The sequence below is a fragment of the Plantibacter sp. LMC-P-059a genome (genome assembly GCF_030209505.1).
In the GTDB taxonomy this organism is placed as follows: Bacteria; Actinomycetota; Actinomycetes; order Actinomycetales; family Microbacteriaceae; genus Plantibacter.
This window is the reverse complement of record NZ_JARVRZ010000002.1, coordinates 55,873-112,480: the sequence shown is the minus strand read 5'-3', so window position 1 is coordinate 112,480 and position 56,608 is coordinate 55,873. Positions and strand designations below refer to the sequence as shown.

The following is a 56,608-nucleotide window of genomic DNA, read 5'->3' as shown; positions in this document are numbered from 1 at the left end:
AGCACCCCTCTAACGGCAGTTCCACATCCCGCAACGCGCGAGCGCGGCGGGGGACACCTCGGGTCGGAGGCCCGAGCACCGGAACTGCTCCACACCTCCACAACTCCTAGGAGAAGCCACCATGGCACGTCTCGCCGGCGTAGACATCCCACGCGACAAGCGCGTGGAAGTTGCACTGACGTACATCTACGGTGTTGGCCGCACGCGGTCACTCAAGACCCTCGCCGACACCGGCATCAGCGGAGACATCCGCGTGAAGGATCTCACCGATGACCAGCTGATCGCCCTGCGCGATTACATCGAGGGCACCTTCAAGGTCGAGGGTGACCTCCGCCGTGAGGTCGCCGCCGACATCCGCCGCAAGGTGGAGATCGGGTCCTACCAGGGCATCCGTCACCGTCGTGGCCTTCCGGTCCACGGCCAGCGCACCAAGACCAATGCGCGCACCCGCAAGGGCCCGAAGCGCACCGTCGCCGGCAAGAAGAAGGCCCGCTAGGCCCCGCCTAGTCGCCTCGTCATAGGACTCAGGAGATATTCATGGCAGCACCAAAGTCGGCCGTTCGGAAGCCGCGTAAGAAGGAAAAGAAGAACATCGCCGTGGGCCAGGCCCACATCAAGTCGACGTTCAACAACACGATCGTCTCGATCACCGACCCCTCGGGCGCGGTCATCAGCTGGGCGTCGTCCGGTGGCGTCGGCTTCAAGGGTTCGCGCAAGTCGACCCCGTTCGCCGCACAGCTCGCCGCCGAGTCGGCTGCGCGTCAGGCGCAGGAGCACGGCATGAAGAAGGTCGACGTCTTCGTCAAGGGACCGGGCTCCGGCCGCGAGACCGCGATCCGTTCGCTCCAGGCCGCAGGCCTCGAGGTCGGTTCGATCAACGACGTCACGCCTCAGGCACACAACGGTTGCCGCCCCCCGAAGCGTCGCCGCGTCTAATTCCTTCGGTTCACCGGCCGTGATCCGTCCGTGGCGATCGTCTGATCGCCGCGGACGGATCACGGCATGGTCCTGGTGACCAGGGCCAGCGAACACAATTCAATACCTCGCCAACGCAAGTGTCATATAGCGGACACTTAGCCGAAAGGAATCCATAGTGCTCATCGCACAGCGCCCTACGCTCACCGAAGAATCCATCTCGGAGTTCCGCAGCCGGTTCATCATCGAGCCGCTCGAGCCAGGCTTCGGGTACACCCTCGGGAACTCGCTTCGTCGCACCCTGCTGTCGTCCATCCCGGGCGCCGCAGTCACGAGCATCCGCATCGACGGTGTGCTGCACGAGTTCAGCACCATCCCCGGTGTCAAGGAAGACGTCACCGAGATCATCCTGAACATCAAGGGCCTCGTCGTCTCCAGCGAGCACGACGAGCCGATCACGGCGTACCTCCGCAAGACCGGCGCAGGCCAGGTCACCGCGGCCGACATCTCGGCTCCGGCCGGTGTCGAGGTCCACAACCCGGACCTGGTCATCGCGACGCTCAACGACAAGGCGAAGTTCGAGCTCGAGCTCACGATCGAGCGTGGCCGTGGCTACGTCTCGGCGACGCAGAACCGCAATGAGTTCAGCGAAGCCGGTCAGATCCCCGTCGACTCGATCTACTCGCCCGTGCTCAAGGTGACCTACCGCGTCGAGGCGACTCGTGCCGGTGAGCGCACCGACTTCGACCGCCTGGTCGTCGACGTCGAGTCGAAGCCGGCGATCACGCCGCGCGACGCCATCGCGTCGGCCGGTCGCACGCTGACCGAGCTGTTCGGTCTGGCCCGCGAGCTCAACACCGCTGCAGAGGGCATCGAGATCGGCCCCGCGCCGGTCGACGCCGTGCTGCCCGGCGAGCTCTCGATCCCGATCGAGGACCTCGACCTCTCCGTGCGCTCGTACAACTGCCTCAAGCGTGAGGGCATCAACAACGTCAGCGAGCTCGTCGCGCTGTCGGAGACGCAGCTCATGAACATCCGCAACTTCGGTCAGAAGTCGGTGGATGAGGTTCGCGACAAGCTCACCGAAATGGGCCTCTCGCTGAAGGACTCGGTCCCCGGGTTCGACGGCGCCCACTTCTACAGCGGCTACGACGACGAGACCGTCTCCTAGCTCGCGATCCACCTGACGACTTTCCAACCTGAAGAGAGACAAGAATGCCTACTCCCACCAAGGGACCCCGCCTCGGAGGCGGCCCCGCTCACGAGCGTCTGCTGCTCGCCAACCTCGCTGCTGCGCTGTTCACCCACAAGCGCATCCAGACCACCGAGACCAAGGCGAAGCGTCTTCGTCCGCTCGCTGAGCGCCTGATCACCTTCGCGAAGCGTGGCGACCTGCACGCCCGCCGTCGGGTGCTCGCGACCATCACCGACAAGAGCGTCGTCCACGAGCTCTTCACGGAGATCGCTCCGCTCGTCGCCGACCGTCAGGGCGGCTACACGCGCATCATCAAGACCGGCTACCGCAAGGGCGACAACGCTCCGATGGCCGTGATCGAGCTCGTCCTCGAGCCCGTCACGCCGAAGGCGAAGCCGGCCAAGCAGTCGGCGAAGCACGCCGCAGCGCCGGTCGACGAGGCTCCTGCCGAGGAGACGCCCGCTGCCGCCGAGGCCGAGGTCGAGGCTGCTGAGGCAGTCGAGGCAACGGAGACCGACGGCGAGTCGGTCGACGCCGGCGAGACCACCGACGAGGCTCCCGCGAAGGACGCCAAGTAGGTTCGGCACCACACGAACGGAACCCCGCTCTCCGCACGGAGGGCGGGGTTCCGTCGTTCCCGGGCGCTTTTCGACGGTGTCCTAGGCTGGAGGCATGAGTACCACTCCTGCCGTTCCGGACGGCCGCCCGGCACGTCCGCAGCACCCCGAGATCACGCAGTGGCGTCCGGCGGAGCGCGCGCACATCGACGACATCGTCGCGCTGTGCCGCGCCATGGACCCCTTCGACAACCCCCACCGGGTGACGAGCCGTGACGAGATCGCCGACGAGTTCGATCACGAGTGGATCGACATGGCGACCGACAGTCTGCTCGCGTTCTCCGAGGACGGGACGCTCGTCGCCTACGCGATGGTGATCCTGTCGCCGTCGAGGGACGTCTCCGTGTACTCCTACGTGTTCGGCGGCGTGCACCCCGCGTGGCGCGAGCGCGGGATCGGTCGTGTCCTGCTCGCCTGGTCCCTCGAGCGGTCCGAGCAGCAGCTGGCCTCGGTGGAGACGGGGGCTCCGGCCTCCTCTCGGGCCTACGTCGACGAACGGAACACCGCGGCAGCGCGGTTGTTGGAGCGGTTCGGGTTCGGTGTGGCACGCTACTTCACCATCATGGAGCGCGACCTCTCCCGGCCGGTCGAGGAGATCGACGTCCCCGCCGGCGTGACGCTCGAGGAGTACCGGCCCGAGTTCGCCGATCGCACGCGCGACGCACGGAACGACTCCTTCCGCGACCACTGGGGGAGCCTCGAGACGGTTCCGGCGATGTGGGCGCAGTTCGTGGGCGGCGCACACTTCCGAGACGACCTCTCGGTGGTGGCGGTCGCCGACGACGGACGGGCCGTCGGGTTCACCCTGGCGGAGGTCGACGAGGACAGCTGGTCTGCTCAGGGCTTCACGAGCGCCTACATCGCCCTGGTGGGTACCGTCCGCGACTGGCGCGGGCGGCGCTTGGCTCCGGCCCTCCTCGCCGCGGCACTCCGACGGATCCAGGCCGCCGGTCTGGAGCGGGCGACGCTCGAGGTCGACACGGCCAGCCCGACGGGAGCGCTCGGGCTCTACGAACGGCAGGGGTTCGTCGCGACGACGCGTGATCTGGCGTACGTCCGTGAGCGGTGACGCCTCCGAAGCGGTGAGCGTGCTGCCGGCGCAGCGGTTCAAGCTCGCGATCGCCTACGACGGGACGGACTTCGCGGGGTGGGCGAAACAACCCGGCCTGCGGACGGTCGAGGGGGTCCTCGAGGAGGCCCTCTACCGGGTGCTCGGGAAGACCGTTCCACCCGTGCCACGGTTCGTGGTGGCCGGACGCACCGACGCCGGTGTCCACGCGTCGGGCCAGGTGGCGCACCTCGACCTGACCGAGCCCCAGTTGGCCAAGATCACCCGCCTGCAGGGCCGCCACGCGGAGTTCCCCGACGGTTCTCCGCGCTTCGAGAGTGCGAGCACCCTGCTGGCCCGGCGACTGAACGGCGTCCTCGGGATGGATCGCGACGTGGTCATCCACGCGGCCGAGCCGGCTCCGGAGGGCTTCGACGCGCGGTTCTCCGCCGTCTGGCGTCACTACCGGTACCGGCTCGCCGACGCCGGCGTGCGCAAGGATCCGATCGTCCGCCGCACCACGAGCTGGACGACCTCCTCACTCGACCTCGGGCTGCTCCAGCAGGCGGCGGCGTCCCTCGTCGGACTCCACGACTTCCAGGCGTACTGCAAGCCGCGACCTCGGGCCACGACCATCCGCACCCTGCAGGCCTTCAGCTGGGAACGTGACGACGCGGGTGTGCTCGTCGCCCGACTCACCGCCGACGCGTTCTGCCACAGCATGGTCCGTTCGCTCGTCGGTGCCTGTGTCGCCGTGGGGGAGGGGCGTCTGTCGCTCGAGGAGGTCGTCCGGCTCCGGGACGGCGGCCACCGCGAGATCGACTTCCGGGTCATGCCGGCGCGGGGACTCACCCTCGTCGAGGTCGGGTATCCGGAGCCCGGTCTCCTGCAGTCCCGCGCAGCGACGACGCGGCAGCGGCGGAGTCACGAGCACGTGGCGGCGGGCGCCGATTGATCGCGGGTGTGAATTGACCGACGAGGGGTGATCACGTAGACTCTCCCGTTGGTGCCTGCGCCTTCTGCGGTGCGGTACCCGAAGTTGAGCCCTCCACCTCGGGCGTTCCGATCGGAACTCCCAACAGGAGCGGGATTCACGAACGACCAACTCCGACCAGAAAGCAGCACTATTGTGACGCGCACGTATTCCCCGAAGGCCAGTGAGATCACGCACGACTGGGTCGTCATCGACGCCACCGACGTGGTCCTCGGCCGCCTGGCCAGCCACGCCGCAGCGCTCCTGCGCGGCAAGCACAAGGCGACCTTCTCCCCGCACATGGACGGTGGCGACTTCGTCATCATCGTCAACGCAGACAAGGTCGCCCTCACCGGCGCCAAGCTCCTGCAGAAGAAGGCCTACCGCCACTCCGGTTACCCGGGCGGGCTCTCGGCCGTCACCTACGCCGAGCTCCTCGAGAAGAACCCGATCCGCGCCGTCGAGAAGGCGATCCGCGGCATGCTGCCGAAGAACTCCCTCGGCCGCGACCAGCTGAAGAAGCTCAAGGTCTACACCGGCAGCGAGCACCCTCACGCCGCTCAGCAGCCCAAGCCGTTCACGCTCGACCAGGTCGCCCAGTAAGCACCGGACAAGAAAAAAGGATTTCACAGTGGCGAACATCGCAGATTCCATCGAAGAGACCCCGCAGAGCTACTCCACCGAGTCGGCTCCTGAAGCAGCTGTCACCGCGCCTCGCGCCGTGCTGAGCGTCCCCGGCGCAGCCGTCGGTCGCCGCAAGCAGGCCATCGCCCGCGTGCGCCTCGTCCCCGGTAGCGGCACCATCACGGTCAACGGCCGCACGCTCGAGGACTACTTCCCGAACAAGCTGCACCAGCAGCTCATCAACGACCCGTTCACCGTCCTCGACCTGGTCGGCGGCTACGACGTCATCGCACGCATCTCCGGTGGTGGCCCCTCGGGCCAGGCCGGTGCGCTGCGTCTCGGCATCGCGCGCTCGCTCAACCAGATCGACGAGGAGAACAACCGCGCCACGCTGAAGAAGGCCGGCTTCCTCTCCCGCGACGCTCGCGTCAAGGAGCGCAAGAAGGCCGGACTCAAGAAGGCCCGTAAGGCTCCGCAGTTCTCGAAGCGCTAATCGCGCTCAGGACAAGCGAAGCTCAATGCCTCAGCTGTTTGGTACCGACGGTGTTCGCGGTCTCGCGAACGCCGACCTGACGGCAGACCTCGCTCTCGGCCTTGCCCAAGCCACCGCAGTGGTGCTTGGGCAAGGCCGTAGTGCTGAGGCCCGCCGTGCCGCCGGGAAGCGTCCGGTCGCCGTGCTCGCACGCGACCCCCGCATCTCCGGCGAGTTCCTGTCCGCCGCCGTCGCGGCGGGCCTGGCGTCCTCGGGCGTCGACGTGCTCGAGGCAGGCGTCCTGCCGACGCCCGCGACGGCGTTCCTCATCGCCGACATCGACGCCGACTTCGGCGTGATGATCTCCGCCTCGCACAACCCCGCGCCCGACAACGGCATCAAGATCTTCGCCCGTGGTGGCACCAAGCTCCCCGACGCCGTGGAGCGCCGGATCGAGGAATACCTCGACCGCCCCAAGCTCAGCCCGACCGGTGCCGACGTCGGTCGCATCGTCCGGTTCGCCGACGCCGAGGACCGCTACGTCGTCCACCTGCTCGGCAGCCTGCCCAACCGCCTGGACGGCATCCACGTCGTCCTGGACTGCGCGCACGGCGCTGCCGCCGGCGTGTCACCGGAGACCTTCCGTGACGCCGGCGCGCGGGTCACGATCATCGGCAACGACCCTGACGGCATGAACATCAACGACGGGGTCGGCTCGACGCACCTCGACCTCCTGTCGCAGGCGGTCCTCGAACACGGGGCCGATCTGGGCATCGCGCACGACGGCGACGCCGACCGGTGCCTGGCGGTCGACGCCGACGGCAAGATCGTCGACGGCGACCAGATCATGGCGATTCTCGCGGTCTCGATGCAGGAGCGCGGCAAGCTCAAGGGCGACACGCTCGTCGCGACCGTCATGAGCAACCTCGGATTGCACGTGGCCATGCGGGAGCACGGCATCACGGTCGTGCAGACCGGTGTCGGCGACCGCTACGTCCTCGAGGCGATGAACGAGCACGCCTACTCGCTGGGTGGTGAGCAGTCGGGCCACGTCATCATGGCCGACTACGCGACCACCGGCGACGGCATCCTCACGGGCCTGCACATCGTGGCCGAGATGGCGCGCACCGGCAAGACCCTTGCCCAGCTCGCCGAGGTCATGCAGGTGTACCCGCAGATCCTCGTCAACGTCACGGGCGTCGACCGCAACCGACTCGTCGGCGACGAGGTCGTCGACGCCGCGGTCCGCGACGCGGAGGCCGAGCTCGGCGACGAGGGCCGTGTGCTCCTGCGTCCGTCGGGCACGGAACCGCTCGTCCGGGTCATGGTCGAGGCGGCCGACCAGCCGACGGCGGACCGCTTGGCCCATCGTCTCGCCGACGTCGTCCGCGAACGACTCGCCATCTGAGCCGTCCGGCGGCGGGCCGGTGGGTCCAGCTGTGGAAGAGTGATCGCATGACTTCGACGACGAGTGGGGCCTCCGGGCAACCGACGCCCTACGTGGAGATCGACCGCGCCGAGTGGGCGCGACTCGCTCCCGAGACGTCCACGCCGCTCAGCGAGACCGAGGTCGTGCAGATCCGTGGCCTCGGCGACCGTCTCGACATGCGGGAGGTCGAGGAGGTCTACGTGCCGCTCAGCCGGCTGCTCAGCCTGTACGCAAAGGGGACGCAGGACCTCGGGCGGGCGACGAGTCGGTTCCTCGGTGATCAGGCGCTCCGCACCCCGTTCGTCATCGGGGTCGCCGGCTCGGTGGCCGTCGGCAAGTCGACGATCGCCAGACTGCTGCGCGAGCTGCTGTCGCGCTGGCCGGACACCCCGCACGTCGAACTCGTCACGACCGACGGGTTCCTGTACCCGAACGAGGAGCTGCAGCGGCGCGGCATCATGGATCGCAAGGGCTTCCCGGAGTCCTACGACCGCCGGGCCCTCCTGCGGTTCATCACGGCTGTGAAGAGTGGGGCCGCCGAGGTGCGCGCGCCGTTCTACTCGCACCTCCGCTACGACATCATCCCGACGGCGCAAGTCGTCGTGCGGCGCCCGGACGTCCTGATCGTCGAGGGGCTGAACGTCCTGCAACCGGCCGCGACCGCGAGCGGCCTCGCGATCAGCGACCTCTTCGACTTCAGCATCTACGTCGACGCCAGGACGCGCGACATCGAGTCCTGGTACGTCGACCGGTTCATGGCGTTGAAGCGCGGCGCGTTCTCCAACCCGAACTCCTTCTTCAACGTGTTCGCCGAGCTCTCCGACGAGGAGGCCGCCGATCAGGCGCGCGGATTCTGGCGGTCGATCAACGAGCCGAACCTCGTCGACAACATCCGCCCGACCCGCTCCCGGGCGAAGCTCGTCCTGCGGAAGGACTCGGACCACACCGTGTCCTCGGTGCTGCTCCGCAAGCTCTGAGCGCCCCGTCCGGCACCTGACCGTCGAGCTGCGCGAGTTGGTGCAGCATCCTCGCAAAATCGCGCGATTATGCTGCTCTACATGTGTGGAATCGTGGGGTACGTCGGGAACGACAAGACGGTCGACGTCCTGATGGGCGGATTGAAGCGGCTCGAGTACCGGGGGTACGACTCCGCCGGCATCGCCGTGCTCGACGCGACGGGTTCGTTGAACACCCGCAAGCGTGCCGGGAAGCTCGCCGTCCTCACCGAGGACCTCGCCGCGAACCCGATCGCCCCCGGGGCGACCGGCATCGGCCACACCCGCTGGGCCACGCACGGCGGGCCGACCGACCGCAACGCGCACCCGCACCTCGGCGACGAGGGGCGCCTCGCGCTCATCCACAACGGCATCATCGAGAACTTCGCCGAATTGCGTGCCGAACTCCTGGCCGACGGGTTCACCTTCGAGAGCGACACCGACACGGAGATCGCCGCGGTCCTCATCGGCCGTGAGTACCGGTCGACGGGCGACCTCACCGAGGCCTTCCGCCGCGTCGTCGCCCGGCTCGACGGGGCCTTCACCCTGCTCGCGATGCACCAGGAGCTGCCCGGCGTCGTGATCGGAGCGCGCCGGAACTCGCCGCTCGTCATCGGCCTCGGCGACGGCGAGAACTTCCTCGGATCCGACGTGGCCGCCTTCGTGCAGTACACGCAGCGAGCGGTCGCGATCGGCCAGGACCAGATGGTCGTCATCACTCCGGACGACGTCACGGTCACCGACTTCTCCGGCAACCACGTCGTGACCGAGCCGTTCGAGATCCAGTGGGACGCTTCCGCAGCCGACAAGGGTGGCTGGTCGAGCTTCATGGCGAAGGAGATCAGCGAGGAGCCCGACGCCGTCGCCAACACGATCCGCGGACGGGTCGAGGGCGGACAGGTCGTCATCCCGGAGCTCGCCGGCCTCGACGAACTCTTCCTCGACATCAACCGCATCGTGATCATCGCCTGTGGCACGGCCGCGTACGCGGGCACCGTCGGCAGCTACGCGATCGAGCGGTGGGCGGGCATCCCGGTCACGGTGGAGCTCAGTCACGAGTTCCGCTACCGCGACCCGGTGATCGACGCCCGCACCCTCGTCATCTCGGTGAGCCAGTCGGGCGAGACGATGGACACGCTCATGGCGGTCCGTTTCGCGAGCGAGTCCGGCGCGAAGACCCTGTCGATCTGCAACACCCAGGGTGCGACGATCGCCCGCGAGTCCGACGCCGTCGTGTACACGCACGCCGGGCCGGAGGTCGCGGTCGCGTCGACGAAGGCGTTCACCGCGCAGATCACGGCGCTCTACCTGTTCGGGCTGCACCTGTCCCGCGTCCGCGGCACGCAGACGCCCGAGTACCTGGCCGCGCAGGTCGAGGAACTCCAGGCCGTCCCGGACAAGATCGCCAGCATCCTCGGCGCATCCGAGAAGATCGCGCAGCTCGCGCACTGGATGGCCGATTCCCGTGCGGTGCTCTTCCTCGGCCGGCACGTCGGATACCCGATCGCCCTCGAGGGTGCGTTGAAGCTCAAGGAACTCGCCTACATCCACGCCGAAGGGTTCGCCGGTGGTGAGCTCAAGCACGGACCGATCGCCCTCATCGAGCCGGGCCAGCCCGTCTTCGTGGTCGTGCCGAGCCCGCGGGGTTCCGCGATCCTGCACCCCAAGGTCGTCTCGACCATCGAGGAGATCCGCGCTCGCGGTGCCCGGGTGATCGCGATCGCCGAACAGGGTGACGCAGCGGTCCTGCCCTCGGCGGACGAGGTCATCCCGATCCCGCTCGCCGGTCCGCTCTTCGAGCCGCTGCTCGCGGTCATCCCGCTCCACATCTTCGCGATGGAGCTCGCGACGGCGAAGGGCCTGGACGTCGACCAGCCCCGCAACCTCGCGAAGTCCGTCACGGTCGAGTAGGTGTCGGTCCGCAGGGTCCGAGGTGGCCCGTCGGCCGGTCCGCCCCGCACGATGCGTCGGCCGTAGAGTAGAAGGATGATCATCGGTATCGGGGTGGACCTCGTGGACCTCGCGAGGTTCGAGCGGGCCGTGACCCGGACCCCGAACCTCCTCGCCCGGCTCTTCGTGCCTGCTGAACGGGAGTTGCCGTTGCGTTCGCTCGCCGGCCGCTTCGCCGCGAAGGAGGCGCTCATCAAGGCGCTGGGCTCCTCCGACGGCATCCGCTGGCAGGAGATGGCGATCGTGAACGGTCCGGAGGGGAAGCCCGACTTCGAGCTGTCCGGGGTCACGGCCGGGGTCGTCGCCGAGCGCGGCATCACGAGCATGCACCTCAGCATGACCCACGATGCCGGGGTCGCCGTCGCCTTCGTCGTCGCCGAGCGGGAGGGCTGATGTCGAGCGGTTCCGACACGCGTCCGACGCGCGAGGCGATCATCGACCTCGAGGCGCTGCGGCACAACGTCCGTCGTCTGCGCGAGATCACCGGTGTCTCCGAACTCATCGTCGTCGTCAAGGCGGACGCCTACGGGCACGGTGCCGCGGTGATCGCCCGGGCGGCCGTCGAGGCCGGTGCCGACCGGCTCGGCGTCGCCGACATCCGCGAGGGGGTGGCGCTCCGCGCGGCCGGGATCACCGCGCCCGTCCTCGCATGGTTGCACGGACCGGACGCCGATTTCGGTGTAGCGCTCGACGCCGGGATCGAGCTCGGTCTGTCATCGGCGGCGCAGCTCGACCGCGTGATCGAGGCGGCCAGGAATCGCGGATCCGAGGTGCCCGTCGTCCAGTTCAAGCTCGAGACCGGCCTCAGCCGGAACGGCGCTGCCGAGGCCGATTGGCCGGAGCTGTTCCAGGCCGCCGCAGCAGCCGAGAGCGCCGGTCTCGTCCGGATCGACGGACTGTTCTCGCATGTGTCCAACACCTCGAGTGCGGACGACGCCGCCGCCGCCGTGCGGTTCGAGCGCGGTGTCGCCCTCGCCACCGCCGCCGGGCTCACGCCACGGAGTCTCCACCTCGCCGCCTCCGCGGCCGCCCTCGGCGAACCGACACTCCGGTACGACGCCGTGCGCCTCGGGATCGCCGCCTACGGGCTGTCGCCGTTCGAACCCACCGAGGACGCCGCGCGCTCGGCTGCCGCCTTCGATCTCCGCCCGGTCATGACACTCCGGGCGTCCGTCGCCGCCGTGCGTCGCGTCGAGCCGGGTACCGGCGTGTCCTACGACTACAGCTACCGAGCGGACTCTTCGACGACGCTCGCCCTCGTCCCGCTCGGCTACGCCGACGGGGTGCCCCGTAGCGCCTCGAACGCCGGCCCCGTCGTGATCAACGGCCGCCGCTACCGGGTCTCCGGTCGGATCGCCATGGACCAGTTCGTCGTCGACGTGGGAGACGATCCGGTCGAGGTGGGTGAGGACGCCGTCCTGTTCGGCGACCCTGCCACCGGCGCGCCCCGCGTCGAGGAGTGGGCCGAGGCCGCTGGGACGATCAACTACGAACTCGTCACCCGGATCGGGCCACGAGTGGTGCGGACGCCGAGGGAGCGGTCATGACGGATCAGGTCCTCACCCCGGGCACGGTCGAGGTGGCGACCCCGGAGGAGATGCACGCGTACGGCGTCCGGCTCGGCGCGGAACTGCGCGCCGGGCAGTTGTTCGTGCTGACCGGGCCGCTCGGGGCGGGCAAGACGACCCTCACGCGCGGGATCGGGGAGGGGCTCGGGGTGCGTGGTCCGGTCACCAGCCCGACCTTCGTGCTGGCGCGCACCCACCCGAGTCTCGTCGGCGGTCCGCCCCTCGTGCACGTGGACGCGTATCGGCTCGGCTCGGCGCTCGAACTCGACGACCTCGACATCGATTTCGCCCGATCCGTCGTCGTGGTCGAGTGGGGCGCCGGACTCCTCGACGGCGTCGTCCCCGAATGGTTCGAGCTCGTGATCGAGCGGCCGACCGGTGCCGGCGACGCGCCCACGACGAGCGACGCCGGTGAGGAACCGATCGAGCAGCGGACGCTCACGCTCTCGCGGCATGCCGCCACCGACCCCGGGTAGGCTGGACGACGTGCTGTTGGCGATCGATACATCCGCGGGTTCGAGCGTCGCCGTCGTCTCCCTGGACGGCGTGATCCTCGCCGAACGGTCATCCGACGACCCGATGCGTCACGCCGAGGTCATCGGCTCGCTCATCGCCGGCTCGCTCGACGAGGCGGGGGTCGCCGTCGCCGACCTCACCGGGGTCGTCGCCGGCATGGGCCCCGGACCGTTCACCGGGCTCCGGATCGGCATCGCGGCCGCACGCAGCTTCGGTGTCGGAGCCGGACTCCCGGTCCACCCCGTCGTGAGCCACGACGGCATCGCGCTCGACGCCTACGCCACCGGCCGGGCAACGCCGGACGACGGGCTCCTGGTCGTCACCGACGCCCGTCGCCGCGAGCGCTACTGGACGGCTTACGCGGGCCTCGACGCGACCGGTCTCCCCGTCCGCACCCAGGGTCCCGCCCTGGCGAAGCCGGAAGACCTGCCGAGCTCGGAGGCCGTGCGGTTCGACGCGGTCGTCGTCCCAGCCGGTGCGCTGGGCCGGATCGCGGCACTGCTCCTCGCTTCCGACGGCGCGTTCGCGGGGGAGGAACCCCTCTACCTGCGCTCACCCGATGTGACGATGTCCACCGGCGCCAAGCGGGTGACGGCATGACCTGGTTCCTGCGCCGGGCCGGCGTCGCAGACCTCGACGCGATCATGGAACTCGAGAGCACCGTGTTCCTCAACGACGCGTGGTCGACCGAGATGATGCGTGCCGAACTCGCCTCACCGCACGGCCACTACCTCGTCGCGACCGAGGTCGACGCCGAGGACGCCCCGCTGGCCGGCTACGCCGGGCTCTTCGCGCCCTCCCGCTCCGACGACGCCGACATCCAGACCATCGCCGTCGCCGGCCACGCCAGAGGCGGCGGGCTGGGGCGTCTGCTCATGCAGGCGCTCATCGAACAGGCGAGACAGCAGGACGTGTCGCAGGTGTTCCTCGAGGTCAGGGCTGACAACCCCGTCGCGATCGCGCTGTACCGGAGCCTCGGCTTCGAGGAGCTCGGGGTGCGACCCGGGTACTACCAACCGGACGACGTCGACGCCATCGTCATGCGTCTCACCGTCCAGGCGAGGCCACCGATGCCCGCGCACGGGCGGCCTCCGCTCGAACAGGCCGACGACCACCCCGGGAGCATGGCATGAACCGCGACGAACCACTCGTCCTCGGCATCGAGACGAGTTGTGACGAGACCGGCATCGGCATCGTCCGCGGACACCGACTCCTCGCCAACACCATCGCCTCCAGCATGGACGAGCACGCCAGGTACGGCGGCGTCGTCCCCGAGGTGGCTGCACGAGCCCACCTCGAGGCGCTCCAGCCCACACTCCTGACGGCACTCGCCGAAGCCGGCGTCACGCTGGCCGATCTCGACGCCGTCGCCGTGACGAGCGGTCCTGGCCTGTCCGGCGCACTGATGGTCGGTGTCGGAGCGGCGAAGGCGCTCGCCGTCTCCCTCGGCAAGCCGCTGTACGCGGTCAACCATCTCGTCGGACACGTCGGGGCCGACGTGCTCGATTCCGAGGACGGCCTCATCGAGTACCCGACCATCGCGCTGCTGGTGTCGGGCGGACACACCTCGCTCCTCCTGGTGCGGGATCTCGTCTCGGACGTCGAACTCCTCGGCGAGACCATCGACGACGCGGCGGGCGAGGCGTTCGACAAGGTCGCACGCATCCTCGGTCTGCCCTACCCGGGTGGTCCGCAGATCGACCGGGCGGCGGTCGGTGGCGACCCGAAGGCGATCCGCTTCCCCCGAGGGCTCAGCCTCCCGAAGGACATGGAGCGCCACCGCTACGACTTCTCCTTCTCCGGGCTGAAGACCGCGGTCGCCAGATGGGTCGAGGCCAAGCAGGACGCCGGCGAGCCGGTACCGGTCGCCGACGTGGCGGCGAGCTTCCGTGAGGCCGTCGTCGACGTGCTCGTCTCGAAGGCGGTCAAAGCGTGCACCGAGCTCGGCGTGCCACGCCTCCTGCTCGGCGGTGGCGTGATCGCGAACGCGCGCCTCCGCGAGGTCGCCGCCGAGCGCACGGCGGCAGCGGGCATCGAACTCCGCATCCCGCCACTGCAGCTGTGCACCGACAACGGTGCGATGATCGCGGCGCTCGCGTCCCAGCTCATCTCCGCCGGACGCGAGCCCTCCTCGCTCGACTTCGGCGCCGACTCGACCCTGCCGGTCACGGAGATCCAGGTCCACTAGACGGCTCCCCGGCGCGAGCGGGGCACCCTTCTCGAGGCGGTCGTCGACGAGCCCGTCCACCGCTCGACGCATAGGATGGGGCCGGTACCCGGTGACGGAGCGAAGGAGTGGCGATGGACGAGCAACAGCACCCCGAGGGACGGCCCGCGCAGCAGAACGGCACGCCGGGGCAGCAGCAGCAGCAGTCCGGTCAGCCGGAGCACGGCGGTCGACCCCCGCAGGGGCAGCAGTACCCGACGGCGCAGCAGCAGCCGCCGTACCAGCAGCCCGCGCAGCCGCAGCCGCCCTACCACCAGGCCTCACCGCAGCAGCAGTGGTCTCAGGCCGGCCAACAGGGGTACGGCGTGCCGCCTGCCACTGACTGGCGCGCCGGCGCGCCGGCCGCTCCATCCGATCGACCGGCTCAGCCGACGGCTCCGTCCACCTGGCAGGGCGAGCAGTCGACGTACCTCCAGACCGTGCCGACGGCCGTGTACCAGGCTCCGAGCCAGGGCGGATACGCCGCGTACCAGCAGCAGCCTTCATCTTCGGGCGCGTCGGCCGCCCCCACGTCCACCACCCGCAGCACCTGGTCGCTCGTCAGCGGCATCGTCGGGCTTGTCGTGTCGATCTTCGTCGGTTGGGGCTTCCCGCTGTCGATCGTCGCGATCTTCCTCGGATTCGGTGCACGCCGCCGCGAACCGGGGGCGCGTGGTCGCGCGCTGACGGGTCTCGTGACCGGCTTCGTCGGCCTCGCCTGTTCGATCGGATGGCTGGTCTACAGCGTCGTCGTCATCATCGGCTACGTTTCGACCTAGTCAGCACGACGGACGGGAAGGCGACCGCACCGCGCGGTACACCGCGTCAGTGACCGACGCGCTCCACCAGCAGGGCGCTGTGCTTCCCCGCGATCCTCGTGAGGATGATCGTCGCCGAGCCGTCGCCACGCAACGCGAGCCGCTTGCGGAACGCCGCCGGATCGATGTCGACCCCGCGCTTCTTGATCTCGAGGACCCCGATCCCGCGTTCGCGCATCGTCCGCTTGAGGGTCTTCTCGTCCATCGGAAGCCGCGCGATGACGCGGAACGTCGACGCGAACGGCGAGGTCGTCGCGCTGTCCGACGTGAGGTACGCGATGCCCTGACCGAGCATGCCCGCCTCCAGCCGCACAGCGAGGTCGCCGATGAGGCGAGCGCGGATGACGGAGCCGTCGGGTTCGTGGACGTACGCACCGAGGTCGCGGACCGGTGCGTCGTCCGCGTCGCCGTCCGCCGTGAGTTCGTGGTGGACGCCGTCCGCGAGCAGGAGCGCGGAGCGCCGGACACCCGGTCGGGCGAGCGGGCCGAACCAGAGGGTCATCTCGACGAGTTGGCCGTCGACCGAGACCCATTGCGCCTCGGCATCGTCGGGGATGAGGGATCGATCGAACCCCGGTCCGAGCTTGACGCCGACCGGGAGGCGGCTCGCCGTGTCGAAGACGGTGTCGAGGGAGGGGGTGTAGTCGGCGGCGCTCGCGAGTCGGGACGTGTCGACGTGCCCTGCCGTTCGCCTGGCCGGGTCGAACCAGACGGCGTCGAACTCCTCGAGCGCGACGTCCTCGGCCGCTTCGTTCCGGACCGTCGCCGTCGGGAACGGCGCCAGGTTGTAGCTCGCGATCGCGGCGGTCACCTCGTCGATGTCGACCGCCGTCACCTCCAGGTCGAGGGAGGCCATCGCCATCGAGTCCGCGCCGATGCCGCTGCCGAGATCGGCGATGCGGGTCAGGCCTGCCCGGGCGAAGCGCCCCGCGTGCAGCGCCGCCACGGGCAGCCGGGTGGCCTGTTCGAGACCCGCCTCGGTGAACAGCATGCGGTCGGCGAACGGGCCGAACTTGCCGACCGCCTTCAGCCGCAGACGCGACTGCGTGAGCACGGCCGCGACGAGCGCGGGGGAGTGCCCCTCGTTCCGGAGCCGACCGACGAGTCGGACGGCCTCATCCTTGGACGGGTAGGGCGGGAGCGAGTCGAGGAGTCTGAGCCCGTCGGCCGTCAGGAGCTCCACGAGTTCCGATCGTTCCATGGTCAGCGGACTTCGCGCGGAGCTGGGTGCATCCGGCAACGCTAGCAGCCGGTCATTGGCACTCGCATTGCGTGAGTGCCAGAAGATGCCTAGACTGGAATCAGCACTCTCGCAGTGTGAGTGCTAACAACGTCTTCGTTTCAAGAAAGAGGTCAACCGTGTCGGTCTCCATCAAGCCGCTCGAGGATCGCATCGTCATCAAGCAGGTCGAGGCAGAGCAGACCACCGCTTCCGGTCTGGTCATCCCCGACACCGCCAAGGAGAAGCCCCAGGAGGGCGAGGTCGTGGCGGTCGGACCCGGTCGCATCGACGACAACGGCAACCGCGTCCCGCTCGACGTCGCCGTCGGCGACAAGGTGATCTACTCCAAGTACGGCGGCACCGAGGTCAAGTACGCCGGTGAGGACTACCTGGTCCTGTCCGCGCGCGACGTCCTCGCCGTCGTCGTCCGCTAGACACCGGCGAACGAACCTGGCGGCTCAGGCCGCTCCACAGCCCGAATGGCATCAGCCATTCGGGCTGTGTCCGTTTAACAAGGTCCGTCCGCCCGCCGCGGGTCTAGCCTGGACCAGTGCAGAACGCGAGCGATCCAGCGGAAGTCGAAGTCGATGTCGAGCTCGCCGCCGGAGGGGCGCGCGCGCGTTCAGGAGTCGAGGTCCCGCAGCAGGGGAGCCGTTCGGGTCTGATCTCGGCGGTCGCCGCGTACTGCCTCTGGGGAGCGCTGCCGCTCTACTTCATCGCGCTCGCGCCGGCCGGAGCCTTCGAGGTCGTCGCCTGGCGGATCGTCTTCTCCCTCGTGTTCTGCGCCGTCCTCATCCTCGTGACCCGCTCCTGGCGTCGCCTGCTCGGGATCCTGCGGCAGCGGCGCATCGTCCTGGCGATGGGTCTCGCCGGCGCGCTCATCTACGTCAACTGGCAGACCTACGTCTACGGAGCGCTCAACGGCCAGGTCGTCGAGGCCTCGCTCGGGTACTTCATCAACCCGATCGTCACCGTCTTCCTCGGGGTGTTCTTCCTCCGCGAGCGGTTGCGTCCCGCACAGTGGGCCGCGGTGGTCGTCAGCGTGATCGCGGTGCTCGTCCTCGCGATCGGGCACGGCAGTGTCCCGTGGATCGCCCTCATCCTCGCCTTCTCCTTCGGCCTGTACGGCTACATCAAGAAGCAGGTCGGTGGCGTGGTCGACGCGGTGTCCGGGCTGACGCTCGAGACGGCGTGGCTGACACCGGTCGCGATCGCTCAGCTCATCGCCGTCGGGGTCTCCGGTGGGCTCACGATCGGCACCGCCGGCGTGGGGCACACCCTCCTGCTGATCGGTGCCGGTGTCATCACGGCCGTCCCGCTCCTCCTGTTCGCCGCCGCGGCTCGGCGATTGCCGCTCACCTGGATGGGGTTCATCCAGTACTTCGCGCCGATCATCCAGTTCGTCGTCGGCGTGGCGGTCCTCCACGAGGCGATGCCGCCGGAGCGTTGGCTGGGTTTCGGACTCGTCTGGTTGGCGCTCGCCATCCTCACGGGCGACATGCTCGTGGCGTCCGCGCGCGGCCGACGGTCCGCGGCCGCCGATCGACGCCGTGCCGCGAGGGTCTGAACAGCGGATTCCGTCGCTGATCGCGCGACCACTGCAGGAAAGACGCGAAACCGGTGCCTCTGAGGTAACGATTTGGTCGTGTTACACGCTTGTAACGTCAACGACATTGTCCAGCGCACTCTCAGCGGATAACTTGACACAACGGCAGCCCCTGGAGCTGCCACTCTTCTGACAAGCAAGGAGTACCATGAGCGTCTTTTCGAAGGCCACGGCCGCTCGCTCCCGCCCTCGTGCCATCGTTCTCGGTGGCATCGCACTGATCGGAGCCAGCGCGCTGGTCCTGAGCGGATGCGCCTCAGGTGGCAGTGACGACAGTGGCAGCGGCAGCAGCAAGCCTGCTGGCGACCTCACCCTGAAGCTCGGCACCGCGTTGCCCCAGACGGGCAACCTGGCGTTCCTCGGCCCGCCCGAGGAAGCCGGCGTCGGTCTCGCGGTCAAGGAGGTCAACGACGCCAACCTGGGCATCAAGATCGACCTGACGCTCGGCGACTCGGGTGACTCCGACAACAAGGCGTACGCGACCGAGGTCCCCCGTCTGCTCTCCGAGGGCGTCACCGCCATCATCGGTGCGGCATCGTCGGGTGTGTCGAAGCTCTTCATCGACGAAGTCACCGGCGCAGGCGTCATCCAGTTCTCCCCGGCGAACACCTCCGCCGACTTCACGACGTGGGACGACAACGGTCTCTACTGGCGGACGGCGCCGTCCGACGTGCTGCAGGGCGAGGTCCTCGGGAACCTGATCGCGGAGGACGGCAACGCCACCCTCGGCATCATCTACTTGAACGACTCGTACGGCACCGGCCTGGCGAAGTTCACCAAGGAGGCGTTCGAGAGCGCCGGCGGTGAAGTGGTCGCCGAGCAGTCGTACAACACGGGCGACACCTCCTTCGACGCGCAGATCAGCGCGGTCAAGGCGGAGAACCCCGACGCGATCGCGATCATCGCGTTCGAGGAGACCAAGACGATCGTCCCCGGACTCGCCGGGTTCCCGTCGGACAAGCTCTACTTCGTGGACGGCAACCTCGCCGACTACAGCGCCGACTTCGCTCCCGGTACCCTCACGGGCGCCAAGGGGACGCTGCCCGGTCTCGACACCGCCAAGCTCGGTGACTTCACCGACCGCCTCCAGGCGTTCGTGAAGGACGAGGGTGGCGAGCCGCTGAAGGACTACAGCTATGCGGCCGAATCCTACGACGCGGTCATCCTGCTCGCCCTCGCGGCGCTGCAGGCCGGCTCGACCGAGGGTGCCGACATGGCCGGCGAGCTCCAGTCCGTGTCCGGTGGCAAGGACAAGGGCGAGAAGGTGTCCACCTTCGAAGAGGGTGCGAAAGCCATCGCCGACGGCAAGAAGATCGACTACGACGGCAACTCCGGTCCGATCACCTTCGATGAGAACGGTGACCCGACCGAGGCGACCATCGGTATCTACCAGTACGGTGACGACAACAAGTACACCCGCACCAACTAGTCGCTCGCGCGACTGACGAGGCCCCGGAGCGATCCGGGGCCTTCGTCGTGTCCGGCGCCATGCGCTCCCGCCGGACCTGGCGCTGGTGTGGTGGTGGTGCCAGCGCGGTGCGCTGACGTGAGCGCGGGTCCAGCGCGTGAGCGCGGGCCTCCGGAGACCCGCGCTCACGCGCCGGGGGCGCGCTCGCGCCCGTTCACCGGCGGTGCTGCACAGCGGGGCGCGCTCATGCCAGTGCACCGCGCTGACGGTCGGTACGGTGCATTCACGTCAGCGCACCGCGCTGGCCACGAAAGAAGAGCCACGGGTCAGCGGAACGCGCGCTGCGACCCTGCGCGCTCGAGCTTCGCAGCGAGCCGGCTCGGATGGACGAGGTCCTCCCAAGTGGCGCGGACGACGGTGTAGCCGAGCGCACGAAGTCGGTCTTCCCGGAGCTTCTCCGCTAGGACGATGTCGGCCACATCGCGTCCCTGCATGAACTCCTCTCGCACATACTTCTGGCGGCCGTCGAGTTCGAGGATCACCTGTTCGTCCGGCCAGACGGCATCGACGATGCCGATCGGTCCGTCGGCGTCGGCGAACGACTGTTGCAGGGACGGGACGGCGAATCCGAGCTGGGCGATCACGACGCGCATCTTGGACTCGCCACCGTTCGCCGCCCGGGGGTCCGCGAAGCTGATCGCGAACCGCACTTGCCGTCCTCCACGACGCGCCGGCAGATCTCGTGCGAGCGAGCGAAGTGCGCTCTCGTCCGTGAGCCTCAGCCGGAGCGCGGCGTCGGCGACGGCGACCGCGTCGTCGAGGCGCGCGATCCGGGCGAGATCGACCACCGTTCGAGCCGGGTCGGTCACCGGGAGCCCGTGCCGCATCCGATGCGCAACGGCGCCTTGCGTCGTATGACGGATGATTCCCGGTGCTGAGCGTCCTCCGCGGTCGCCGCTCGTCAACGTGTGCACCTCGGCAGGCCATGGGCCGACGATCGGTAGTCCCCAGAGCCGCGCAGCCGAGTAGTGGCTGAACAGGGCGTCCTTCCGCAGGGCGACGGCCGCCGCGTCGATCCGGAGGCGGTAGCGGTCATCGGGGGACAGGGATCGCCAGGTCGGTTCAGGGACGTAGATGCCTTTTCGCAGACGCACCAGGTCTCCGTCGCGATGAGCGGCACTCACCAGACGCTCAGCACCGACCCGACGTGCGTCTCGGACGAGCAGGAGGCCGTTCGGGCGGATGAGCAGGTTCAGATCGAAGGATTCCATCGACTCACCGTGCCCGTTCCGAGGTGCTCCAACACGGATGAGAGAGGAGGTGTGGAAACGGCCACTCGCCCAGCTCGCGGTGGAGCGAGCCTCGGCGTGGTGCTCAGCGCGGTGCGCTGACGTCACCGCGGGTCACGGGCGTCAGCGCGGGTCGCTGTGCCGCGGGGGAGGTGACTCGGCGTGAGCGCGGGTGGAGGGCGTGAGCGCGGGTGGAGGGCGTGAGCGCGGGGCTCCGGAGACCCGCGCTCACGCGCCAGGACCGCGCTCACGTCAGCGCACCGCGCTGGCACAAGGGGGAGGGGCGGGAAGGAGAGGCCGGAATGCACAACTCCTCCGTCCCCGTCTCAGGAGGCCGTCTTGGTGCGACGGTGCCCCTCGGGGGAGGGAGGAGTTGTGGTTCGATCACCGGTCGGGTTCCGGTGGCTTCAGGTCGTCACACAGCCGATGGCCGGGACGAGCACGTTCGAGGGTACCGAAGTACCCGCCGAGCCGCGAGTGGGGAACCCCTGATCAGTCCTCGTCCTGGCCGAGCGTGCCCAGGTAGAGTCCGATGACCTTGTCGTCCGACAGCAGTTCACGGCCGGTACCGGTGTAGGCGTCACGTCCCTGGTCGAGCACATAGCCGCGGTCGCAGATCTGGAGGCAGCGACGCGCGTTCTGCTCGACCATGATGGTCGTGACACCGGCCTTGTTGATGTCGGACACCCGGATGAACGCGTCGTCCTGCCGGACAGGAGACAGCCCGGCGGACGGCTCGTCGAGGAGCAGCACGTGCGGGTCCATCATCAGCGCGCGCGACATCGCGACCATCTGCCGCTCACCACCGGACAGCGAACCGGCACGCTGCTTCAACCGCTTGCCGAGTTCACTGAAGATGCCGGTGACGAACTCCAGGCGCTCGGTGTACTGCTTCGGCTTCTGGAACAGCCCCATCTTCAGGTTGTCCTCGATGGTGAGGCTCGGGAACACGTTGTTCGTCTGCGGGACGAATCCCACACCACGGGCCACGAGCTTGTTCGCCCGGAGCCCGGTGATGTCCTCACCGTTCAGGAGGACCTGACCGCTCCGCACCTTCACCTGTCCGAAGATCGCCTTGAGCAGCGTCGACTTGCCGGCGCCGTTCGGCCCGATGATGCCGATGAGCTCACCCTTGCGCGCCGTGAGGTTCGCGCTGTTGAGGATGTTCACCCCGGGCAGGTAGCCGGCCGTCAGATCGCTGACCTCGACGACCATCTCGGCGGTGTTGACCGCAGTGCCGCCCACGGGGGCGCCCTTCACGTCGCTCATTTCCGCTCCTCCTCGGGCTCGGCGCCAGCCGCGAGCCGTTCGTCTTCGATCTCGGCCAGCAGCTCTTCGGCTGCGGCGCTGTCCTCGCCGGCGATCCGGCCCGTCACGACACCGAGGTCGACGTCCTGGTGGCTGCCGAGGTAGGCGTCGATGACGGCCGGGTTCTCCATGACGGTGTCCGGCGGCCCTTCGGCGACGACGCGACCCTCGGCCATGACGACCACCCAGTCGGCGATGTGGCGCACCATCTGCATGTCGTGCTCGACGAACAGCACGGTCATGCCCTCGTCCTTCAACGCGAGGATGTGGTCGAGCAGCGACTGCGTGAGCGCCGGGTTGACGCCGGCCATCGGCTCGTCGAGCATGACGAGCTTCGGGTCGCTCATGAGCGCCCGAGCCATCTCGAGGAGCTTGCGCTGGCCGCCGGACAGGCTGGCGGCGTAGTCGTCGCGCTTGGTGTCGAGCTTGAACCGCCGGAGCAGGTCCATCGCCTTGACCTCGAGGTCCGCCTCCTGCTTCCGCCAGAGCGGCTTCACGAGGCTCGAGAAGATGCCCTCGCCGGTCTGGCCGGTCGCTCCGAGCTTCATGTTCTCGAGCACGGTCAGGAGGCCGAGCGCCTTCGTCAGCTGGAAGGTGCGGACCTGCCCCATGCGGGCGACCTTGAACGCCGGGACGCCCCCGAGGCTCTTCCCGTCGAAGTTCCACGTTCCGGTGTTGGGCTTGTCGAAACCGGTCAGCAGGTTGAACAGGGTGGTCTTGCCGGCACCGTTCGGGCCGATGAGCGCGGTGATCGCGTTGCGGGGCACCTCGAGGTGCTCCACGTTCACCGCCTGCAGGCCGCCGAAGGTCCGGGTGACCTGGTCCGCGATGAGGATCGGGTCGACCTTCTTGACGCCCGGGACGATCTCGCCGACGTGGAGACCGGTGGTCTTGACCGGCCGCGAGGTGGGTGAGCTGTTACTTGACAAAGGTCAGCTCCTTCTTGTTTCCGAGGATGCCTTGCGGCCTGAAGATGACGATCAGCATGAGCGCGACACCCACCAGCACGTAGCGGAGCGTCGACGCCTGCGTCGAGCTCATGAACGGCAGGACGTCGGCCTTCACGAGCGCCGGGAGGACGTTCGACAGGAACGCCATGATCACCCAGAAGATCACCGAGCCGAGCAGCGGTCCGAAGACCGTCGCGGCCCCACCGAGCAGGAGGATCGTCCAGATGAAGAACGTGAGGCTGGTGACGTACACGCTGGGCACGACCGCGGAGGGCAGCGCCAGCACCACCCCGCCGAGTGCGCCGAAGACGCCACCGACGACGAGCGCCTGCATCTTGTACGCGAACACGTTCTTGCCGAGCGCGCGCACGGCGTCCTCGTCCTCGCGGATGCCCTTCAGGACGCGGCCCCAGGGGCTGCGCATGAGGAGGAACACGAGGAGGGCTGCGACGGCCAACAGCAGGATGCCGAAGATCCGGACCCACCACTGGTTCGCGTTGAGCTCCCACGGGCCGAAGCCGTAGATGCCCTCCGGGATCGGGTTCGCGGCCCGGAATCCGGCGTGGTAGTTGCCGAGGCCGTCGGCGGAGTTGGTGTACTCGTCGAAGACCTGCGTGGTGAAGAGCAGGCGGACGATCTCCGCCGCGGCGATCGTCACGATGGCCAGATAGTCGGCCCGCAATCGCAGCGTCGGAATGCCGAGGATGAAGGCGAAGACCACCGATGCCAGGCAACCGACGATGATGCCGGCCCACCACGGGAGGTCGAAGCTCAGGATCGAGATGGCGTAGCCGTAGGCGCCGAGCGCCATGAACCCGGCCATACCGAAGTTCAGCAACCCGCCGTAGCCGAAGTGCACGGCCAATCCGAGTGCTGCGAGCGCGTAGGCGATCGTCTCCGGGCTGATGACCCAAGCGAGCGTGTTCGAGAGAATGCTTCCCCAGTCCATGCGCGTGCCCCTAACCGATTCTCTCGCGACGTCCGAGGATGCCCTGCGGTCTCACGAGGAGCACCGCGATGAGCACCACGAGGGCGCCGACGTACTTGATGTCAGACGGGATCCAGAGCGTCGAGACTTCGACGAGGATGCCGATGATGAGGGCGCCGACCATGGCGCCGAAGGCCGTTCCGAGCCCGCCGAGGGTGATGGCCGCGAAGATGAGGAGGAGCAGCTGCGCTCCCATGTCCCACTTGATGCCGGGTCGGAAGTACGCCCACAGGATGCCGGAGAGGCCGGCGAGGGTGGCTGCGAGGATCCAGACGATGCGGACCACGCGGTCGACGTCGATACCGCTCGCCGCTGCGAGGCTCGGGTTGTCCGAGATCGCCCGCGTCGCCTTGCCGGTCTTCGTCTTGATGAGCCACCAAGCCACACCGAGGAGCACCACGACGCTGACCGCCATGCTGATCATGTCGGTGACGCTGAGCGAGACCGTGCCGAACAGCTTGATGTTCTCCTCTCCGGAGCCGGGCAGCTGGAAGGTGCCGCCGCCGACGAAGTAGAGGAAGACGTAGCGGAGCGCCAGCGACAGGCCGATCGAGACGATCATCACCTGCACGATGCCGACGCCCTTGCGTCTCAAGGGTCTCCAGATGCCGGCGTCGAGCGCGAAGCCGAAGGCGGCGCTCAACGCGAGGGCGATGATGATGGCCAGCCAGATGGGCCACTGCAGGAACACCCCGAAGACGAGCGCCATGATCGCGCCGAACGTCACCATCTCCGCGTGGGCGAAGTTGCTGAGGCCGGTGGTGCCGAACACGAGCGACGCTCCGATGGCCGCCAGGGCGAGCATGAGCCCGAAGTTCAGCCCGTTGACGAGCCGTTCGGCGAGCTGGTCCCAGAAGCTGACGGTGACGCGTTCGCCCTCACCGAGGAAGAAGTTCACGGACTTGGATTGGGTGAGGCCGAACTCGGCCTCGATGGTCGCGCCGCCTTCGGCGACGATGACGCCCTTCGGGAGGGTCTCCTCGTCGAGGGTGACCTTGTACGTACCTTTCTCGGGGACGCCGATCTTCCACTTGCCGTCGGCATCGGTGTCGACGTCGGCCTTGTAGCCGTTGCCGTCGACCGTGATGTTCACGCCGTCGAGTGGTTTGTCGTCGTACTTGACGTTCCCAGCGAAGTAGAAGTCGTACTCCTCACCCACTTCGTCGGCATGAGCCGGGACGGCGCTCATGACGGACGTGAGGGTGATCGCCCCGAACAGCAAGGCGATGAGGAGCACGAATCTCCGTGCCAGTCTCGGGTTTCGGGTTGTTCCAGCGAACTTCACTGCACCTCCAGTGCCAGCCCACATTCGTGGACCGTTCTCCTGCGTCGGACAACGCTGTTCGACGATAGAACCTGATTATTGCCTACATGTTTCGCCCATGCGTATTTCTGCGCATGGTTTTGTCGGGATCGTGGAATAGGGGTACGCCCTGCTCGGTTACCATGGTGATACCGGCAGGTCTGCGTTTCTCCGGTGTGTTCGTGGCTATGAGAGGGATAAATGGACCAGCCTGATCCGTTCGGATTCGTAGGACTCACGTATGACGATGTGCTGCTGCTCCCCGGGCACACCGACGTCATCCCGAGCGAGGCGGAGACCTCGTCCCGCTTGACCAAGCGGATCACCGTGAACACGCCGCTGCTGTCGAGTGCGATGGACACCGTGACCGAGGCGCGCATGGCGATCGCGATGGCTCGCGAGGGCGGCATCGGGATCCTGCACCGCAACCTGTCGATCACCGACCAGGCCGAGCAGGTCGACCGCGTCAAGCGGAGCGAGTCGGGCATGATCACGAACCCGATCACCACCACGGCCGACGCCACCGTCGCCGAGGTGGACGAGCTGTGCGGTCAGTTCCGCATCTCCGGGCTCCCCGTCGTCAACGGCGAGGGCGTGCTCGTCGGCATCATCACCAACCGCGACATGCGCTTCGTCTCGCCGTTCGAGAAGGCGACCACGCGGGTCAGCGAGGTCATGACGAGCACCGGTCTCGTCACGGCGCCCGTCGGCACCGATCGCAACGCGGTGATGGCGCTCCTCGCGCAGCACCGGATCGAGAAGCTCCCCCTCATCGACGAGGCGGGCAAGCTCAAGGGCCTCATCACCGTCAAGGACTTCGACAAGAGCGAGAAGTACCCGCTCGCCACGAAGGACGACTCCGGCCGTCTCCGTGTCGGCGCGGCCATCGGCTTCTTCGGTGACGCCTGGTCCCGTGCGGGTCAGCTGCTCGACGCTGGCGTCGACGTCATCGTGGTCGACACCGCCAACGGTGAGAGTGCCGGCGTGCTCGACATCATCCGCAAGCTCAAGGCAGACCCGGCGTTCGCCGGTGTCGACGTCATCGGCGGCAACGTCGCGACGCGGTCGGGCGCCCAGGCCCTCATCGAGGCAGGTGCCGACGCCATCAAGGTGGGCGTCGGTCCCGGCTCCATCTGCACCACCCGTGTCGTCGCCGGTGTGGGCGTGCCCCAGGTGACCGCGGTCTACGAGGCGTCGCTCGCGGCCCGCGAGGTGAACGTCCCGGTCATCGCCGACGGCGGCCTGCAGTACTCCGGCGACATCGCCAAGGCCCTCGTGGCCGGTGCCGACACGGTCATGCTCGGTTCGCTCCTCGCCGGTACCGACGAGAGCCCCGGCGACCTCGTGTTCGTGGGCGGCAAGCAGTTCAAGAACTACCGGGGCATGGGTTCGCTCGGAGCCATGCAGACGCGTGGCGAGAAGACGTCCTACTCCAAGGACCGCTACTTCCAGGCCGACGTGCCGAGCGACGACAAGCTGATCCCCGAGGGCATCGAGGGCCAGGTGCCCTACCGCGGACCGGTCTCGGCCGTCGCGTACCAGCTCATCGGCGGGCTGCGTCAGTCGATGTTCTACGTCGGTGCACGCAACATCGGTGAGCTGAAGGCGAAGGGCAAGTTCGTCCGCATCACCTCCGCCGGTCTCAAGGAGTCGCACCCGCACGACGTGCAGATCGTCGTCGAGGCGCCGAACTACCGCAAGTGACCCCAGCGTGACCTCGACGGTCCGGCAGGCGCCCGCCTGCCGGACCGTCGTCGTCGTAGGCGACCGATAGGCTGGTCTGGTGAGCATGGATATTGAGATCGGCCGGTCAAAGCGCGCCCGGCGCGCGTTCGCCTTCGACGACATCGCCGTCGTCCCGTCGCGGCGGACCCGCGACCCGCAGGACGTCTCTGTGTCGTGGTCCATCGACGCCTACCAGTTCGAGATCCCCGTGCTCGCGGCACCCATGGACTCCGTCGTCTCACCGAAGACCGCGATCATGATGGGCCAGCTGGGCGGAGTCGGCGTGCTCGACCTCGAGGGCCTCTGGACCCGGTACGAGGACCCGGAGCCGCTCCTCGCCGAGATCCGCTCGCTGCCCGTCGGTCGCGCGACCGCTCGCATGCAGGAGATCTACGCCGAGCCCATCAAGCCCGAACTCGTGACCGCTCGCCTGGCCGAGATCCGCGCCGCCGGCGTGACCGTCGCGGCGGCCCTGTCGCCGCAGCGCACGCAGGAGCTCTACGAGACCGTCGTCGCCGCGGGCGTCGACCTCTTCGTGATCCGCGGCACGACCGTGTCCGCCGAGCACGTCTCCAAGAACCAGGAGCCGCTCAACCTCAAGAAGTTCATCTACGAACTCGACGTGCCGGTCATCGTCGGCGGTGCGGCCACCTACACGGCGGCGCTGCACCTCATGCGGACCGGTGCGGCCGGCGTACTCGTCGGCTTCGGCGGCGGCGCGGCCTCCACCACGCGAGCCTCGCTCGGGATCCACGCACCCATGGCGACCGCGGTGGCCGACGTGGCGGGCGCTCGCCGCGACTACCTCGACGAGTCGGGCGGCCGGTACGTCCACGTCATCGCCGACGGCGGCCTCGGTACCTCCGGCGACATCGTCAAGGCCGTCGCGATGGGTGCCGACGCCGTCATGCTCGGCACCGCACTCGCCCGTGCGACCGATGCGCCGGGTGGTGGCTGGCACTGGGGTGCCGAGGCGCACCACCTGCAGCTGCCGCGCGGTCGTCGTGTCGAGGTCGGAACCGTCGCCACGCTCGAGGAGATCCTGTACGGGCCGTCGCCGAAGTCGGACGGCACCGCCAACCTCATCGGTGCGCTCCGTCGCTCGATGGCCACCACCGGATACTCGGACCTCAAGGAGTTCCAGCGCGTCGAGGTCGTCGTCGCGCCGTACCAGGGCAACTGACGCTTGCGGGAGCCCACGGGTTCCCGCAAGCGGTTGTCGGCTCGGAAGCTCGGCGCTAGCCTCGGAAGCAGAGCCTCGCAGACGAGGTCCTGCAGTGCAGGACCGTCGCGAGGGCGGTTCCAGCGAGCGGAGTTCGACGATGGCCACCACGCCCAACAACGTGTCCCGATCCACCAAGCTGGGGATGGAGGAACGCGACGCCGCGATCGAAGCGCTGAAGAGCAAAGAACTCGACATCCTCGTCGTCGGCGGCGGCATCGTCGGTACGGGAGCGGCGCTCGATGCGGTCACCCGCGGTCTGAGCACCGGCCTGCTCGAGGCCCGCGACTGGGCGAGCGGTACCTCCAGCCGTTCCTCCAAGCTCGTGCACGGCGGTATCCGCTACCTCGAGCAGCTCGACTTCCGGCTCGTCCGTGAGGCGCTCATCGAACGCGGGCTGCTGTTGCAGCGCATCGCCCCGCACCTCGTGAAGCCGGTCCGCTTCCTGTACCCGCTCAACAAGCCGGTGTTCGAGCGGTTCTACATCGGCGCCGGCATGCTGCTGTACGACCTCTTCAGCTGGACGGGTGGTCGTCCGCCGGGCGTCCCGCACCACCGACACCTGTCGAAGCGTCAGGTGCTCAGCTCCATCCCGAGCCTGAAGTCGGACGCGTTCGTCGGTGGCCTGACCTACTACGACGCCCAGGTCGACGACGCGCGCTACGTCGCATCGCTCGCGCGGACGGCCTCCGCCTACGGGGCGCACGTGGCCAGCCGCGTGCGGGTCGAGGGGTTCATCAAGGTCGGCCAGCGGGTCGTCGGCGTGAAGGCGCACGACCTCCAGACCGACGAACGCTTCGAGATCCGGGCCAAGCAGGTCGTGAACGCGACGGGTGTGTGGACCGATGACACCCAGTCGATGGTGGGGGAGCGCGGCCAGTTCAAGGTTCGCGCCTCGAAGGGCATCCACCTCGTCGTGCCTCGGGACCGGTTCCAGTCGAGCATGGGTCTCCTGCTGCGCACGGAGAAGAGCGTGCTCTTCGTCATCCCGTGGGGCCGCCACTGGCTCATCGGCACGACCGACACCGACTGGCATCTCGACAAGGCGCACCCCGCGGCGACGGCTGCGGACATCGACTACCTGCTGGAGCGCGTCAACACGGTCCTCGCCGTCCCACTCACCCGCGAGGACGTCGAGGGCGTCTTCGCCGGACTCCGCCCCCTGCTCGCCGGGGAGTCGGAGCAGACCTCCAAACTGTCGCGTGAACACCTCGTCGCTCACTCGGTGCCGGGTCTCGTTGTGATCGCCGGTGGCAAGTGGACCACGTACCGGGTGATGGCGAAGGACGCGATCGACGCCGCCGTCGACGCCCTGGACGGCAAGATCCCGGCCAGTGCGACGGAGAACATCGCGTTGCTCGGTGCCGAGGGGTACCAGGCCGCGTGGAACAAGCGCGGCAAGATCGCTCGTGCGTTCGGCGTCCACACCGCACGGATCGAACACCTGTTGAACCGCTACGGTGTGCTCACCGACGAGCTGCTCGACCTCCTCAAGGAGGACCCGACGCTCGCCGAGCCGCTCCCCGGCGCCGACGACTACATCGGCGCCGAGGTCGTCTACGCGGCGTCCCACGAGGGTGCCCTCCACCTCGACGACGTCCTCGCCCGCCGGACGCGGATCTCCATCGAGGCCTGGGACCGCGGGGTCTCGGCGGCTCCGGTCGCGGCCAAGCTCATGGGAGGCGTCCTCGGTTGGGACGAGGAGCGGATCGCCAAGGAGGTCTCGTACTACCTCGAGCGCGTCACCGCCGAGCGGGCGTCCCAGGAACAGCCGAACGACGAGGCCGCCGACCGCGTGCGGCTCGAGGCACCGGACATCGTCCCGGGGGCCTGATCGTCCGGTGATCGCCCGCACCGCAACCGCTGCGGGCCTCTCGGGCGAGCGACGCAGGCGTGGCGGATAGACTAGGAGGACTGCCACAACAAGCCTGAGGAGTACAGCCATGGTGGATGTTCGGCGGGTCAAACTTCCCGGAGTCGGTGTGCTGCACACCTTCGTCACGGACGACGGCGGCAAGGTCGGGGTCATCGCCCACCGCTCCGGCCACAGCGACCTCATCACCTTCGCCGACCACGAGGACGGTGCCGACGCGGGCAAGGTGTCGCTCCGGTTGAACGAAGACGAGGCGCACACGCTCGCCGAGCTGCTCGGTGGCACACAGATCACCGAATCGCTCAGCGCACTCGACCAGATCCCCGGGCTCAGCATCGACTGGTTCACCGTCGACTACGAAGACCACATCGCCGGGCAGCCGCTCGGCAACCCCGCCGAGAAGGGCATGGTCGGTCTCACGGTCGTGGCCGTCGTCCGAGGCGATTCCGCGAACCCGGCCCCCGCGGCCGACTTCCGGGTGTTCCCGGGCGACACGCTGGTCGTGGCGGGTAGCCCGGAGAAGGTCGCGAAGGCCTTCGCCTACTTCCGTTCGGGCGCCGTCAAGAAGGTCGCCGTCGACGCCCCGCCCGGAGGGTAGGGATGCTGCACGCCGCGACCGACAACCCCCACCTCGGCCAGGATCTCCTCATCCTCGGCGTCCTGTTCGTCATCGCCTACATCCTCGGCCGCCTCGGCAAGCTCATCGGGCTCCCGTCGATCCCCGTCTACATGCTCGTCGGGCTCCTCGCGAGTCCGTACACGGGCTGGTTCCCCTTGGACTTCGCGAGCGCACAGATCGAACTGATCGCGGTGTTCGGGCTGGTCCTGCTGCTGTTCAACCTCGGCCTGGAGTTCGACCAGGACGAGTTCTTCGGCAATGCGGGGAAGCTGATCGTGTCCGGCGGGTCCTACATCCTCGTCAACATGGCCGCGGGGCTCGTCTTCGGCTTCCTCGTGGGGTGGGGGACCCGTGAGGCCCTCATCATCGCCGGGATCACCGCCACCAGCTCGAGCGCCATCGTCACCAAACTCCTCATCGAGCTCAAACGGCTGACGAACGACGAGACGCCGATGATCCTCGGCGTCACCGTCGTCGAGGACATCTTCATCGCCATCTACCTGGCGATCGTCGGTGTGGTCCTGAGCGGCGAGACGGAGGTCTGGCCGGTCATCGGCAAGCTGGCGATCGCCTTCACGTTCATCCTCGTGATGTTCACGATCGCGAGGTTCGGCGGTCGCTTCGTCTCGCGGTTGTTCCGCACCAAGGACGACGAGCTCTTCACCATCCTGTTCTTCGGCCTCGCGGTGGCCTTCGGCGGCATCGGCGAGATCCTCGGGGTCACCGACGCGATCGGTGCCTTCCTCATCGGTCTGGTGCTCGGCGCGACCCGCTTCCGCAACAAGATCGAGCAGATCGCGATCCCGCTCCGCGACGTCTTTGGCGCCTTCTTCTTCCTGAACTTCGGTCTCGCCCTCGACGCGACGAAGTTCGGGAGCGTCCTCGTCCCGGTGCTGCTCGCCGTCCTGATGACGGTGGTGCTCAACGTGATCGCCGGGCAGTTCGTCGCCTGGCTGAACGGCCTCGGACCACAGGCCGGCATCAACGCGGCGGTGATCCTCCAGAACCGAGGGGAGTTCGCGCTCATCCTCGCGACCCTGTCCCTGAGCGCCGGGTTGAACCCCCTCATCCAGCCGTTCGCCGGGCTGTACGTGCTGATCATGGCGGTGATGGGTCCCATCGTGGCCGGCCGCTCCGAGCAGATCGGCGCGTTCATCCTCAGGCCGCGTCGTCGCAAGCCGAAGCGCGTCGATCAACCCGACCGTTCCGAGGACGAGGCGATCGCCCTCGTCGCCGGAACGGCCGACGCCCCGGACGACAGCGCGCCAGACCCCGATCAGGCGGCCATCGACCGACTCGTCGAACAGGCGATGAACGACCAGGAACCACCAGCACGAAAGCGAGAGCCCGATTACTAGCCCCGCCCCGTCGGCACCAGGCCCGACCGACCACGGTCAGGCCCGTCCGACGCTCCGCTCCGTCATGCTGCGTCCTCGGTGGATCGGCGTCCTCGTCCTCTGCCTGGCCGTCGCCGGCGCGTTCGCGGCCCTCGGCCAGTGGCAGCTGGCCCGTGCCATCGAGTCCGGGCAGGTCGTCCCGTCCGAGACCGAATCGGTCCGGCCGCTCGCGGACGTCCTCGAGCCCGGGGTCGGGATCCGGGAGGTCGACGCCGGACAACGGATCAGCGTGACGGGCACGTGGGTGCCGGGGGACTACCTCGTCGTGGGCGACCGGGTGAACGACGGCGTGCTCGGCTACTGGGTCACCGGGCACCTCGCCACGGATCGGCCGGATGCGGCGGGCCTCGCGGTAGCGGTCGGCTGGACGAAGGACCGCCAGGTCGCCGACCGGGTCGCGGACGCGCTCAACGCCGACGCTCCGAGCGGAGTCGTCGAGCTCGAAGGACGGTTGAACCCACCGGAGGGACCTGAGGAGCCCGCGTCCGACGCGGCGCCGACCGACCTCGACAACATGTCGGTCGCGGCTCTGCTGAACCGATGGTCCGGTGCGGACGGCCTGCGGGTGTTCACCGCGTTCCTGGTGGACGACGACGCCGCCGACGGACTCGAGACCATCTCGTCGCCCGCGCCCAGCCAGGAGATCCAGCTCAACTGGCTGAACATCTTCTACGCGGCCGAATGGGTGGTCTTCGCCTGCTTCGCCGTCTTCCTCTGGTACCGCCTCGCGAAGGACGCCTGGGAGCGCGAGATCGAGGAGCTCGAGGACGCCGAGGAACAGGCGTCGCAGCCCACCGCGTGATGTCCGGAGCCCCGATGGCCGCGGCTAAGATGGAGGGCATGCCCCTCCAGCCGAAACCGTCGACGTTTCCCGCGATCCGAGGCGCGCTGAAGTTCTATCAGGTGGCCGCGCCGATCACCGGTGTACTGCTGCTGTCGCTCTGCGCCGAGATGCTCATGAAGTACGCGTTCGGCCTCGAGCTCGAGCTCGGCGGTGCCTACGGGTTTCTCGCCTTCGTCCCGTCCGGGACCGCCACCGCGGTCAACCTGAGCACGGGCATCCTCATCATCCACGGCTGGTTCTACGTCGTGTACCTGTTCGCCGCGTTCCGGCTCTGGAGCCTCATGCGGTGGAACGTCCTGCGTCTGCTCTGGCTCGCGCTCGGCGGCATCATCCCGTTCCTGTCCTTCTTCTTCGAGAGCCGCATCCCGCGGGAAGTGAAGGGCTACCTCTCCGGTCGCGAAGCAGCGGCGGCCGCCGAACCCGTGGAGTCCATGCAGTGAGTGAACCGACCCCCGCCGACGCGGAGCAGACCGCCGCCCGACCAGTCCTGGTCGTCGACTTCGGCGCGCAGTACGCCCAATTGATCGCCCGCCGCGTCCGTGAGGCCGGCGTGTACTCCGAGATCGTGCCGCACACGGTCACCGCCGCCGAGATCACCGCGAAGAACCCCGTCGGCATCGTGCTGTCCGGTGGCCCGTCGAGCGTCTACGAGCCGGGTGCTCCGTCGCTCGACGAGGGCATCCTCGAGCTCGGTGTCCCCACCTTCGGCATCTGCTACGGCTTCCAGGTCATGGCCAAGCAGCTGGGCGGCGAGGTCGCTCACACCGGTCTTCGCGAGTACGGCGCCACCGACGCGACGAGCGTCGTGGACGTCCCCGGCACCCTGCTGCACGGCGTCCCGACCGAGCAGAACGTGTGGATGAGCCACGGCGACTCCGTCTCCAAGGCGCCGGAGGGCTTCGAGGTCCTCGCCTCGACCGCCTCGACCCCGGTCGCGGCGTTCGCCAACGCCGAGCGCGGGCTCTACGGGGTCCAGTGGCACCCGGAGGTCAAGCACTCCGCCTACGGGCAGCAGGTGCTCGAGAACTTCCTGCACCGGGCGGCGGGCATCCCCGCCGACTGGAACAGCGGCAACGTGATCGCCGAGCAGGTCGAGCGCATCCGTGCGCAGGTCGGCGACGCCAAGGTCATCTGCGGGCTGTCGGGCGGTGTCGACTCCGCGGTCGCCGCGGCGCTCGTGCACGAGGCCGTCGGCGACCAGCTCGTCTGCATCTTCGTCGACCATGGCCTCCTCCGGAAGGACGAGCGCCGCCAGGTCGAAGAGGACTTCGTCGCCTCGACCGGCGTCCGACTGGTCACGGTCGACGCCCGCGAGCAGTTCCTGTCGGCGCTCGCCGGCGTGAGCGACCCCGAGCAGAAGCGCAAGATCATCGGGCGCGAGTTCATCCGTTCCTTCGAGCAGGCGGAGATCGACCTCGTCAAGGAGGCCCAGGACGAAGGGGAGCCCATCCGCTTCCTCGTGCAGGGCACGCTGTACCCGGACGTGGTCGAGTCCGGTGGTGGGTCGGGAACGGCCAACATCAAGAGCCACCACAACGTCGGCGGCTTGCCGGAAGACCTGCAGTTCGAGCTCGTCGAGCCCCTCCGCACCCTGTTCAAGGACGAGGTGCGCGCGATCGGCCGCGAGCTGGGTCTGCCGGAGGCGATCGTCGGTCGCCAGCCGTTCCCCGGCCCCGGTCTCGGCATCCGCATCGTCGGTGAGGTCACGGCCGAGCGCCTCGACCTCCTCCGCGACGCCGACGCGATCGCCCGCGAGGAGCTCACCGCGGCCGGCCTCGACCAGGAGATCTGGCAGTGCCCGGTCGTCCTCCTCGCAGACGTCCGGTCCGTGGGCGTCCAGGGCGACGGTCGCACCTACGGCCACCCCATCGTCCTGCGCCCGGTGTCCTCCGAGGACGCGATGACCGCCGACTGGACGCGTCTGCCGTACGACGTCCTCGCGCGCATCAGCAACCGCATCACGAACGAGGTGAAGGACGTGAACCGCGTCGTGCTCGACGTCACGTCGAAGCCGCCGGGGACCATCGAGTGGGAGTGATCACTCCCTGATCCACCGGAAGGCCGTCCCGTCTCGGGGCGGCCTTCCGTCGTCTGTCCGCCCCGGCGGCCTGGCGGCACGACGAAGGCCCGCCCCATGGTTGGGACGGGCCTTCGGTGGAGCCGGGCTGCTAGTTGCGCGAGATGGCGAGCAGACGCAGGATCTCGACGTAGATCCAGATGACCGTGACCATGATGCCGAAGGCGCCGGTCCAGCCGTACTTCGCGGGGGCGCGGTTCTGCACGCCGCGCTGGATGAAGTCGAAGTCGAGCACGAGCGAGTACGCACCCATCAGCACCGCGAAGATGCCGATGACGATCCCGAGCGGGATGCCGAAGATCGTCGCGCCGTACAGCCCGAAGGGGTTGTTGAGGACGCCGGTGAACATCAGCACCAGGTTGAGGAGCTGGAAGACGCCGTAGCCGATGATGGCGACGAGGAACACCTTCGTGAGCTTCTTCGAGGCACGGACCTTGCCGCTGGCGAACAGGGCGAGGGTCACGCCGACGACGGCGAGGGTCGCGAGGACCGCCTGCACGACGACGCCGGACCAGGCCGGGTTGGCTTCGAAGACGCGGGAGATACCGCCGACGAAGAGGCCCTGGAACACCGCGTAGCCGAGGATGAGCGCCGGCACCGGCTCCTTCTTGAAGGAGTTGACGAGACCGAGGCCGAGCCCGCCGATCATGCCGATGATCATCGGGAGGGCGAAGCCGCTGCCCGACTGCAGGAGCGAGGTCGTCCACATCCAGGAGACGACGGCGAAGACCACGAGCACGGCGAACGAACCGAGGGTCTTGACGAGCGTGTTCTCGATCGTCATGCGGTCGGCGGTGCCGACGCCCGCCGGTGCGGTGGGCTGTTCGTACATCTTCTGGAGCTGTTCGGCGGTCAGCGAGGGGTTCGCTGCTTGAGCTGCCTGCAGCGTCCCGCCTCCCTGCTTCGCGAATGCCGGGTTCTTCGAGAACGCGGGATTGTCGAGGGCCATGGCTGATTCCTACTCTCAGTCGTGGAGGCTGTGTCGCGCCAAGCGGCGCTGCTGGCACCCAGAGTATCCGAGTTCCCTTTGAATCAGCCGGGTCGGGCCTGGAAAGGTCCGGACGCCGCCGGATGTTCGCCGCCAGCTGACAGCCGACACCCGTCCAGGGTCGCCGGTCCTCGTCCTAGGCTGATCGCGTGCGCATCGACTCCTCGCCCAGCCCGCTCGTGATCGGACACCGGGGAGCGCCCGGGTACCGTCCTGAGCACACCGAGGCGTCCTACCGAGTCGCCTTCGCCCTCGGCGCCGACGCCGTCGAACCCGACCTCGTCGCCTCGAAGGACGGCGTGCTCGTGGTGCGTCATGAGAACGAGATCTCGGGGACGACGGACATCGCGTCCAGGCCGGACTTCGCCGATCGGCGGACTACGAAGACCATCGACGGCGATCAGCTGACCGGGTGGTTCACCGAGGACTTCACCTGGGCCGAGCTGTCGACGTTGACCGCCCGGGAGCGCATCCCCGCCCTGCGCCCGACCAGTGCCGACCACGACGGGTCGTCCCCCCTCCTCCGGTTCGCCGATCTCGTCGACATCGTCCGTGATGCTGCCAGAGAGCACGGGCGCCCGCTCGGCATCGTCGCCGAGGTGAAACACGCCACCCATTTCGCATCCGTCGGCCTCCCACTCGACCGGTTGCTCGCCGACGCCCTCGCCACGACCGGCTTCGGTGCGGACGCCGCCGCCGAACCGCTCATCGTCGAGTCGTTCGAACAGACCGTGCTCACGGCGTTGCAGCAGCGAGACGTGCGAGCGGAGTTCGTCTACCTCCTCGAACGGTCGGGCAGGCCGAGCGATCTGATGGCGCGACTGGGGGAGGCCGCGCCGAGCTACGCCGACGCCATGACTGACGCCGGTCTCGCGACGCTCGCGGGCGAGGTCGACGCCATCAGCGTCGACAAGGCGCTGCTGATCGATCTGGACGCCGAAGACGGCCCCAGCCCGACCGATCTCGTGCAGCGCGCGCACGCGGCCGGTCTCCGGGTCTACACCTGGACGCTCCGACCGGAGAACCGCTTCCTCGCGCCGCCGTTCCGCTCGGGGGAGGACCCGGCCGCGTTCGGCGACTGGCGGGCGGAGTTCGCCCTGGTGCTCTCGACGGGCGTCGACGGGGTCTTCGTCGACCATGCCGACCTCGGTGCGGCCGCCCGCTCGGCCCTCCTCGCTCAGCGGGAGCACTGACGCCCCGGTCCGGGTCGGGCCGATGTCGGAGGCAGCGCCTAGACTTGCAGGCGATATGGCGAGCACTCCTTCTTCGAACGCCGACGCCGTCCAACCGGTGATCGTCGACTGGCCCACAGCGTCCATCCCCGGGACGCCCTCAGACGAGCATGCCGCCGGGAGCCGTCTCCTCGACGGACTCAACCCGCAGCAGCGGATCGCCGTCGAGTACCGGGGGCAGGCGCTCCTCATCGTCGCGGGCGCCGGCTCCGGGAAGACGAGCGTGCTCACCCGGCGGATCGCGCTGCTGCTGGAACAGCGCGAGGCCTGGCCCAGCCAGATCCTCGCCATCACCTTCACGAACAAGGCCGCTGCCGAGATGCGTGAGCGCGTCGAGGCGCTCGTCGGCCAGGCTGCCCAGGGGATGTGGATCTCGACCTTCCACTCCGCCTGCGTCCGCATCCTCCGCCGGGAGGCGGAACACTTCGGGTTCACGAAGAACTTCACGATCTACGACAGCGGCGACCAGCGCGCCCTGCTGAAGCGCATCATCAAGGAACTCGAGGCCGACGCCTACGGGTTCACGCCGTCGAACACCTCGGCCAAGATCTCGAAGCTGAAGAACGAGCTCTCCGACGTCGAGTCGTACTCGCGCACGATCAACACGAACGATCCCCAGGAACTCGTGTTCCTGCAGATCTTCCGCAAGTACACCCGGGCGCTCGCCGACGCGAACGCCTTCGACTTCGACGACCTCATCAGCCAGACGGTGTTCCTGTTCCGGGCGTTCCCGCACGTCGCCGCGCAGTACCAGCAGCGGTTCCGGCACATCCTCGTCGACGAGTACCAGGACACGAACCACGCCCAGTACTCCCTCATCCGCGAGCTCACCCGTGCACCCGCCGCCGGCTCGGACCACCTGGCCATCGCGCAGGCGGACGGCGCCTCACTCACGGTCGTCGGTGACTCGGACCAGTCCATCTACGCGTTCCGTGGCGCGGACATCCGGAACATCACCGAGTTCGAGCGGGACTTCCCGGGAGCGAAGGTCGTCCTCCTCGAGCAGAACTACCGCTCCACCCAGAACATCCTCTCGGCGGCGAACGCGGTCATCTCCAACAACTTCGACCGCAAGGACAAGAAGCTGTGGACGGCCGTGGGCGACGGCGAGAAGATCGTCGGCTTCACCGGGTACTCCGGCCACGACGAGGCGCAGTTCATCGCCGACGAGATCGAGAAGCTGCGGAACGGCGGCACGGCCTACAGCGACATCGCGGTCTTCTACCGCACCAACGCCCAGACCCGTGCGCTCGAGGAGATCTTCATCCGGGCGGCATTGCCCTACCGGATCATGGGTGGCACCAAGTTCTACGAACGTGCGGAGATCAAGGACGCACTGGCGTACCTCGTGTCCGTCGCGAACCCCGCCGACATCATGGCGTTGCGGCGCATCCTCAACACCCCGAAGCGCGGCATCGGGCCGGCGACGGAGACGGCGCTCGCGAGCTTCGCCGAGAACAACGGCGTCACCTTCCGCGAGGCGATGCGGCGCGCCGACGCACTCGGGCTCGGCCCGAAGGTCACGAGCGCGATCCTCCAGTTGTCCGCGCTGCTCGACGAGGCACAGGCCGCGCTCGACGAGGCTGCGGCCGCCGACCGCCCAACCGCATCGGCGACCGCCGTCGGCGACGTCCTCTCGCTCCTCATGACGAAGAGCGGCTACCTCGACTCTCTGCGCAACAGCCGGGACCCACAGGACGAGGCGCGTGCCGAGAACGTCGACGAGCTCGTCGCGGTCACCAAGGAGTTCGCGAAGAACAACCCGGACGGCGGCATCGTGGACTTCCTCACCGAGGTCTCGCTCGTCGCCGCTGCCGACGACCTCGACGACGCGACCGGAAGCGTCTCCCTCATGACGCTCCACACGGCGAAGGGGCTGGAGTACGACGCGGTCTTCCTGACGGGCATCGAGGAGGACCTGCTCCCGCACCGGATGTCGGCGAGCGAACCCGGCGGCCCGGCGGAGGAGCGTCGTCTGTTCTACGTCGGCATCACCCGCGCCAGGAAGCGTCTGTACCTGTCGCTCGCGATGACCAGGGCCCAGTACGGCGAGACCGCCGTCGCGATGCCCAGTCGCTACCTGCAGGAGATCCCGGCCGACCTCATCGAGTGGCGGCAGTCGCCAGGCAACGTGAACGGCCGCGGCGGAACGCAGTCGCGGGCGCTCAACGCGCGCCGCGCCCCGTCGAGCGACCGCTGGTCGGTCCGCTCTCTGCCCGAGGGGGCGTCCGCCGGCGACACCCGGTTCTCCGGCGGGTCGAGCAAGCCGGAGACGGCCTGGGCGAACCGCATCACGGCGAAGGTCCGCGACAACGGCGACCTCGAACTCGTCCCCGGCGACCGGATCTCCCACGCGGACTTCGGCGTGGGACGCGTCAATGCCGTCACGGGGGAGGGCGCCAAGCGCATCGCCCACGTGCAGTTCGAGTCGGCCGGAGCGAAGAAGCTGCTGATCAAGATCGCCCCCATCGAGAAGGTGGACTGAGCCGGGCGACGGCGTTCGTCCAATGCTCCTCACGGGTTCCCCGGGCCGGGTGGAGCATCTAGGCTCATTCATCATGGGTCTGTTCTCCAAGCGCAACGCGTCCGATGCCCGATCCGCAGCTGCGGAAGCCGAGACCTCGGCTCCTGAGGCCGATGCGGCTCCCGAAGCCGAGGCCCCGGAAGCCGTTCCGCACGTCTCCATCTCGGTGACGACGGTCAACTCCGCCGCTCGGACCCCGGAGGCCCCCGTGTCGGTGCCGGCCACTCCGGCCGCGGCCCCCGCTCCGACGCCCCCCGCCGGCGAACCGGACACGAACGTGGACCTGGCCCAGGCGCTCACCGCCTTGGCGGAGGGCGGCGACGAGCGGGCCATGATGCACGTGCTGCGGCAGAGCATCCAGGGCAAGCTGCTGCTCTCGACGAGCCTCGACGGCGTCTCGGAGGAGGACAAGGCCGCCGGTCGCGTCCCGCTCGGCATCCACCGCGACGCCGAGGGCGCCGTCTACCTCCTCGCCTTCACCTCGCCTCGTGAGCTCGAGAAGACGCGGACGGCCGAGGGCCCCGTGACCGGGGTCGCGGTGGACGCGGTGTGGGCGCTGCGTCAGGCGTCCGGCGAAGGGTACGCCGGGATCGTCCTGAACCCGGCCGACGGCAAGGCGAGCGCCGTCGTCCCGAAGACGCTCATCGTGCGTCTGTTCGGGGACGGCCGCAACAACGACCCGGCGAAGCAGGCACTCGCCCAGCCGCGTGACGCCGACGCCCTTCAGCGACTGGTCGCGGCGCTCGCCGCGCACGGTGGCTTCGTCGCCGGACGGGCGGAGGTCGACGAGGACGGCAACCGCAAGACGATCGGCATCGCCGAGACCCGACTCGGCGACCGCCGGCTCCTCGAGGTCTTCACCGCGCCGATCGAGATCGCGGCGCTCGGACGAGGCGACGACGCATACCCCGTCACGGCCGCGGAACTCGCAGCAGCGCTCCGCAGCGACGAGGGCATCACCGGGATCATCGTGAACCCGGCTGCACCGTGGCTGGACGTCGACCGCGCTCAGCTCGCACCGCTCCTCGACGTCCGCTGACGTCGCCGGCGGTCCGGCTCGGCGTCGAACGCCGCCGGAGTGCGACGAGCGCGCCGCCGAGGGCGAGGGCCAGCGTGGCCACCGTCGCGGCGAGGATGAGCGACCGGTCGTCGGTGCCGGTCTCGGCGAGACGGTGCTCGGTGATCTCCGGGACGGGCGGTGAGACGACCCGGGTGGTCTCGGCGGCGACCCCGAACGTCGACCTCCAGGGACGGATCATGGTGCCACCCTGCTCCGGGGTCGTGTCGGTCGGTTCGATGCGCTCGACCCAGACGTAGTAGCCGTCCTCGGGGACGATGCAGGACGGCGTGGTGTAGTCGCCGGGGCCCGCGTCGACGACGGTCTCCACCTCGCAGACGAGGGGAGCGCCGAGCGGTGCCTCGGGTGCTTCGACCGGCTGCTCGCCGAACGGCCCGAGCAGCTGGCTCCGGACGGTCACCGGGATGGGCGCGTACGGCCCGCCCTCCGGACCGAAGACGCCCCACTCGGACGAGAGCCCGGCGTCCGTCGCGATCCCGACCGACAGGTGGTCGACGATCTCGGTGCCGGGCGCGGCGGTGGCGTGCGACGTGGTTGTGACGACGACCGGCTGGAACGGCAGGGGCGTGGTCCGCTCGCGGTCCGCGCTCGCCTCGGCGGTGACGGTGATGGGACGCGCGACGAGGACGCTCTGCACGCGGTCGGCGCTGCGGGCGATGGTCATGCCACCGCCGTAGGGCAGCTCGCCGTAGGCGACGGTCGCCGAGAAGGTGACGACCGCGGAGTCGGCGCTCGGCACGATCCGGAGACCTTCGCCGTTCCCGACGGCCTTGACCGTGGTGCCGTCCTCGAAGGTGGCGCCGTCGAGCGTGATCGTCCCGGTGTGGGTCCCAGGCGGCAGGGTGGTGGTCCCGGACGAGACGAAGTCGACGGCCAGTTCGGAACGCACGACGTCGAAGCCGTCCTCGCCGCGATCGAGGTACAGCTCGGCGCTCGCTCCGCGACTCGCGCCGCCCGGGCCGTCGGCCTCGGCCAGCATCCGGTACGCGAGCGCCAGCACGTACTCCGCGCTCGCGCCGGCCCGCGAGGCGATCTGCGCCGGCGTGTAGCCGTTCAGGCCCGTGATCATCCAGGTGGCGAGCTGGCCGGCAGCGGCCTCATCGGCGTTCTGGCTCGCCCCCCAGTGTCGGGACAGGTAGGCGAGGCGAGCGGCGTCCTCGGGCTTGAACCAGCCGAGCGAGTCCCCGTCGACGTATTCGTAACTGTGGCCAGGGGGGATCGGGAGGTCGAGGTTGATGCAGAACCCGACCGTACCGTCGTCGAACGCCCAGGATCCGAGCCAGCGGCCGTCCGAGGCCGCTCGGTGCCCGTAGGCGGCGCCGGTCGCGGCGAGGGCCGAAGCCTGGGTCGCGCCGCCGAACACGATCGCCAGCAGCATCGTGAGGAGGATCGGGACGGCCAGCAGGAGTCGGGTGCGGTGTCTGCGGGGCAGACGGGTGCGGAGGGGGAGGGCAGGAGTTGTCATGTGCCCATGGTGGGAAACGGCCGTGCCCAGCGGCCTCGACCGGGCGCCGGATGTGGAGGCGACGCGTTCGGGTACGCCCTGTGGAGCGGTCTGCGTCAGCGGGAGGCGATGGCCGGTTCGGCCTGTTCGCGCGCTCGCATGGTCCGGAGGTACCAGGTCGAGGGAGCCGCCCTGACCCACCTCGGCAAGCGGGGCCAGACGAATTTCACGACCCGCAGCCGCCGGCCGAACCGGCGCTGTTGGACCGGGGTCCAGCGGAAGCCGTAGGCGAGTCGGAGCGTGGGCGGCAGGAGTCCGGCCGTGACCAGGCGGACGAGCGGGAGCAGCGCCCGGACCAGGGGAGGTGCCGCCCGAGCGGTCAGGAGCTGGACGGACACGGCGCGTGCCTCCGGGGTCACGTGGAGGTCCGCGAGCCGTGCCTGGAAGTAGTCGTCGAAGGCCGCGCGGGTGGCCGGCCACCGCTCGGCGGGGAGTTGCAGGCTCGTTCCGACGATCGCGTACTCGCGATGCAACCGCTCGCGGGATCCGTCGTCGAGTGGACCGAAGACGAGTTCGTACACCTGGACCGCGGTGTCGTACAGGGTGGCGGCCACCCAGAGTTGCGCGTCGGCGTCGAAGGCCGAGTAGGCGGGTGCCGGGTCGCCCGCTGACGAGCGGACCGGCGCATGTGCCCGGTTCACCCGACGTGCGACGAGGCGCTGCTCCTCGGGGGTCCCGAGCGCGAGCGCGTAGACGAAGGTGAGTGTCGCGTGCAGCCGGTCGAGGGGACGCGCGTCGAAGTCGCTGTGCCGCGCCACCCCGGCTGCGACGGCCGGATCGGCGATCTGCAACAGGATGGCACGGCCCGCACCGGCGACGAGGATGCCCTCGCGCGCCAGGTCCGCCATCCCGGTCATGGAACCGACCCTAGTCGTTCACGGTGAACGTCCGGCTCCGGACGAGCGCTGGGGGTAGAGTCGTCACTGGCCCTTTTTCTCTCGCCGCCGAGATAACGCGCGGCCGAAAATCGCCACGACAATCACAGCAGAACGCGCGAAGCGCGGATGGGAATGACACGTGGATCTTTACGAGTATCAGGCACGAGACCTGTTCGAACAGTACGAGGTTCCGGTCCTCGCCGGCATCATCGCCGACACCCCGGACGAGGTGCGGGCAGCGGCCGAGCGTCTCGGCGGCGTCGTCGTCGTCAAGGCGCAGGTGAAGGTCGGAGGCCGCGGCAAGGCCGGCGGCGTCAAGGTCGCCAAGAACCCCGACGAGGCGTACGAGGCGGCCAAGGCCATCCTCGGTCTCGACATCAAGGGCCACGTCGTCAAGCGCGTGATGGTCGCAGCCGGTGCGCGGATCGCGCAGGAGTTCTACTTCTCCGTGCTGCTGGACCGCGCCAACCGCTCCTACCTGTCGCTCACGAGCGTCGAGGGCGGCATGGAGATCGAGCAGCTCGCGGTCGAGAAGCCCGAGGCGCTCGCGCGCATCGAGGTCGACCCGCTGACGGGCGTCGACAAGGCGGCCGCGGTCGCGATCGCGAAGGCCGCGAACTTCCCCGAGGAGCTCGTCGACCAGGTCTCCGACGTCTTCGTGAAGCTGTACGACGTCTACAAGGGTGAGGATGCGACGCTCGTCGAGGTCAACCCGCTCGTCCTCACGGAGGAGGGCCGCATCGTCGCCCTCGACGGCAAGGTGTCGCTCGACGAGAACGCCGCGTTCCGTCACCCGAACCACGCCGCCCTCGAGGACACCGCCGCCGAGGACCCGCTGGAGCTCAAGGCGAAGGAGAACGACCTCAACTACGTCAAGCTCGACGGTGAGGTCGGCATCATCGGTAACGGCGCAGGCCTCGTGATGTCCACGCTCGACGTCGTCGCGTACGCGGGCGAGCAGCACGGCGGCGTCAAGCCGGCCAACTTCCTCGACATCGGCGGTGGAGCATCGGCCGAGGTCATGGCCGCCGGCCTCGACGTCATCCTGGGTGACGCGCAGGTCAAGAGCGTGTTCGTGAACGTGTTCGGTGGCATCACCGCGTGCGACGCGGTCGCGAACGGCATCGTGAAGGCGCTCGAGATCCTCGGCGACACCGCGACCAAGCCGCTCGTGGTGCGCCTCGACGGCAACAAGGTCGAGGAAGGCCGCGAGATCCTCCGCGCAGCCGCCCACCCGCTCATCACGCTCGCCGCAACCATGGACGAAGGCGCCGACAAGGCCGCCGAGCTGGCTTCGAAGTAAGGGATCGCACACGCATGTCAATCTTCCTCAACAAGGACTCCAAGGTCATCGTCCAGGGCATCACCGGCGGTGAGGGCACCAAGCACACGGCGCTCATGCTGAAGGCCGGCACCCAGGTCGTCGGTGGCGTCAACGCTCGCAAGGCCGGCACGACCGTCACCCACGACGGCGGCGTCGAGCTGCCCGTGTTCGGCACGGTGGCCGAGGCCATCGCCGAGACCGGTGCCGACGTGTCGATCGCCTTCGTGCCGCCTGCGTTCACCAAGGACGCGGTCATCGAGGCCATCGACGCCGAGATCCCGCTGCTCGTCATCATCACCGAGGGCGTCCCGGTCGGCGACTCCGCCGAGTTCTGGGCCTACGCCCAGTCCAAGGGCTCGAAGACCCGCATCATCGGCCCGAACTGCCCCGGCATCATCACGCCGGGCGAGTCGCTCGTCGGCATCACGCCGGCGAACATCGCGGGCAAGGGACCCATCGGCCTCGTGTCGAAGTCGGGCACCCTGACCTACCAGATGATGTACGAGCTGCGCGAGATCGGCTTCTCGACCGCGATCGGCATCGGCGGCGACCCGATCATCGGGACGACGCACATCGACGCGCTCGCCGCGTTCGAGGCCGACCCCGAGACCAAGGCGATCGTCATGATCGGTGAGATCGGCGGCGACGCCGAGGAGCGCGCAGCCGACTTCATCAAGGCGAACGTCACCAAGCCGGTCGTCGGCTACGTCGCGGGCTTCACCGCCCCCGAGGGCAAGACCATGGGCCACGCCGGCGCCATCGTCTCGGGCTCCGCGGGCACCGCGCAAGCGAAGAAGGAGGCCCTCGAGGCCGCCGGGGTCAAGGTCGGCAAGACGCCGAGCGAGACCGCCGACCTCATGCGCGAGATCATCGCCGCGCTGTAACGACGCACGCACCACCAGCACCCACGACGCGGCGCCCGATCCGGGCGTCGCGTCGTGGCGTTCCGGGCCTCGCCCACCGTGTGCCTGACGTTCGGGGTGCACCGCGCCGGGTAGGGTCGGAGGCGCATGAAACGTCTGACCGTCGCCCTCCTCGCCGCCCTCGATGCCACGCTCGCCGTGGCCATCGGCATCGGTGTCGCACTCGTCCCCCTGCTCGCCCTGTGGGCGCTGTACTTCCAGCTCGAGGTCGATCCGGCCGCGCTGTGGCGCGGGGCGGTCGACATCTGGACGCTCGGCAACGGGTCGAGCATGCGCATCACCCTCGACACGGAGCTCGTCACCCAGCTCGGGCTGCCGCTCGGGATGGAACCCTTCCTCGTCTCGCTCGCACCGCTCGCCTTCACGATCGGCACGGTCCTGTTCGGGGTGCGCACGGGGACGCGCGCCGCCCGCAGCACCTGGTGGCAGGGCGCCGTCGTCGTATCCGTGCTCGTGTTCGCCGTCCTGGCGTTCCTCGTGACCCTCACCGCCCTCCACCCGGCCGTCCGACCGTCGATCGTCCAGGGCACACTCGCCCCGACCGCCCGGTTCGCGCTCGGCGTCGTCGTCGCCGCCCTGTGGGTCCGGTTCCGCGAGCAGGACGCGGCGGATCCGATCCTCGACGGCCTCCGCGCCACGCGCGATCGCCTGCCGGACGGCGCCTGGCCGATGATCGTCACCTCGCTCCGTGGTGGGGCGCTCGCCGCGACCGGGCTCCTCGCGGTGGCAGCCGTCCTGACCGCTGTCCTCATCGCGGCAGGCTACGGCGCCATCATCTCCCTGCACGAGAGCGCACAGTACGGCGTCCTGGGTGGGGCGATCGTGACCGGTGCCGAGTTGCTGTACCTCCCGAACCTCGTCGTCTGGGCGATGAGTTGGATCACCGGTGGCGGGTTCGCCATCGGCAGCGGGACGGCCGTGTCCCCGATCGGCACGCTCGTGGGCAGCATGCCGGCCGTCCCGGTGCTCGGCGCCATCCCGACGGGGGAGAGCCCGTTCGGGTTCGCGGTGCTCGTCGTCCCGGTCATCATCGGGTTCGCGGCAGCGGTCGTCCTGCGTCGCCGGTTGCTCGTCGACCTCGACGGGCGGGACGGCCTCGCACGACTGGCCGTCGTCGGCCTCGGCCTCGGCGTCACAGCGGGGGTCGTCGTCGGCGTCCTCGCCGCGATCTCGGCGGGCGCCGCCGGCCCGGGGCGCCTCGTGGAGGTCGGCCCGAACGGGTGGGCCACCGGCCTGTGGACCACGCTCACCGTCGGCATCGCCGCGGTGATCGGCATGGCCGCCGGTCCGACGCATCTGGCCGAGGAGGACCGCCTCCCGGAGCTGCAGGTCCGCCCGAGCGTCCGGAACGCCCGCGACCGATAGGATGCTCTGGTGCTGTCACTCGTCGTGCTGATCTCCGGTGGCGGATCCAATCTCCGCGCCCTCCTCGAAGCTTCACGCGACGCGGACTTCCCCGCCCGGGTCGTCGCCGTCGGTGCCGATCGCGAGGCGGACGGCCTGGCCCACGCCGAGGAGTTCGGCATCCCCTCGTTCACCGTGCCGTATTCGTCGTTCGACTCGCGGGCCGAGTGGGGAGCCGCGCTCCTCGAGCAGATCCGCGTCTGGAGTCCCGACGTCCTCGTGCTCAGCGGGCTCATGCGCCTGCTCCCGCCGGTCGTCGTCGACGCCCTCTCGCCACGCATCATCAACACCCACCCCGCGTACCTGCCGGAGTTCCCCGGTGCCCACGGCGTCCGCGACGCGCTCGCCGCCGGTGCCACGCAGACGGGCGCGTCGATCATCGTCGTCGACAACGGTGTCGACGCGGGGCCCATCATCTCCCAGGAGCGCGTGCCGATCCTGCCGGACGACACCGAGCACCGCCTGCACGAGCGCATCAAGCCCGTCGAGCGACGACTGCTCGTCCAGGCCGTCCGCGACCTCGCCACCGGAACCATCGACCTCGAGGCGCTCTCCACGGCGTCCCGCCCGCCAGCAGAAGGAGCACCCCAGTCATGAGCGGTCCCAGTCACGACCACAGCCTCTACCGCGAACGCGACGTCGTCCCCGTGCGTCGTGCGCTCGTCTCCGTGAGCGACAAGACCGGTCTCCTCGAGCTCGCGGGTGCGCTCGCCGCCGCCGGGGTCGAGATCGTCTCGACCGGGTCGACGGCCGCCACCATCCGGAGCGCGGGGCACGAGGTGACCGACGTCTCGGGGGTGACCGGGTTCCCGGAGTCGCTCGACGGTCGGGTCAAGACGCTGCACCCCTCCGTGCACGCCGGCCTGCTCGCCGACCTGCGACTCGAGTCCCACGAGGCCCAGCTGGCCGAACTCGGCATCGAGGCGTTCCAGCTCGTCGTCGTGAACCTGTACCCCTTCGTCGAGACCGTCGCGAGCGGCGCGGTCGGTGACGACGTCGTCGAGCAGATCGACATCGGCGGACCGGCGATGGTGCGCGCGTCCGCCAAGAACCATGCCAACGTCGCCATCGTGGTCTCGCCCGAACGGTATGGACTGATCGTCGCCGCGGTCGGCGCCGGCGGGACGACGCTGGCGCAGCGACGCTCCCTCGCCGCTGAAGCCTTCGAGCACACCGCCTCCTACGACGCAGCCGTCTCCGCCTGGTTCGCGAGCACCGCGGCCGAGGGCGAGGCGTTCCCCGCCACCCTGACGGTCACCGGTCGTCGCGAGACGGTGCTCCGCTACGGCGAGAACTCGCACCAGGCCGCGGCGCTCTACGTCCGTCCCGGCGGCGCGGGCATCGCCCAGGCCACGCAGCTGCACGGCAAGGAGATGTCGTACAACAACTACGTCGACGCCGACGCTGCGGTCCGTGCCGCGTACGACTTCGCCAACCCGGCCGTCGCCATCATCAAGCACGCGAACCCGTGCGGGATCGCCTTCGCGAACCCGAAGGCGCCCGACCCGATCGCATCCGCGCACCGTCGCGCGCACGAGTGCGACCCGGTGTCCGCATTCGGCGGGGTCATCGCGGCCAACCGCGTGGTCACCCTCGGCATGGCCGAGACGGTGAAGGAGATCTTCACCGAGGTGCTCGTCGCCCCCGGGTTCGAGGACGCCGCACTCGAGGTGCTGAAGACGAAGAAGAACCTGCGTCTGCTCCAGCTGCCCGAGGGGTTCGTGCGTGAAGCGCGCGAGGTCCGCCAGATCTCCGGCGGCCTGCTGTACCAGGACGCCGACCGCTTCGCCGACGACCCCCAGGACACCGCCAAGGGCTGGACGCTCGTCACGGGTGAGCCGGCGGACGACGAGACCCTGCTCGACCTCATCTTCGCCTGGAAGGCGTGCCGCTCGGTGAAGTCGAACGGCATCCTGCTCGCCAAGGGCAGCGCAAGCGTCGGCGTCGGCATGGGGCAGGTCAACCGTGTCGACTCCTGCCACCTCGCCGTGAGCCGGGCGGGTGACCGCGCAGCCGGTTCCGTCGCCGCGTCGGACGCCTTCTTCCCCTTCGCCGACGGTCTGCAGGTCCTGCTCGACGCCGGCGTGCGTGCGGTGGTCCAGCCCGGCGGTTCCGTCCGCGACGAGGAGGTCATCGCCGCGGCGCAGGCCGCCGGTGTGACCATGTACTTCACGGGGGAGCGGCACTTCTTCCACTAGGTCCAGCGGCTGCTCCTCGGCGGAATCCGAGCGAGCTCCTGGTGATCTCCCAGCGGCGTCGGGCCCTCGTGGCCCGGCGCCGCTGCGTCGTTCCGCTACGGTTGTCGGATGACTGCCACCTGGAGCCGCAAACTCATCGCATCCGCTGCCGCCGCCGTCGCGACCATCGTCGTCGGCTTCCTGGGGGTCATGTTCGTCACCTTCGTCGGCTACCAGTTCGCCGGGACGATCTTCGCCCAGGCGAGTCCGTACTTCTTCGAGAGCACGATCATCACCTTCGTGCTGCTGCTCATCGTCGGCGTCGTCGGCCTGTACCGGTTCCGGCTCCTGGCCCTGCTCGGAGGTGCGGCGCTCGCCGTCATCGGTGCGCTCCTCGGCCTCATCGTGCAGGTCGCGACCACGGGCCAGCCCGTCAACAGCACCGTCCTCGGCAGCATCGTCGCCACGCTGATCAGCCTCAACCTCGTCTTCGTCGTCGTCATCGCCCTGTCCGCGGCGTTCATCGGATACCCGGTCTACCGGATGGTCATCCGCACGCAGGACGCCGTGCTCGACGAAGGCCGACGCATCGCACTCGTCCGCATGCCCGCCTCCAACCTCGCCGAGGGGCTCGTCACGCACCAGGAACGCACCACGATCGACACCGAGCTCGCCGACCAGCAGTGGGACGCCTACGTCGCCGCGCTCGACGCCGCGGGTTGGGACACCACCGAGGTGTCCTGGGCCGACCAGCTCGCCGATTCCGTCTTCATCGAGGACACCGTGGTCGTCGTCGACGACATCGCCGTCGTGACCCGTCCCGGCGCCGAGAGCCGTCGTCCGGAGATCGTCGCCGCCGAGACCACCGCGCGTGAACTCGGTCTCCGCATCCACCGCATCGAGGGCGACGGCACCCTCGAGGGCGGCGACGTCCTCCAGGTGGGAACCACCGTGTACGTCGGCCGAAGTGGTCGCACGAACGCCGAGGGTGTGCGCCAGCTCCGGAACATCCTCGCTCCGCGCGGCTTCGACGTCGTCGCCGTCCCCGTCACGAAGGCACTGCACCTGAAGTCGACGGTCACCGCGCTGCCCGACGGCACCGTGCTCGTCCACCCCGACCTCGTCGACGACCCGTCCTTCTTCGGTCGGCACCTGGTCGTCCCCGAGCGCGAGGGCGTCGCGGTCGTCGAGCTCGCCGACGACACGGTGCTGATCTCCGCGGCCGCACCGAAGACGGCCGCATTGCTCGAGGACCGCGGCTACACCGTGGTGCAGGTCGACATCAGCGAGTTCGAGAAGCTCGAGGGTTGCGTCACCTGCCTGTCCGTGCGGGTCAGCTGAGCCGATCGTGGAACAGCAGGCTGGAGCGCGGGGTGGACGGGATCTGAACCGGAGGGCCGTCGCGCAGCGTTTGGACATCCCGCTGGAGATGGCCAGGCACCATGGGATCCCGCCGTTCTGGTCTGCGGAGCAGCTCGCCGCGTTCGAAGCAGATCCCCCCGCGTGGTACGTGCAGTCCCGTGCCAACCGGACGGGCAAGCGGCCGGTGTGGGTGGAACTCCGCTGCACGATCTGCGGCACCAGCGAGACGCTCCGCCCGAAGAAGTGGTGGCCGGAGTTCTCGATGGTGAGCTGTTCCTGGCACGGGGCCGACGAACTGCCGCCGGTCCCCGAGGGATCGCGTCGTCGTGAGATCGACGGCATCGGGGCCTTCGTCGGCATCGTCGACGAGCCGGCCTCCTGACGGCGGGATCGACCGACCCATGCGTGCAAGCGTATGGATCCCTTGCAGTCCGGCTTCGTCCTCCCATAGTCTGGTCTGCTGCGCCGACCCTCGTTCCTCGTGATCGGTGCCGCCCGCGTCCGAGTGCGACCTGTGCACCCGGCCCGCGGCTCTCGCCCCACAGGATGAGGAGGATGCCATGTTGCTCTCGAACCAGGACGCTCCAGCGCTGACGGTCGAGCGTGTCCGTTCCGCCTCGAGCCGCCGCGCCGCCGCACGGGCTGCCTTCGTACCGGTCGTGACGGACGCCGTCGCTCCGCACTAGCGCCCGACAGCCCGCCACCCCATCCGTCCGACTCCGCTCGGACCCGTCACCGGATGCTGCGATCCCGCAGAGCGACCTCGCCGTCCGGCAGCTCCACCACCACTGTTCCGTCGGTGACCGATGTCGCCGACTCTCTCGCAAGGACTTCCCGCAATGACTCCGCCCGGCGACGACCGCCGTCCTGTCCAACCGCGTCAGAGCACCTTCCGTGCCCTCATGCGGATCTACCCGTATGCCAAGACCGCCATGCCGCGGATCGTGCTCGGCATGGTCGCCGCGCTCGTGGCAGGCCTCGTCGCGCTCGCCATCCCGCTCGTGCTGCAGGCACTCGTCGACGGTCCGCTCTCGAGCGGTGACTCGTCGCAGATCTGGCCGGCGGTCATCGTGGTCCTCGCGCTCGGCGTCCTCGAAGCGGTCATGATCGCCCTCCGCCGGTGGTTCGTCCTGACCCCCGGCACGCACGTCGAGGCACGCATGCGGAACGCGCTCTTCGCGAAGCTGCAGGACCTGCCGGTCACCTTCCACGACCGCTGGCAGAGCGGGCAGTTGCTCTCGCGCGCGGTCAGCGACCTCGGGCTCATCCGTCGTTGGATCTCGTTCGGCTTCGTGCTGCTCATCGTGAACGGCGTGACCATCATCGTCGGAGCGGTCATCCTGTTCACCTGGAACTGGCTCCTCGGCCTCATCTTCATCGCCCTGGCGATCCCCGTGTGGATCTTCGGGTTCACCTTCGAAGGGCGCTACTCGGTGATCGCGAGGCGCAGCCAGGATCAGGCGGGCGACCTCGCGACCGCGGTCGAGGAGTCCGTGCACGGCATCCGCGTGCTCAAGGCGTTCGGGCGAGGCAAGCACGCGCTGCAGCGCTTCACCTCCCGTGCGGAGGACCTGCGTGGGACGGAGATCGAGAAGGCGAAGGCGATCGCCGGCATCTGGTTCTGGCTCGTGCTGCTGCCGGACATCGCGTTCGCGCTCTGCCTGTTGGCGGGGGTCTGGCTGGCGTCCATCGGCGAACTGACCGTCGGTCAGCTGTTCGCCTTCTTCGCGACGGCGACGATCCTGCGGTTCCCGATCGAGTCGGTGGGCTTCCTGCTGGCCATGACCTTCGACACGCGGTCGGCGACGGACCGGTACTTCGACGTGCTGGACTCGGTCAACACGATCACCGACCCGGAGCACCCCGAGCACCTCGCCGACCCCGTGGGCGAGCTCGTGTTCGAGGACGTGCACTTCCGGTACGAGGACGCTCCAGCGCGTGAGCGTGACGTCGTCGACGGCGTCCGGTTGCGCCTGGAACCGGGGGAGACCATGGCCCTCGTCGGGCTGACCGGCTCCGGCAAGTCGACCATCACCGCCCTGACCACGCGGCTGTACGACGTGACCGGAGGGCGCATCCTGCTCGACGGCATCGACATCCGTGCGCTCACCCGTGAGGAACTGCGTCGGCACATCGCGATGGCGTTCGAGGACGCGACGCTCTTCTCGGCGAGCGTCAAGGAGAACGTGCTGCTCGGGCGTGACGACCTGGACCTCGACTCGCCCGAAGCCGAGCGGGTCCTCCGCGAGGCACTCGACATCGCGCAGGCGGGCTTCGTCGACGAGCTGCCGGACGGCGTCGAGACGACCGTGGGGGAGGAGGGGCTCAGCCTCTCGGGCGGCCAGCGTCAGCGGCTGGCGCTGGCGCGCGCGGTCGCCGCCCGCCCGGCCGTCCTCGTGCTCGACGACCCGCTGTCGGCCCTCGACGTCGACACCGAGGCGCTCGTGGAGGCCGCCCTGCGGCGGGTCCTCGCGTCGACGACGGCGCTCATCGTCGCTCACCGCCCGAGCACCGTCATGCTCGCCGACCGCGTCGCTCTGCTCCAGGACGGCCGCATCACCGCCGTGGGCCGCCACAGCGACCTCCTCCGGGAGAACGACCATTACCGCTATGTGATCTCGAGTCTCGAAGCAGACGAACGCGAGACGATCCGACAGGAGGTGAACCTGTGAGCCAGGAACAGACGGTGCACGGGGTGCGGGGCGAGGAGCGCGACGACCTGACCCGTGCCGAGTCCGCACAGATCAGACGCCGTTCGCTGCGCCTGCTCGGCTCCCTGCTGGCACCGCTGCGGTGGCGCGTGGTCGCGGCCATGACGATCGTCATCGTCTCGACGGCCGCGCAGGTGGCCGGCCCGGCGTTGATCGCCCTCGGCATCGACCGGGCGCTCCCCGCGATCCTGGAGCGCGCCGACTGGATGCCGGCCTTCCTCGTCGTCGGCGCGTACCTGCTCACGGGGGCCGTCGGCGCGACGCTCATCTCCTGGTACACCGTGCTCGCGGCGCGGATCAGTCAGACGATCCTCATCGACCTCCGCAAGCGGGTGTTCCTGCAGACGCAGCGGTTGAGTCTCGACTTCCACGAGAACTACACCTCGGGGCGCATCATCTCGCGGCAGACGAGCGACCTCGACTCCATCCGTGAGCTCCTCGACTCGGGTATCAACCAGCTGGTGTCCGGCGTGCTCTACATGGGTTTCACGGCCGTGGCACTCGTGCTCGTCGACTGGGTCAGCGGACTGGTGCTGCTCGGCGCGCTCATCCCGTTGACGGTGCTCACCCGCTGGTTCCAGATCCGATCGCAGAAGCTGTTCCGTGAGTCGCGGGTGGCGTCCGCGAAGCTCATCGTCTTCTTCGTGGAGGCGATGACGGGCATCCGCGCGGTGAAGGCGTTCCGCAAGGAGCGGCGCAACGAGCAGACCTTCGGCGCGACCGTGGAGCACTACCGCACGGTCAACGCCCGGGTCATCCAACTGTTCGGGGTGTTCGACCCCGGACTGGTGTTCATCGGCAACCTCTCCGTCGCGGTCGTCCTGCTCGTGGGCGGGTTCCGCGTCGCCGACGGCCAGTTGGCGATCGGTGCCCTGCTCGCGGCGCTGCTGTACACGCGTCGGTTCTTCGACCCGATGGAGGAGATGGCGATGTTCTACAACTCCTACCAGTCGGCCGCGGCGGCGCTCGAGAAGATCTCCGGCGTCCTCGAGGAACGTCCGAGCGTGCCCGACCCGGTCGCGCCCGTCGACCTCTGGACGTCGAAGGGGCGGATCACCTTCGACGACGTGACGTTCGCGTACGCCGCTGACCGCGTCATCCTGCCGAGCTTCGACCTCGAGATCCCGGCCGGGCAGACCATCGCCCTCGTCGGGACCACGGGTGCCGGGAAGTCGACGCTCGCGAAGCTCGTGAGCCGGTTCTACGACCCGTCCGAGGGCGCCGTCCGGCTCGACGGCGTGGACCTGCGCGAGCTGCACCCGAAGGACCTCCGCCGCGCCATCGTCATGGTCACGCAGGAGGCCTACCTGTTCTCCGGTTCCGTGGCGGAGAACATCGCGCTCGGCAAGCCCGACGCGAGCTTCGAGGAGATCCGGGCAGCGGCCAGGGCCGTCGGCGCCGACACCTTCATCGAGGCGCTGCCCGACGGCTACGACACCGACGTGAACAAGCGTGGCGGACGCGTGTCGGCCGGGCAGCGGCAGCTGTTGTCCTTCGCGCGGGCGTTCCTCGCGGATCCGGCTGTGCTCATCCTCGACGAGGCGACGGCGTCGCTCGACATCCCGAGCGAGCGACTCGTGCAGGAGGCGCTGCAGACGCTGCTCGCCGACCGGACGGCGATCATCATCGCTCACCGCCTCTCGACCGTCGCGATCGCCGACCGGGTGCTCGTGATGGAGTACGGGCGGATCGTCGAGGACGGTGCACCGGCCGACCTCATCGGCGGGACCGGCCGCTTCGCCGCGATGCACGCGGCGTGGCGCTCCTCGCTCGGCTGATCGGTTGCGCGGGGGTGTGGTGCCCGGTGTCCTCCGGTGACGGACGGACGCCGGGCACTACACCTCGACCGCCCGACCTGCGACAATGAGCGGATGACCAGTGAGGAACCGCGTTCGCTGCGCGTCGCCGTCGCAGACGACGCCGTGCTCCTCCGCGAGGGCGTCGTCCAGATCCTGCGGGCCGGCGGCCACGACGTCGTGGGGTCCTTCGGTTCCGCGGTCGAGCTGGTCGACCGCATCGACGACGGGCTGCAGCTCGACGCCGTCGTCCTCGACATCCGCATGCCGCCCACCCACACCGACGAGGGGATCGTGGCCCTCGAACAACTCCGCGCCACGGGGTTCCGCGCCGGGGTGCTGCTCCTCAGCACCTACGCCGTCCCCTCCTACGCGGTCCGTGCGCTCGGCTCAGGCGGTGGCACCGGCTACCTCCTCAAGGACCGCGTCGCCGACTCGGGGACCCTCGTCGACGCCGTCGAACGGGTCGCGGCCGGAGAGTCGGTCGTCGATCCGGAGGTCGTCTCCCTCCTCGTCGCCGAACGGACCCGCTCCGACGGGCTCGACCACCTCACCGAGCGTGAACGGGAGGTCCTCACCCTCATGGCCGAGGGCCGGTCGAACTCCGGTATCGCGAAGGCGCTCGTCGTCAGCCTGAAGACCGTCGAGGCGCACATCAGCCGCATTCTGGCCAAGCTCGGACTCGAGGACTCGCCGGCGGACCACCGCCGGGTGCTCGCGGTCGTGCGCTGGCTGGAACATACGGATGGCTGACGGTCGCCTCCGCGGACGGGCGACCTCGCTCCCGATCCCGGCACCCGTCGGTCGTGGCCGGCTGCCGTGGCCGCTCCGCCTCGTCATCCTGGTCGCAGCGGCGCTCCTCTGCGTCTGCTCGGTGGTGTTCGGCGTGGTCCAGCCGGGCATCGCGGACGGCAACGGGCTGCCCTGGCTCGTCGGTCATCTCGCGGCGCTGACCGCCGCCGGCCTCATCTGGTGGCTGGCTCCGACCTCGGTACCCGGGTGGGTGATCGTCGGGTACACCGTCGCCGAGACGGCCTACATGTGGGCGTACGGCGTCGAAGCGGGCTGGATGTGGCCGCTCCTCATGTCGATCTCCGTCCTCCCCGGGGTCGCCCTGGTCTGGCTGGCGCTGGCCTTCCCCGCCGGCCGCCTCCGACGTGGCTTCGACCGCCGGCTCGTCATCACGGCGTCGGTGTACCTCGTCACGTACGCGATCGCGACCCTGGTGCTGACCCGTCGGTACCCGCTCGACGCGCTGCACGAGCCCAGTTCCTACGCGGTGCTGGCGAACGGCCAGCTCGCCGCCGTCCTCGGCCAGGTGCACGCCGCCGTCATGGGGCTCTTCGCCGTGGTCGTCGCCGGCGTGGTGCTGCTCCGTTGGGCGCGCAGCAGCGGCGCGGCCCGGCAGGTGGCGTTCATCATGCCGGTGGCCTTCGTCCTGTGGCTCGTCATCGGCGTGGGATGGTCCCTCGCACGCCTGGGCGGGTGGCCGCAGGAGCTGAGACTCGCCGTCGAGGACCTCAACGCCTTCTCGGTGGTGCTCGTGCCGG

Annotated in this window: 53 protein-coding genes (1 of these 53 cut by a window edge); 44 read left to right on the top strand and 9 right to left on the bottom strand. The window is 69.1% G+C overall.

Features of this window, described 5'->3' with window-relative positions; all coding sequences use genetic code 11:
- Positions 1-121 precede the first annotated feature (121 nt).
- From rpsM to QRN27_RS03870, 18 genes are all read left to right on the top strand, one after another.
- The gene (rpsM, locus tag QRN27_RS03955) at positions 122-496 is read left to right on the top strand and encodes a 30S ribosomal protein S13 (RefSeq protein WP_056008097.1); all 375 of its coding nucleotides are present in this window, start codon (positions 122-124) and stop codon (positions 494-496) included.
- 41 nt (positions 497-537) lie between these two features.
- Positions 538-936: a 30S ribosomal protein S11 gene (gene rpsK / locus QRN27_RS03950; protein ID WP_056008094.1), complete on the top strand. Its 399-nt coding sequence runs from the start codon at positions 538-540 to the stop codon at positions 934-936.
- Positions 937-1,093: 157 nt separating this feature from the next.
- Positions 1,094-2,086, top strand: coding sequence for a DNA-directed RNA polymerase subunit alpha (locus tag QRN27_RS03945; protein ID WP_056008091.1), 993 nt, complete (start codon positions 1,094-1,096; stop codon positions 2,084-2,086).
- A gap of 44 nt (positions 2,087-2,130) precedes the next feature.
- A complete protein-coding gene (gene rplQ, locus QRN27_RS03940; RefSeq protein WP_056778745.1) occupies positions 2,131-2,688 on the top strand; it encodes a 50S ribosomal protein L17 in 558 nt (185 codons plus the stop codon).
- A 94-nt stretch (positions 2,689-2,782) separates the two neighbouring features.
- Entirely contained in the window at positions 2,783-3,796 is a 1,014-nt protein-coding gene (locus tag QRN27_RS03935) for a GNAT family N-acetyltransferase (protein WP_285040820.1), read from the top strand.
- Entirely contained in the window at positions 3,786-4,730 is a 945-nt protein-coding gene (truA, locus tag QRN27_RS03930; RefSeq protein ID WP_285040819.1) for a tRNA pseudouridine(38-40) synthase TruA, read from the top strand. The genes QRN27_RS03935 and truA overlap by 11 nt, the downstream gene beginning before the upstream one ends.
- Before the next feature lie 174 nt (positions 4,731-4,904).
- The gene (rplM, locus tag QRN27_RS03925; RefSeq protein WP_056008079.1) at positions 4,905-5,351 is read left to right on the top strand and encodes a 50S ribosomal protein L13; all 447 of its coding nucleotides are present in this window, start codon (positions 4,905-4,907) and stop codon (positions 5,349-5,351) included.
- A 28-nt stretch (positions 5,352-5,379) separates the two neighbouring features.
- Positions 5,380-5,865, top strand: a complete 486-nt coding sequence (gene rpsI, locus QRN27_RS03920; RefSeq protein ID WP_056008076.1) for a 30S ribosomal protein S9 — start codon at positions 5,380-5,382, stop codon at positions 5,863-5,865.
- Positions 5,866-5,890: 25 nt separating this feature from the next.
- Positions 5,891-7,252: a phosphoglucosamine mutase gene (glmM, locus tag QRN27_RS03915; protein WP_285040818.1), complete on the top strand. Its 1,362-nt coding sequence runs from the start codon at positions 5,891-5,893 to the stop codon at positions 7,250-7,252.
- A 47-nt stretch (positions 7,253-7,299) separates the two neighbouring features.
- Entirely contained in the window at positions 7,300-8,250 is a 951-nt protein-coding gene (gene coaA, locus QRN27_RS03910) for a type I pantothenate kinase (RefSeq protein WP_056008070.1), read from the top strand.
- A gap of 81 nt (positions 8,251-8,331) precedes the next feature.
- Positions 8,332-10,179 (top strand): glutamine--fructose-6-phosphate transaminase (isomerizing), encoded by a 1,848-nt coding sequence (gene glmS, locus QRN27_RS03905; RefSeq protein ID WP_285040817.1) that lies wholly within the window; start codon positions 8,332-8,334, stop codon positions 10,177-10,179.
- A gap of 75 nt (positions 10,180-10,254) precedes the next feature.
- Positions 10,255-10,611: a holo-ACP synthase gene (locus QRN27_RS03900; protein ID WP_285040816.1), complete on the top strand. Its 357-nt coding sequence runs from the start codon at positions 10,255-10,257 to the stop codon at positions 10,609-10,611.
- Positions 10,611-11,765 carry an alanine racemase gene (gene alr, locus QRN27_RS03895; protein WP_285040815.1) on the top strand — a complete coding sequence of 385 codons (1,155 nt, stop codon included), beginning with the start codon at positions 10,611-10,613 and terminating at the stop codon, positions 11,763-11,765. The genes QRN27_RS03900 and alr overlap by 1 nt, the downstream gene beginning before the upstream one ends.
- Positions 11,762-12,262 (top strand): tRNA (adenosine(37)-N6)-threonylcarbamoyltransferase complex ATPase subunit type 1 TsaE, encoded by a 501-nt coding sequence (tsaE, locus tag QRN27_RS03890; protein ID WP_285040814.1) that lies wholly within the window; start codon positions 11,762-11,764, stop codon positions 12,260-12,262. Before alr ends, tsaE begins: the two co-directional genes overlap by 4 nt.
- Positions 12,263-12,272: 10 nt before the next feature.
- Positions 12,273-12,902 (top strand): tRNA (adenosine(37)-N6)-threonylcarbamoyltransferase complex dimerization subunit type 1 TsaB, encoded by a 630-nt coding sequence (gene tsaB / locus QRN27_RS03885; RefSeq protein ID WP_285040813.1) that lies wholly within the window; start codon positions 12,273-12,275, stop codon positions 12,900-12,902.
- A complete protein-coding gene (gene rimI, locus QRN27_RS03880) occupies positions 12,899-13,435 on the top strand; it encodes a ribosomal protein S18-alanine N-acetyltransferase (protein ID WP_285040812.1) in 537 nt (178 codons plus the stop codon). The genes tsaB and rimI overlap by 4 nt, the downstream gene beginning before the upstream one ends.
- Positions 13,432-14,490 (top strand): tRNA (adenosine(37)-N6)-threonylcarbamoyltransferase complex transferase subunit TsaD, encoded by a 1,059-nt coding sequence (gene tsaD / locus QRN27_RS03875; protein WP_285040811.1) that lies wholly within the window; start codon positions 13,432-13,434, stop codon positions 14,488-14,490. The genes rimI and tsaD overlap by 4 nt, the downstream gene beginning before the upstream one ends.
- A gap of 113 nt (positions 14,491-14,603) precedes the next feature.
- On the top strand, positions 14,604-15,287 hold the full coding sequence (locus QRN27_RS03870) for a DUF4190 domain-containing protein (RefSeq protein ID WP_285040810.1): 684 nt from the start codon (positions 14,604-14,606) through the stop codon (positions 15,285-15,287).
- Between the two features lie 46 nt (positions 15,288-15,333).
- On the opposite strand, the gene QRN27_RS03865 is transcribed toward QRN27_RS03870, so the two are convergent.
- Positions 15,334-16,527: a class I SAM-dependent methyltransferase gene (locus tag QRN27_RS03865; protein WP_285040809.1), complete on the bottom strand. Its 1,194-nt coding sequence runs from the start codon at positions 16,525-16,527 to the stop codon at positions 15,334-15,336.
- Positions 16,528-16,685: 158 nt separating this feature from the next.
- On the opposite strand from QRN27_RS03865, the gene groES reads away from it, so the two are divergent.
- The 3 genes from groES to QRN27_RS03850 all read left to right on the top strand — a co-directional run bounded on the left by groES (position 16,686) and on the right by QRN27_RS03850 (position 19,583).
- Complete coding sequence (gene groES, locus QRN27_RS03860; protein WP_056008047.1) at positions 16,686-16,982, top strand: co-chaperone GroES; 297 nt, start codon at positions 16,686-16,688, stop codon at positions 16,980-16,982.
- 227 nt (positions 16,983-17,209) lie between these two features.
- A complete protein-coding gene (rarD, locus tag QRN27_RS03855) occupies positions 17,210-18,115 on the top strand; it encodes an EamA family transporter RarD (protein WP_285041395.1) in 906 nt (301 codons plus the stop codon).
- Positions 18,116-18,302: 187 nt separating this feature from the next.
- On the top strand, positions 18,303-19,583 hold the full coding sequence (locus QRN27_RS03850; protein WP_194669323.1) for an ABC transporter substrate-binding protein: 1,281 nt from the start codon (positions 18,303-18,305) through the stop codon (positions 19,581-19,583).
- A 305-nt stretch (positions 19,584-19,888) separates the two neighbouring features.
- On the opposite strand, the gene QRN27_RS03845 is transcribed toward QRN27_RS03850, so the two are convergent.
- From QRN27_RS03845 to QRN27_RS03825, 5 genes are all read right to left on the bottom strand, one after another.
- The gene (locus QRN27_RS03845) at positions 19,889-20,833 is read right to left on the bottom strand and encodes a PDDEXK family nuclease (protein WP_285040808.1); all 945 of its coding nucleotides are present in this window, start codon (positions 20,831-20,833) and stop codon (positions 19,889-19,891) included.
- A 510-nt stretch (positions 20,834-21,343) separates the two neighbouring features.
- A complete protein-coding gene (locus QRN27_RS03840) occupies positions 21,344-22,120 on the bottom strand; it encodes an ABC transporter ATP-binding protein (protein ID WP_056008041.1) in 777 nt (258 codons plus the stop codon).
- On the bottom strand, positions 22,117-23,088 hold the full coding sequence (locus QRN27_RS03835; protein WP_056008038.1) for an ABC transporter ATP-binding protein: 972 nt from the start codon (positions 23,086-23,088) through the stop codon (positions 22,117-22,119). Before QRN27_RS03835 ends, QRN27_RS03840 begins: the two co-directional genes overlap by 4 nt.
- Positions 23,078-24,058 carry a branched-chain amino acid ABC transporter permease gene (locus QRN27_RS03830; protein ID WP_056008035.1) on the bottom strand — a complete coding sequence of 327 codons (981 nt, stop codon included), beginning with the start codon at positions 24,056-24,058 and terminating at the stop codon, positions 23,078-23,080. The genes QRN27_RS03835 and QRN27_RS03830 overlap by 11 nt, the downstream gene beginning before the upstream one ends.
- 10 nt (positions 24,059-24,068) lie before the next feature.
- Positions 24,069-25,286: a branched-chain amino acid ABC transporter permease gene (locus tag QRN27_RS03825; protein ID WP_056011452.1), complete on the bottom strand. Its 1,218-nt coding sequence runs from the start codon at positions 25,284-25,286 to the stop codon at positions 24,069-24,071.
- A 315-nt stretch (positions 25,287-25,601) separates the two neighbouring features.
- Here QRN27_RS03825 and guaB point away from each other — a divergent pair, with 315 nt between their 5' ends.
- The 8 genes from guaB (at position 25,602) to guaA (ending at position 35,118) form a co-directional block, all read left to right on the top strand.
- Positions 25,602-27,104 carry an IMP dehydrogenase gene (guaB, locus tag QRN27_RS03820; RefSeq protein ID WP_056008033.1) on the top strand — a complete coding sequence of 501 codons (1,503 nt, stop codon included), beginning with the start codon at positions 25,602-25,604 and terminating at the stop codon, positions 27,102-27,104.
- Positions 27,105-27,189: 85 nt separating this feature from the next.
- Positions 27,190-28,308, top strand: a complete 1,119-nt coding sequence (locus tag QRN27_RS03815) for a GuaB3 family IMP dehydrogenase-related protein (RefSeq protein WP_056008030.1) — start codon at positions 27,190-27,192, stop codon at positions 28,306-28,308.
- Between the two features lie 139 nt (positions 28,309-28,447).
- Positions 28,448-30,181 carry a glycerol-3-phosphate dehydrogenase/oxidase gene (locus QRN27_RS03810; protein WP_285040807.1) on the top strand — a complete coding sequence of 578 codons (1,734 nt, stop codon included), beginning with the start codon at positions 28,448-28,450 and terminating at the stop codon, positions 30,179-30,181.
- A 109-nt stretch (positions 30,182-30,290) separates the two neighbouring features.
- Complete coding sequence (locus QRN27_RS03805; RefSeq protein WP_056008027.1) at positions 30,291-30,818, top strand: cation:proton antiporter regulatory subunit; 528 nt, start codon at positions 30,291-30,293, stop codon at positions 30,816-30,818.
- Positions 30,819-30,820: 2 nt separating this feature from the next.
- Positions 30,821-32,197, top strand: a complete 1,377-nt coding sequence (locus QRN27_RS03800) for a cation:proton antiporter (RefSeq protein ID WP_285040806.1) — start codon at positions 30,821-30,823, stop codon at positions 32,195-32,197.
- Positions 32,198-32,261: 64 nt separating this feature from the next.
- On the top strand, positions 32,262-33,038 hold the full coding sequence (locus tag QRN27_RS03795; RefSeq protein WP_285040805.1) for an SURF1 family protein: 777 nt from the start codon (positions 32,262-32,264) through the stop codon (positions 33,036-33,038).
- A gap of 38 nt (positions 33,039-33,076) precedes the next feature.
- Positions 33,077-33,520: a DUF3817 domain-containing protein gene (locus QRN27_RS03790; RefSeq protein ID WP_056778703.1), complete on the top strand. Its 444-nt coding sequence runs from the start codon at positions 33,077-33,079 to the stop codon at positions 33,518-33,520.
- Positions 33,517-35,118, top strand: coding sequence for a glutamine-hydrolyzing GMP synthase (guaA, locus tag QRN27_RS03785; protein WP_285040804.1), 1,602 nt, complete (start codon positions 33,517-33,519; stop codon positions 35,116-35,118). The genes QRN27_RS03790 and guaA overlap by 4 nt, the downstream gene beginning before the upstream one ends.
- A gap of 130 nt (positions 35,119-35,248) precedes the next feature.
- Here guaA and QRN27_RS03780 read toward each other — a convergent pair whose 3' ends face one another.
- A complete protein-coding gene (locus QRN27_RS03780) occupies positions 35,249-36,106 on the bottom strand; it encodes a Bax inhibitor-1/YccA family protein (protein ID WP_194669333.1) in 858 nt (285 codons plus the stop codon).
- A 194-nt stretch (positions 36,107-36,300) separates the two neighbouring features.
- Between QRN27_RS03780 and QRN27_RS03775 the strand changes: the two genes are divergently transcribed.
- The 3 genes from QRN27_RS03775 to QRN27_RS03765 all read left to right on the top strand — a co-directional run bounded on the left by QRN27_RS03775 (position 36,301) and on the right by QRN27_RS03765 (position 40,940).
- The gene (locus QRN27_RS03775; RefSeq protein WP_285041394.1) at positions 36,301-37,338 is read left to right on the top strand and encodes a glycerophosphodiester phosphodiesterase family protein; all 1,038 of its coding nucleotides are present in this window, start codon (positions 36,301-36,303) and stop codon (positions 37,336-37,338) included.
- A 55-nt stretch (positions 37,339-37,393) separates the two neighbouring features.
- Positions 37,394-39,862, top strand: a complete 2,469-nt coding sequence (locus QRN27_RS03770; protein WP_285040803.1) for an ATP-dependent helicase — start codon at positions 37,394-37,396, stop codon at positions 39,860-39,862.
- 73 nt (positions 39,863-39,935) lie between these two features.
- Positions 39,936-40,940 (top strand): SseB family protein, encoded by a 1,005-nt coding sequence (locus QRN27_RS03765; RefSeq protein ID WP_285040802.1) that lies wholly within the window; start codon positions 39,936-39,938, stop codon positions 40,938-40,940.
- Here QRN27_RS03765 and QRN27_RS03760 read toward each other — a convergent pair.
- Both QRN27_RS03760 and QRN27_RS03755 read right to left on the bottom strand, forming a co-directional pair.
- On the bottom strand, positions 40,867-42,444 hold the full coding sequence (locus QRN27_RS03760; protein ID WP_285040801.1) for a hypothetical protein: 1,578 nt from the start codon (positions 42,442-42,444) through the stop codon (positions 40,867-40,869). The genes QRN27_RS03765 and QRN27_RS03760 overlap by 74 nt on opposite strands.
- Before the next feature lie 95 nt (positions 42,445-42,539).
- Positions 42,540-43,340, bottom strand: a complete 801-nt coding sequence (locus tag QRN27_RS03755) for an oxygenase MpaB family protein (protein WP_285040800.1) — start codon at positions 43,338-43,340, stop codon at positions 42,540-42,542.
- A gap of 160 nt (positions 43,341-43,500) precedes the next feature.
- On the opposite strand from QRN27_RS03755, the gene sucC reads away from it, so the two are divergent.
- From sucC to QRN27_RS03695, 12 genes are all read left to right on the top strand, one after another.
- Complete coding sequence (gene sucC, locus QRN27_RS03750; RefSeq protein WP_285040799.1) at positions 43,501-44,664, top strand: ADP-forming succinate--CoA ligase subunit beta; 1,164 nt, start codon at positions 43,501-43,503, stop codon at positions 44,662-44,664.
- A gap of 14 nt (positions 44,665-44,678) precedes the next feature.
- Entirely contained in the window at positions 44,679-45,569 is an 891-nt protein-coding gene (gene sucD, locus QRN27_RS03745; protein WP_285040798.1) for a succinate--CoA ligase subunit alpha, read from the top strand.
- Positions 45,570-45,695: 126 nt separating this feature from the next.
- Positions 45,696-46,973: a cell division protein PerM gene (locus tag QRN27_RS03740; RefSeq protein WP_285040797.1), complete on the top strand. Its 1,278-nt coding sequence runs from the start codon at positions 45,696-45,698 to the stop codon at positions 46,971-46,973.
- Positions 46,974-46,982: 9 nt separating this feature from the next.
- Positions 46,983-47,609: a phosphoribosylglycinamide formyltransferase gene (purN, locus tag QRN27_RS03735; protein WP_285040796.1), complete on the top strand. Its 627-nt coding sequence runs from the start codon at positions 46,983-46,985 to the stop codon at positions 47,607-47,609.
- Complete coding sequence (gene purH, locus QRN27_RS03730; RefSeq protein WP_285040795.1) at positions 47,606-49,210, top strand: bifunctional phosphoribosylaminoimidazolecarboxamide formyltransferase/IMP cyclohydrolase; 1,605 nt, start codon at positions 47,606-47,608, stop codon at positions 49,208-49,210. The genes purN and purH overlap by 4 nt, the downstream gene beginning before the upstream one ends.
- A gap of 108 nt (positions 49,211-49,318) precedes the next feature.
- Entirely contained in the window at positions 49,319-50,530 is a 1,212-nt protein-coding gene (gene ddaH, locus QRN27_RS03725) for a dimethylargininase (RefSeq protein ID WP_285040794.1), read from the top strand.
- An 88-nt stretch (positions 50,531-50,618) separates the two neighbouring features.
- Entirely contained in the window at positions 50,619-50,933 is a 315-nt protein-coding gene (locus QRN27_RS03720) for a hypothetical protein (protein ID WP_056007979.1), read from the top strand.
- Between the two features lie 178 nt (positions 50,934-51,111).
- A complete protein-coding gene (locus tag QRN27_RS03715; protein WP_285040793.1) occupies positions 51,112-51,237 on the top strand; it encodes a hypothetical protein in 126 nt (41 codons plus the stop codon).
- A 153-nt stretch (positions 51,238-51,390) separates the two neighbouring features.
- Positions 51,391-53,223 carry an ABC transporter ATP-binding protein gene (locus QRN27_RS03710; RefSeq protein ID WP_194669344.1) on the top strand — a complete coding sequence of 611 codons (1,833 nt, stop codon included), beginning with the start codon at positions 51,391-51,393 and terminating at the stop codon, positions 53,221-53,223.
- Complete coding sequence (locus tag QRN27_RS03705; RefSeq protein WP_285040792.1) at positions 53,220-55,040, top strand: ABC transporter ATP-binding protein; 1,821 nt, start codon at positions 53,220-53,222, stop codon at positions 55,038-55,040. The genes QRN27_RS03710 and QRN27_RS03705 overlap by 4 nt, the downstream gene beginning before the upstream one ends.
- A 93-nt stretch (positions 55,041-55,133) precedes the next feature.
- Complete coding sequence (locus QRN27_RS03700) at positions 55,134-55,811, top strand: LuxR C-terminal-related transcriptional regulator (protein WP_194669346.1); 678 nt, start codon at positions 55,134-55,136, stop codon at positions 55,809-55,811.
- Positions 55,804-56,608 carry the beginning of a sensor histidine kinase gene (locus QRN27_RS03695; RefSeq protein ID WP_285040791.1) on the top strand. Its footprint extends 974 nt past the window's final position, so 805 of the gene's 1,779 nt are visible here — the first part of the coding sequence; it begins with the start codon at positions 55,804-55,806; the stop codon falls past the right edge of the window. The genes QRN27_RS03700 and QRN27_RS03695 overlap by 8 nt, the downstream gene beginning before the upstream one ends.

Coding starts and splice junctions, on each gene's coding strand:
- rpsM (WP_056008097.1), top strand. CDS start 122: ATGGCACGTCTCGCCGGCGTAGACATCCCACGCGACAAGCGCGTGGAA.
- rpsK (WP_056008094.1), top strand. CDS start 538: ATGGCAGCACCAAAGTCGGCCGTTCGGAAGCCGCGTAAGAAGGAAAAG.
- rplQ (WP_056778745.1), top strand. CDS start 2,131: ATGCCTACTCCCACCAAGGGACCCCGCCTCGGAGGCGGCCCCGCTCAC.
- QRN27_RS03935 (WP_285040820.1), top strand. CDS start 2,783: ATGAGTACCACTCCTGCCGTTCCGGACGGCCGCCCGGCACGTCCGCAG.
- glmM (WP_285040818.1), top strand. CDS start 5,891: ATGCCTCAGCTGTTTGGTACCGACGGTGTTCGCGGTCTCGCGAACGCC.
- coaA (WP_056008070.1), top strand. CDS start 7,300: ATGACTTCGACGACGAGTGGGGCCTCCGGGCAACCGACGCCCTACGTG.
- glmS (WP_285040817.1), top strand. CDS start 8,332: ATGTGTGGAATCGTGGGGTACGTCGGGAACGACAAGACGGTCGACGTC.
- QRN27_RS03900 (WP_285040816.1), top strand. CDS start 10,255: ATGATCATCGGTATCGGGGTGGACCTCGTGGACCTCGCGAGGTTCGAG.
- alr (WP_285040815.1), top strand. CDS start 10,611: ATGTCGAGCGGTTCCGACACGCGTCCGACGCGCGAGGCGATCATCGAC.
- tsaE (WP_285040814.1), top strand. CDS start 11,762: ATGACGGATCAGGTCCTCACCCCGGGCACGGTCGAGGTGGCGACCCCG.
- rimI (WP_285040812.1), top strand. CDS start 12,899: ATGACCTGGTTCCTGCGCCGGGCCGGCGTCGCAGACCTCGACGCGATC.
- tsaD (WP_285040811.1), top strand. CDS start 13,432: ATGAACCGCGACGAACCACTCGTCCTCGGCATCGAGACGAGTTGTGAC.
- QRN27_RS03870 (WP_285040810.1), top strand. CDS start 14,604: ATGGACGAGCAACAGCACCCCGAGGGACGGCCCGCGCAGCAGAACGGC.
- QRN27_RS03865 (WP_285040809.1), bottom strand. CDS start 16,527: ATGGAACGATCGGAACTCGTGGAGCTCCTGACGGCCGACGGGCTCAGA.
- QRN27_RS03850 (WP_194669323.1), top strand. CDS start 18,303: ATGAGCGTCTTTTCGAAGGCCACGGCCGCTCGCTCCCGCCCTCGTGCC.
- QRN27_RS03845 (WP_285040808.1), bottom strand. CDS start 20,833: ATGGAATCCTTCGATCTGAACCTGCTCATCCGCCCGAACGGCCTCCTG.
- QRN27_RS03840 (WP_056008041.1), bottom strand. CDS start 22,120: ATGAGCGACGTGAAGGGCGCCCCCGTGGGCGGCACTGCGGTCAACACC.
- QRN27_RS03830 (WP_056008035.1), bottom strand. CDS start 24,058: ATGGACTGGGGAAGCATTCTCTCGAACACGCTCGCTTGGGTCATCAGC.
- QRN27_RS03825 (WP_056011452.1), bottom strand. CDS start 25,286: ATGAGCGCCGTCCCGGCTCATGCCGACGAAGTGGGTGAGGAGTACGAC.
- guaB (WP_056008033.1), top strand. CDS start 25,602: ATGGACCAGCCTGATCCGTTCGGATTCGTAGGACTCACGTATGACGAT.
- QRN27_RS03815 (WP_056008030.1), top strand. CDS start 27,190: ATGGATATTGAGATCGGCCGGTCAAAGCGCGCCCGGCGCGCGTTCGCC.
- QRN27_RS03810 (WP_285040807.1), top strand. CDS start 28,448: ATGGCCACCACGCCCAACAACGTGTCCCGATCCACCAAGCTGGGGATG.
- QRN27_RS03805 (WP_056008027.1), top strand. CDS start 30,291: ATGGTGGATGTTCGGCGGGTCAAACTTCCCGGAGTCGGTGTGCTGCAC.
- QRN27_RS03800 (WP_285040806.1), top strand. CDS start 30,821: ATGCTGCACGCCGCGACCGACAACCCCCACCTCGGCCAGGATCTCCTC.
- QRN27_RS03795 (WP_285040805.1), top strand. CDS start 32,262: ATGCTGCGTCCTCGGTGGATCGGCGTCCTCGTCCTCTGCCTGGCCGTC.
- QRN27_RS03790 (WP_056778703.1), top strand. CDS start 33,077: ATGCCCCTCCAGCCGAAACCGTCGACGTTTCCCGCGATCCGAGGCGCG.
- QRN27_RS03780 (WP_194669333.1), bottom strand. CDS start 36,106: ATGGCCCTCGACAATCCCGCGTTCTCGAAGAACCCGGCATTCGCGAAG.
- QRN27_RS03770 (WP_285040803.1), top strand. CDS start 37,394: ATGGCGAGCACTCCTTCTTCGAACGCCGACGCCGTCCAACCGGTGATC.
- QRN27_RS03765 (WP_285040802.1), top strand. CDS start 39,936: ATGGGTCTGTTCTCCAAGCGCAACGCGTCCGATGCCCGATCCGCAGCT.
- QRN27_RS03760 (WP_285040801.1), bottom strand. CDS start 42,444: ATGACAACTCCTGCCCTCCCCCTCCGCACCCGTCTGCCCCGCAGACAC.
- QRN27_RS03755 (WP_285040800.1), bottom strand. CDS start 43,340: ATGACCGGGATGGCGGACCTGGCGCGCGAGGGCATCCTCGTCGCCGGT.
- sucD (WP_285040798.1), top strand. CDS start 44,679: ATGTCAATCTTCCTCAACAAGGACTCCAAGGTCATCGTCCAGGGCATC.
- QRN27_RS03740 (WP_285040797.1), top strand. CDS start 45,696: ATGAAACGTCTGACCGTCGCCCTCCTCGCCGCCCTCGATGCCACGCTC.
- purH (WP_285040795.1), top strand. CDS start 47,606: ATGAGCGGTCCCAGTCACGACCACAGCCTCTACCGCGAACGCGACGTC.
- ddaH (WP_285040794.1), top strand. CDS start 49,319: ATGACTGCCACCTGGAGCCGCAAACTCATCGCATCCGCTGCCGCCGCC.
- QRN27_RS03720 (WP_056007979.1), top strand. CDS start 50,619: ATGGCCAGGCACCATGGGATCCCGCCGTTCTGGTCTGCGGAGCAGCTC.
- QRN27_RS03715 (WP_285040793.1), top strand. CDS start 51,112: ATGTTGCTCTCGAACCAGGACGCTCCAGCGCTGACGGTCGAGCGTGTC.
- QRN27_RS03710 (WP_194669344.1), top strand. CDS start 51,391: ATGACTCCGCCCGGCGACGACCGCCGTCCTGTCCAACCGCGTCAGAGC.
- QRN27_RS03700 (WP_194669346.1), top strand. CDS start 55,134: ATGACCAGTGAGGAACCGCGTTCGCTGCGCGTCGCCGTCGCAGACGAC.